This is a genomic window from Streptomyces sp. NPDC057287, assembly GCF_042667905.1.
Classification (GTDB): domain Bacteria; phylum Actinomycetota; class Actinomycetes; order Streptomycetales; family Streptomycetaceae; genus Streptomyces.
Genome location: NZ_JBHUYV010000006.1, coordinates 248735 through 305841 on the forward strand (window position 1 = coordinate 248735; position 57107 = coordinate 305841).

50 protein-coding genes and 1 pseudogene (1 of these 51 cut by a window edge) are annotated in these 57107 nt (G+C 71.0%); 28 read left to right on the forward strand and 23 right to left on the reverse strand.

Features of this window, described 5'->3' with window-relative positions; genetic code table 11:
• Positions 1–53 precede the first annotated feature (53 nt).
• The 5 genes from ACFUNE_RS14085 to ACFUNE_RS14105 all read left to right on the forward strand — a co-directional run bounded on the left by ACFUNE_RS14085 (position 54) and on the right by ACFUNE_RS14105 (position 4921).
• Positions 54–584 carry a hypothetical protein gene (locus ACFUNE_RS14085; RefSeq protein ID WP_383566218.1) on the forward strand — a complete coding sequence of 177 codons (531 nt, stop codon included), beginning with the start codon at positions 54–56 and terminating at the stop codon, positions 582–584.
• Positions 581–2140, forward strand: a complete 1560-nt coding sequence (locus ACFUNE_RS14090) for a peptidoglycan-binding protein (protein WP_383566221.1) — start codon at positions 581–583, stop codon at positions 2138–2140. The genes ACFUNE_RS14085 and ACFUNE_RS14090 overlap by 4 nt, the downstream gene beginning before the upstream one ends.
• Positions 2137–2862 carry an ABC transporter ATP-binding protein gene (locus tag ACFUNE_RS14095; protein ID WP_383566224.1) on the forward strand — a complete coding sequence of 242 codons (726 nt, stop codon included), beginning with the start codon at positions 2137–2139 and terminating at the stop codon, positions 2860–2862. Before ACFUNE_RS14090 ends, ACFUNE_RS14095 begins: the two co-directional genes overlap by 4 nt.
• A 20-nt stretch (positions 2863–2882) precedes the next feature.
• On the forward strand, positions 2883–4145 hold the full coding sequence (locus ACFUNE_RS14100) for an ABC transporter permease (protein ID WP_383566227.1): 1263 nt from the start codon (positions 2883–2885) through the stop codon (positions 4143–4145).
• A gap of 83 nt (positions 4146–4228) precedes the next feature.
• Entirely contained in the window at positions 4229–4921 is a 693-nt protein-coding gene (locus tag ACFUNE_RS14105) for a demethylmenaquinone methyltransferase (RefSeq protein ID WP_383566231.1), read from the forward strand.
• A gap of 15 nt (positions 4922–4936) precedes the next feature.
• Here the strand turns inward: ACFUNE_RS14105 and ACFUNE_RS14110 are convergent, their stop codons facing one another.
• On the reverse strand, positions 4937–5455 hold the full coding sequence (locus tag ACFUNE_RS14110) for a GNAT family N-acetyltransferase (RefSeq protein ID WP_383566234.1): 519 nt from the start codon (positions 5453–5455) through the stop codon (positions 4937–4939).
• 97 nt (positions 5456–5552) lie between these two features.
• Between ACFUNE_RS14110 and ACFUNE_RS14115 the strand changes: the two genes are divergently transcribed.
• Complete coding sequence (locus ACFUNE_RS14115; RefSeq protein ID WP_383566237.1) at positions 5553–6836, forward strand: geranylgeranyl reductase family protein; 1284 nt, start codon at positions 5553–5555, stop codon at positions 6834–6836.
• Between the two features lie 65 nt (positions 6837–6901).
• Positions 6902–8386 (forward strand): polyprenol phosphomannose-dependent alpha 1,6 mannosyltransferase MptB, encoded by a 1485-nt coding sequence (gene mptB / locus ACFUNE_RS14120; RefSeq protein WP_383566240.1) that lies wholly within the window; start codon positions 6902–6904, stop codon positions 8384–8386.
• Positions 8387–8557: 171 nt separating this feature from the next.
• On the opposite strand, the gene ACFUNE_RS14125 is transcribed toward mptB, so the two are convergent.
• Positions 8558–9376 (reverse strand): C40 family peptidase, encoded by an 819-nt coding sequence (locus ACFUNE_RS14125; RefSeq protein WP_383566243.1) that lies wholly within the window; start codon positions 9374–9376, stop codon positions 8558–8560.
• A gap of 939 nt (positions 9377–10315) precedes the next feature.
• On the opposite strand from ACFUNE_RS14125, the gene ACFUNE_RS14130 reads away from it, so the two are divergent.
• The 15 genes from ACFUNE_RS14130 (at position 10316) to recQ (ending at position 28452) form a co-directional block, all read left to right on the forward strand.
• Positions 10316–10675, forward strand: a complete 360-nt coding sequence (locus tag ACFUNE_RS14130) for an NADH-quinone oxidoreductase subunit A (RefSeq protein WP_003992243.1) — start codon at positions 10316–10318, stop codon at positions 10673–10675.
• A gap of 18 nt (positions 10676–10693) precedes the next feature.
• The gene (locus tag ACFUNE_RS14135) at positions 10694–11248 is read left to right on the forward strand and encodes an NADH-quinone oxidoreductase subunit B family protein (protein WP_069171248.1); all 555 of its coding nucleotides are present in this window, start codon (positions 10694–10696) and stop codon (positions 11246–11248) included.
• A complete protein-coding gene (locus tag ACFUNE_RS14140; RefSeq protein WP_383566247.1) occupies positions 11245–11979 on the forward strand; it encodes an NADH-quinone oxidoreductase subunit C in 735 nt (244 codons plus the stop codon). The genes ACFUNE_RS14135 and ACFUNE_RS14140 overlap by 4 nt, the downstream gene beginning before the upstream one ends.
• A complete protein-coding gene (locus ACFUNE_RS14145) occupies positions 11979–13301 on the forward strand; it encodes an NADH-quinone oxidoreductase subunit D (protein ID WP_383566250.1) in 1323 nt (440 codons plus the stop codon). The genes ACFUNE_RS14140 and ACFUNE_RS14145 overlap by 1 nt, the downstream gene beginning before the upstream one ends.
• Positions 13302–13330: 29 nt before the next feature.
• Positions 13331–14200: an NADH-quinone oxidoreductase subunit NuoE gene (nuoE, locus tag ACFUNE_RS14150; RefSeq protein WP_383566747.1), complete on the forward strand. Its 870-nt coding sequence runs from the start codon at positions 13331–13333 to the stop codon at positions 14198–14200.
• On the forward strand, positions 14197–15573 hold the full coding sequence (gene nuoF / locus ACFUNE_RS14155; RefSeq protein ID WP_383566253.1) for an NADH-quinone oxidoreductase subunit NuoF: 1377 nt from the start codon (positions 14197–14199) through the stop codon (positions 15571–15573). The genes nuoE and nuoF overlap by 4 nt, the downstream gene beginning before the upstream one ends.
• A complete protein-coding gene (locus tag ACFUNE_RS14160; RefSeq protein WP_383566256.1) occupies positions 15570–18077 on the forward strand; it encodes an NADH-quinone oxidoreductase subunit G in 2508 nt (835 codons plus the stop codon). The genes nuoF and ACFUNE_RS14160 overlap by 4 nt, the downstream gene beginning before the upstream one ends.
• The gene (nuoH, locus tag ACFUNE_RS14165; protein WP_383566259.1) at positions 18074–19477 is read left to right on the forward strand and encodes an NADH-quinone oxidoreductase subunit NuoH; all 1404 of its coding nucleotides are present in this window, start codon (positions 18074–18076) and stop codon (positions 19475–19477) included. The genes ACFUNE_RS14160 and nuoH overlap by 4 nt, the downstream gene beginning before the upstream one ends.
• Positions 19452–20066, forward strand: a complete 615-nt coding sequence (gene nuoI / locus ACFUNE_RS14170; protein WP_383566262.1) for an NADH-quinone oxidoreductase subunit NuoI — start codon at positions 19452–19454, stop codon at positions 20064–20066. The genes nuoH and nuoI overlap by 26 nt, the downstream gene beginning before the upstream one ends.
• Positions 20063–20917, forward strand: a complete 855-nt coding sequence (locus tag ACFUNE_RS14175; protein WP_383566265.1) for an NADH-quinone oxidoreductase subunit J — start codon at positions 20063–20065, stop codon at positions 20915–20917. Before nuoI ends, ACFUNE_RS14175 begins: the two co-directional genes overlap by 4 nt.
• Positions 20914–21213, forward strand: a complete 300-nt coding sequence (gene nuoK / locus ACFUNE_RS14180; RefSeq protein ID WP_099173920.1) for an NADH-quinone oxidoreductase subunit NuoK — start codon at positions 20914–20916, stop codon at positions 21211–21213. The genes ACFUNE_RS14175 and nuoK overlap by 4 nt, the downstream gene beginning before the upstream one ends.
• 12 nt (positions 21214–21225) lie before the next feature.
• Positions 21226–23121 (forward strand): NADH-quinone oxidoreductase subunit L, encoded by a 1896-nt coding sequence (nuoL, locus tag ACFUNE_RS14185; RefSeq protein ID WP_383566269.1) that lies wholly within the window; start codon positions 21226–21228, stop codon positions 23119–23121.
• Positions 23122–23125: 4 nt separating this feature from the next.
• Positions 23126–24697, forward strand: a complete 1572-nt coding sequence (locus tag ACFUNE_RS14190) for an NADH-quinone oxidoreductase subunit M (RefSeq protein ID WP_383566273.1) — start codon at positions 23126–23128, stop codon at positions 24695–24697.
• Positions 24694–26358, forward strand: a complete 1665-nt coding sequence (gene nuoN / locus ACFUNE_RS14195; RefSeq protein WP_383566276.1) for an NADH-quinone oxidoreductase subunit NuoN — start codon at positions 24694–24696, stop codon at positions 26356–26358. The genes ACFUNE_RS14190 and nuoN overlap by 4 nt, the downstream gene beginning before the upstream one ends.
• A gap of 117 nt (positions 26359–26475) precedes the next feature.
• Entirely contained in the window at positions 26476–28452 is a 1977-nt protein-coding gene (gene recQ, locus ACFUNE_RS14200; protein ID WP_383566279.1) for a DNA helicase RecQ, read from the forward strand.
• Positions 28453–28465: 13 nt separating this feature from the next.
• Here the strand turns inward: recQ and ACFUNE_RS14205 are convergent.
• The 11 genes and pseudogenes from ACFUNE_RS14205 to ACFUNE_RS14255 form a co-directional block, all read right to left on the reverse strand.
• A pseudogene (locus tag ACFUNE_RS14205) lies at positions 28466–28766 on the reverse strand (Uma2 family endonuclease); the annotation flags it as partial.
• A gap of 160 nt (positions 28767–28926) precedes the next feature.
• Positions 28927–31644, reverse strand: a complete 2718-nt coding sequence (locus ACFUNE_RS14210) for a fumarate reductase/succinate dehydrogenase flavoprotein subunit (protein ID WP_383566282.1) — start codon at positions 31642–31644, stop codon at positions 28927–28929.
• Between the two features lie 2 nt (positions 31645–31646).
• The gene (locus ACFUNE_RS14215; RefSeq protein WP_383566285.1) at positions 31647–32402 is read right to left on the reverse strand and encodes an ABC transporter ATP-binding protein; all 756 of its coding nucleotides are present in this window, start codon (positions 32400–32402) and stop codon (positions 31647–31649) included.
• Positions 32399–33265, reverse strand: coding sequence for an ABC transporter permease (locus tag ACFUNE_RS14220; protein WP_383566288.1), 867 nt, complete (start codon positions 33263–33265; stop codon positions 32399–32401). The genes ACFUNE_RS14215 and ACFUNE_RS14220 overlap by 4 nt, the downstream gene beginning before the upstream one ends.
• Positions 33262–34635 (reverse strand): ABC transporter substrate-binding protein, encoded by a 1374-nt coding sequence (locus ACFUNE_RS14225; protein WP_383566291.1) that lies wholly within the window; start codon positions 34633–34635, stop codon positions 33262–33264. Before ACFUNE_RS14225 ends, ACFUNE_RS14220 begins: the two co-directional genes overlap by 4 nt.
• A 15-nt stretch (positions 34636–34650) precedes the next feature.
• Positions 34651–34878, reverse strand: coding sequence for a ferredoxin family protein (locus tag ACFUNE_RS14230; RefSeq protein WP_383566294.1), 228 nt, complete (start codon positions 34876–34878; stop codon positions 34651–34653).
• A gap of 35 nt (positions 34879–34913) precedes the next feature.
• On the reverse strand, positions 34914–35684 hold the full coding sequence (locus ACFUNE_RS14235; RefSeq protein ID WP_383566297.1) for a GntR family transcriptional regulator: 771 nt from the start codon (positions 35682–35684) through the stop codon (positions 34914–34916).
• A gap of 166 nt (positions 35685–35850) precedes the next feature.
• Positions 35851–36534 (reverse strand): GPP34 family phosphoprotein, encoded by a 684-nt coding sequence (locus tag ACFUNE_RS14240; RefSeq protein ID WP_383566301.1) that lies wholly within the window; start codon positions 36532–36534, stop codon positions 35851–35853.
• Positions 36531–37757 carry a fumarylacetoacetase gene (fahA, locus tag ACFUNE_RS14245; protein ID WP_383566304.1) on the reverse strand — a complete coding sequence of 409 codons (1227 nt, stop codon included), beginning with the start codon at positions 37755–37757 and terminating at the stop codon, positions 36531–36533. The genes ACFUNE_RS14240 and fahA overlap by 4 nt, the downstream gene beginning before the upstream one ends.
• Positions 37758–37889: 132 nt before the next feature.
• Positions 37890–39884: a CocE/NonD family hydrolase gene (locus ACFUNE_RS14250; protein WP_383566307.1), complete on the reverse strand. Its 1995-nt coding sequence runs from the start codon at positions 39882–39884 to the stop codon at positions 37890–37892.
• Positions 39885–39893: 9 nt separating this feature from the next.
• Positions 39894–41393 (reverse strand): peptide MFS transporter, encoded by a 1500-nt coding sequence (locus tag ACFUNE_RS14255; RefSeq protein ID WP_383566310.1) that lies wholly within the window; start codon positions 41391–41393, stop codon positions 39894–39896.
• A 156-nt stretch (positions 41394–41549) separates the two neighbouring features.
• On the opposite strand from ACFUNE_RS14255, the gene ACFUNE_RS14260 reads away from it, so the two are divergent.
• The 5 genes from ACFUNE_RS14260 to ACFUNE_RS14280 all read left to right on the forward strand — a co-directional run bounded on the left by ACFUNE_RS14260 (position 41550) and on the right by ACFUNE_RS14280 (position 46824).
• Positions 41550–42560: a polyprenyl synthetase family protein gene (locus ACFUNE_RS14260; protein WP_383566313.1), complete on the forward strand. Its 1011-nt coding sequence runs from the start codon at positions 41550–41552 to the stop codon at positions 42558–42560.
• Positions 42561–42782: 222 nt separating this feature from the next.
• Entirely contained in the window at positions 42783–44009 is a 1227-nt protein-coding gene (locus ACFUNE_RS14265) for an outer membrane lipoprotein carrier protein LolA (RefSeq protein ID WP_383566316.1), read from the forward strand.
• Between the two features lie 117 nt (positions 44010–44126).
• Positions 44127–45113: an ABC transporter ATP-binding protein gene (locus ACFUNE_RS14270; RefSeq protein ID WP_383566319.1), complete on the forward strand. Its 987-nt coding sequence runs from the start codon at positions 44127–44129 to the stop codon at positions 45111–45113.
• Positions 45100–45990 carry an ABC transporter permease gene (locus ACFUNE_RS14275; RefSeq protein WP_383566322.1) on the forward strand — a complete coding sequence of 297 codons (891 nt, stop codon included), beginning with the start codon at positions 45100–45102 and terminating at the stop codon, positions 45988–45990. Before ACFUNE_RS14270 ends, ACFUNE_RS14275 begins: the two co-directional genes overlap by 14 nt.
• 195 nt (positions 45991–46185) lie before the next feature.
• Positions 46186–46824 carry a TetR/AcrR family transcriptional regulator gene (locus ACFUNE_RS14280; protein WP_383566326.1) on the forward strand — a complete coding sequence of 213 codons (639 nt, stop codon included), beginning with the start codon at positions 46186–46188 and terminating at the stop codon, positions 46822–46824.
• Here ACFUNE_RS14280 and ACFUNE_RS14285 read toward each other — a convergent pair.
• The 7 genes from ACFUNE_RS14285 to ACFUNE_RS14315 all read right to left on the reverse strand — a co-directional run bounded on the left by ACFUNE_RS14285 (position 46817) and on the right by ACFUNE_RS14315 (position 53053).
• Positions 46817–47365 (reverse strand): flavodoxin family protein, encoded by a 549-nt coding sequence (locus tag ACFUNE_RS14285; RefSeq protein WP_383566329.1) that lies wholly within the window; start codon positions 47363–47365, stop codon positions 46817–46819. The genes ACFUNE_RS14280 and ACFUNE_RS14285 overlap by 8 nt on opposite strands.
• 79 nt (positions 47366–47444) lie before the next feature.
• Positions 47445–48254, reverse strand: coding sequence for an HAD family hydrolase (locus ACFUNE_RS14290; RefSeq protein ID WP_383566332.1), 810 nt, complete (start codon positions 48252–48254; stop codon positions 47445–47447).
• 65 nt (positions 48255–48319) lie between these two features.
• Complete coding sequence (locus ACFUNE_RS14295) at positions 48320–48769, reverse strand: VOC family protein (protein WP_383566335.1); 450 nt, start codon at positions 48767–48769, stop codon at positions 48320–48322.
• A 175-nt stretch (positions 48770–48944) separates the two neighbouring features.
• Positions 48945–49394 carry a hypothetical protein gene (locus tag ACFUNE_RS14300; RefSeq protein ID WP_383566338.1) on the reverse strand — a complete coding sequence of 150 codons (450 nt, stop codon included), beginning with the start codon at positions 49392–49394 and terminating at the stop codon, positions 48945–48947.
• Positions 49395–49406: 12 nt separating this feature from the next.
• Positions 49407–51023, reverse strand: a complete 1617-nt coding sequence (locus ACFUNE_RS14305; protein WP_383566341.1) for an FAD-dependent monooxygenase — start codon at positions 51021–51023, stop codon at positions 49407–49409.
• 69 nt (positions 51024–51092) lie between these two features.
• Positions 51093–52082, reverse strand: a complete 990-nt coding sequence (gene rarD, locus ACFUNE_RS14310; RefSeq protein ID WP_383566344.1) for an EamA family transporter RarD — start codon at positions 52080–52082, stop codon at positions 51093–51095.
• A gap of 113 nt (positions 52083–52195) precedes the next feature.
• Positions 52196–53053: an SDR family oxidoreductase gene (locus ACFUNE_RS14315; protein WP_383566347.1), complete on the reverse strand. Its 858-nt coding sequence runs from the start codon at positions 53051–53053 to the stop codon at positions 52196–52198.
• Positions 53054–53160: 107 nt separating this feature from the next.
• Between ACFUNE_RS14315 and ACFUNE_RS14320 the strand changes: the two genes are divergently transcribed.
• Entirely contained in the window at positions 53161–53538 is a 378-nt protein-coding gene (locus ACFUNE_RS14320) for a winged helix-turn-helix transcriptional regulator (RefSeq protein ID WP_383566350.1), read from the forward strand.
• Positions 53539–53571: 33 nt separating this feature from the next.
• On the opposite strand, the gene ACFUNE_RS14325 is transcribed toward ACFUNE_RS14320, so the two are convergent.
• From ACFUNE_RS14325 to ACFUNE_RS14335, 3 genes are all read right to left on the reverse strand, one after another.
• A complete protein-coding gene (locus ACFUNE_RS14325) occupies positions 53572–54630 on the reverse strand; it encodes a 2-oxoacid:ferredoxin oxidoreductase subunit beta (protein WP_383566353.1) in 1059 nt (352 codons plus the stop codon).
• Entirely contained in the window at positions 54623–56578 is a 1956-nt protein-coding gene (locus ACFUNE_RS14330; protein WP_383566356.1) for a 2-oxoacid:acceptor oxidoreductase subunit alpha, read from the reverse strand. The genes ACFUNE_RS14325 and ACFUNE_RS14330 overlap by 8 nt, the downstream gene beginning before the upstream one ends.
• A gap of 273 nt (positions 56579–56851) precedes the next feature.
• Positions 56852–57107, reverse strand: partial view of a response regulator gene (locus ACFUNE_RS14335; RefSeq protein WP_383566749.1) — the 3' portion only. It continues 404 nt past the right edge of the window; 256 of the gene's 660 nt are visible here — the last part of the coding sequence; its start codon lies beyond the right edge, outside the window; its stop codon occupies positions 56852–56854.

A 57107-nucleotide genomic window follows, 5' to 3' on the forward strand; every position in this document is an offset into this window, starting at 1 on the left:
CGTGGCTCCGGCGTCGCTGCTGTGCGACGGGAGCATCGCGAAGGGGATTTCCTGTGGTTCTTCGACGGGTCCGGACGGCTGCCGCACCGGCTCTGATCATGCTCGTGTTCCTGGCGACAGGCTGCTCCGGTGGTTCCTCGGGCGGCGGGGAGACCCGGGCCGCCTCCGATGCGCCGGCGTCGCCGTCCGCTTCCGCGAAGGAGAAGGGAGCCGACGCCGACCCGCGGCAGGCCGCCTACTTCGGGTGCATCGGGGATCAGGGAGTGCCCATGCGGGACACGGGCTCCGGAGTCCCCGTGGTGGACGAGGCGAAGGCGGATCCGGCCGAGGTGAAGGAGGCCGAGGCCGCGTGCGCCGACAAGCTGGTCATCCCCGACGCGGGGCCCGAGGAGCTCGCCGTGGCGCAGGCGCTGACCGACTGCATGCGGGAGCACGGGGTCGAGGACTTCCCGGACCCGAACCCGAAGACCGGTGACCACGACGGCCTGGAGGATCTGGACCTGAAGACGTCTCCCGAAGCCGTCGCCGCGACGAAGGCGTGCCGCGTCGGGAAGCCGGGAACGGGCGGCAAGGTCGGGGGATGAGCGTGTCCGAGGTTTCCCCGGTGGCGTCCACGGATGTGGAGCCGCCCGCAGAGGTGTCAGCGGCGGACTCGGGGCTGACGCGCCGCCGGCGCTGGGTGGCGGCGGTCGTGGCCGGGGCCGTGGTCCTGGCCGGTGCCGGTGTCGCGGCGTCACAGGTCATCAAGTCACCGGCGCAGGCCGCCGCGGAAGCGGGGCCGCCGCCCATGGACGTGCTGGTGGCCCGGGTCGAGAAGCGTGTCCTGCGGGACACCGTCATCGTGCGCGGCATGGCCACCGCGGGGCAGACCGTGGCGATCAGCCCTTCCGTGAGCGGTGAGAGTGCGAGCACCCCGGTGATCACCAAGATGTCCGTGTCGGCCGGCGACCGGATCACGGCCGGCAAGGTGCTGATGGAGGTGTCCGGGCGGCCCGTGTTCACGCTGCCCGGGAAGCTCCCCGTCTACCGCGACCTCAAGCCGGGGACCGTGGGCGACGACGTCCGGCAGTTGCAGAAGTCGCTGAGGACGCAGGGACACGGGACGGGCCAGGACAAGGCGGGTACGTTCGGGCCCGGTACGAAGGCCGCCCTCACCGCGTTCTACTCGTCGATCGGATACGACCCGCTGCCGGCGGTCGCCGACGGCGGCGAGTCCCTCACCGCTGCCCAGGAGGCGGTGACCGGGGCCGAGCGCGCCCTGGAGGACGCCCAGGACGCCCGGAGCAGCGTGGCGACCGAGTCCGACGGCACCGGAGGAGCGGGCGGCTCCGGGGGCGGCGGGGAATCCGGCAAGGGCGGCGCCGCATCGCAGGACGAGGCGGTCAAGGGGAACGCGTCCGACGGCGGCACCGGTCGCGCCGTGGAGCGGGCACGGGAGGACCTGGCCGGGGCGCGCGAGCGGCTCGACGAGGTCCAGGCCGCGTCGGGGCCCTTGCTGCCGGCCGGTGAAGTGGTCTTCCTGGAAGGTTTCCCGGCGCGCGTGGACTCCGTGTCGGCCCGCGTCGGTTCGCAGGTGTCGGGGCCGGTGATGACGGTCTCCGGCGGAGCCCTGGTCGTCAGCGCGCAGCTCCAGGAGCACCAGAAGGGACTCGTCAGGCCCGGCCAGAAGGTGGAGATCCTCTCCGAGGTCAGCGGTGTCACGGCCTCGGCGGAAGTGCTCACCGTGGCCGACACCATGACCGTGCCGGACAGCCAGGGACCGGCGACGGGCGGGGACGCCGACGCGCAGGCGCAGCCGCCGGCGGGCGAACGGGGATACGCCATGGTCATCCGGCCGGACCGGCCGCTCGACGCGCAACTCGCAGGCCAGGACGTGCGGCTGACCATCGAGGCGGCAGCCACGGACGGCGACGCGCTGGTGGTGCCCGTCAGCGCGGTGTCCGCGGGCGCCGACGGACGCACGACCGTGACCGTCGTGGAGGGCGAGGCCCGGCGCCTTGTCGAGGTGCGGCCCGGCACGACCGGCGACGGATACGTGGAGATCAAGCCGGCCGGCGGTGGCCGTCTCGCCGAGGGCGACAACGTCATGACCGGCGTCAACCCCGGTCTGGCGTCCGGGGGAGAGGCCGGGACACCGTGAGCCGGGCCATCGGCGGTGAGCCGTCCGGCCTCGTCCCGGCGGACGTGCCCGTCATCGACTTCCGTCAGGTCGGGCTGACCTACCCCGGTCCGCCGCCCGTCGCCGCCCTCAGCCCGTGCGACCTGCGGATCGGGCGCGGCGAGTTCGTGACCGTGGTCGGTCCCTCCGGCTCGGGGAAGTCGACCTTCCTCAACATCGCGGGTCTGCTGGACGCACCCACCCATGGCAGTTACCTCCTGGACGGCATCGACACCGGTGCGCTGAAGGACGGCGACCGCACCGCGCTGCGGGGCCGTCGCATCGGTTTCGTCTTCCAGTCCTTCCACCTGCTGCCGCACCGATCCGCACTGGAGAACGTCACGCTCGCCATGGTCTACAACGGCTACCGCCGACGCGATCGCGGACCTGCCGCGCGCGAGGCGCTGGAGCGCGTCGGGCTCGGCCACCGTGTCGACGCGCTCCCGACCCGGCTGTCGGGCGGTGAGCGCCAGCGTGTGGCCATCGCCCGCGCCCTGGTGGCCCGCCCCTCACTCCTGCTGTGCGACGAGCCGACGGGGAACCTCGACTCCGCCAACGCCGCAACGGTCCTCCAACTCCTCGACGAACTGCACGCCGACGGGATGACCGTGCTGGTCATCACCCACGACGCGGACGTGGCGGTCCGAGGCGACCGCACCGTCGCGATCCGCGACGGACACCTCCGGGAACAGGCGGCGGTATGAGGCTTCCCCGTCGCCCAGGCATGCTCGGAAGAGGCGGCAGGAGCGGGCGGGGGAGCAGGAGCCCCCGACCCGTCGAACCGTCCCGCTTCAGCCCGTCGGACGCGCTCGGCGAGGCTGTCGCGGGTGTGCTCCAGCGCCCCGCGCGGTCGGCGCTCACCGCGCTCGGCACGGTGCTCGGCGTCGGCACGTTCGTCGCGATCCTCGGCCTGACCGCGACCGCTTCCTCGCAGATCGACGCGCGGTTCAGCGTGCTCAGCGCCACCGAGGTGACCGTCGAGGACGTCGCCCAGGACCAGAACGAGTTCGCGGGCCCCGGATTCCCCGCGGACGCCGACGCGCGCGTCGAGCGCCTGGGCGGCGTCCAGCACGCGGGTGTCTACTACACGGTGCGGCTGGACGAGGGCAGCGTGGTCCGGTCCTCCCCCGTGGGCGACGGCGCCGGCGGGGAGAAGATCGACGTGGTCGCCGCGTCACCGGGTGCACTGGAGGCCGCCGTGCCGGAGCTCGTCCAGGGCAGGCTCTACGACGGCTACCACTCACGCACCAAGGAGCGCGTCGCCGTCCTGGGCGCGTCCACAGCGGCCCGGCTGGGGATCGCCACACTGGAGACGCGGCCGGCGATCTTCATCGGGGACGAGCCGTTCACCGTCATCGGGATCATCGGCGACGTCGAGCGCAAGGCCGAACTGCTGACGTCCGTCGTCATCCCGCGCACCGCGGCCGAGGAGATCTGGGGCGCACCCCAGGAATCCGGGACACGGATGCTCGTGGCGACCGACATAGGCGCGGCCCAGCAGGTGGCGCAGCTGGCTCCGACGGCGCTGCGCCCCGATCACCCCGAATACCTCAGGGCGGTGGCGCCGCCCGATCCGAAGTCCCTCCGCTCGAACGTCACCTCCGACCTCAACCAGCTCTTCCTGGTGCTCGCCGGGATCTGCCTGATCATCGGAGCCGTCGGCATCGCCAACACCACTCTGGTCGCCGTCCTGGAACGCACGGGAGAGATCGGCCTCCGGAGGGCGCTGGGTGCCCGGGGCCGCCACGTCACCGTCCAGTTCCTGGCGGAGTCCGGGGCGCTGGGGGCGCTCGGAGGCCTGGTCGGCACGTCCCTGGGGACCATCACCGTCGTCATGGTCGCCGTGGTGCGGGACTGGACCCCCGTGGTCCATCCCACGACGGTCGCCGCCGCACCTGTCGTCGGCCTGGTCACCGGTGTGCTGGCCGGGCTCTATCCCGCCTGGCGCGCCGCGCGGATCGAGCCGGCCGAAGCGCTACGCCGCTGACCGAGCGGCCACCCGGGGCGCGTGCGGCCGAGCCGTCCCACGCCGCCGCGAGGGACCGGGGGCGGGGCTGCTTGAATGGGAGGGTGACCCGAGCCTCCCTGGACAAGCAGCCGCACGAAGTCGCCTCGATGTTCGACGACGTGGCGGCGAACTACGACCTCACCAACGACGTGCTGTCGCTCGGACAGGCGCGGCTCTGGCGCAAGGAGGTCGCCCGCGCCGTCGACGCCCGGCCCGCCCAGAAGATCCTCGACCTCGCGGCCGGTACGGCCACCTCCTCGCAGCCGTTCGCGCAGGCCGGTGCCTATGTGGTGCCCTGCGACTTCTCCATCGGGATGCTCCGGGTCGGCAAGGAGCGCCACCCCTGGATGCCGTTCACCGCGGGTGACGGCACGAGGCTCCCGTTCAAGGACGAGACCTTCGACGCGGTCACGATCTCCTTCGGCCTGCGCAACATCCAGGACACCGACGCGGCACTCGCCGAGCTGTACCGCGTCACCAAGCCCGGTGGCCGGGTGGTGATCTGCGAGTTCTCCCAGCCGACCTGGACACCCTTCCGCACGGTCTACACCGAGTACCTGATGCGGGCGCTGCCGCCGGTCGCCCGGGCCGTCTCGTCCAACCCCGACGCCTACGTCTACCTCGCCGAGTCGATCCGCGCCTGGCCCGACCAGGCCGGCCTCGCGACACTGCTGCAGAAGGCCGGCTGGTCGAAGGTGGCCTGGCGCAACCTCACCGGTGGGGTGGTGGCGCTGCACCGGGGCGTGCGCGACTGACCACCCGGCGGGGGCTCAGAGCTCCAGCCGGAAGCAGTACGCCTCCGCCTGGGACACCGGGGACGTGTAGGTCTCGGCCTGCCGCATGCCGAGACGTCGCGCCACCGCGATCGAGCGCTCGTTGCGTGTGTTGATCATCGCCACGACCTCCCGCACCCCGAGCGCGCGCGTCCGCTCCAGCGTGGCGCGCGCGGCGGCGGTCGCGTAGCCGTGCCCCCAGGCGGCCCGGCCCAGCCGCCAGCCGATCTCTATCTCGCCCACCGGGCCGAACGACTCGTGCGGCCACGGCTGGGCGCCCGTGAAGCCGAGCACCTCTCCCGCGTCGTCGAGGACCGTCCACAGGCAGTGGCCGAGCTCGGCGTCGTGGCGGCGCTGGCGGGCGGTCAACTCCTCGTAGACGGAGTACTCCGCCGGGCGGCCGCCGTGGAACTCCATCACCTCCGGATCGGCGAACACCCGGTGCCAGGCCAGGGCGTCCTCGTCGGTGGGGACACGCAGATGTACGGACGGAGTCGGGTCAGGCGCGTGCGGCATCGGGGAGCCCTTCGGGAGGTTGATCAGCAGGCACCCATAGACTGCACGCGACCTGTGCCGCGCGGCACGCGAATTCGAGTCTTCGGGAGATCCGATCGTGAGCGAGCCCCTCTCCGAACACAGCGCGGACGTGATCGTCGTCGGAGCGGGCCCAGCCGGCTCCACGACCGCGTACTACCTCGCCAAGGCCGGACTCGACGTGCTCCTCCTGGAGAAGACGGCCTTCCCGCGGGAGAAGGTCTGCGGCGACGGTCTCACCCCGCGCGCCACCAAGCAGCTCGTCTCCATGGGCATCGACATCTCCGAAGAGGCTGGCTGGCTGCGCAACAAGGGCCTGCGCATCATCGGCGGCGGCGTCCGGCTCCAGCTCGACTGGCCGGACCTCGCCTCGTACCCGGACTACGGTCTCGTCCGCAAGCGCGACGACTTCGACGAGCAGCTGGCCCGCCAGGCCCAGAAGGCCGGCGCGCGGCTCCACGAGCGCTGCAACGTCGGCGAGCCGATCAAGGACGAGCGCACCGGCCGCATCACCGGCGTCCACGCCAAGCTCGGCGAGGAGAAGACCCCGGTCACCTTCCACGCCCCTCTCGTCGTCGCCGCCGACGGCAACTCCACCCGGCTCTCGCTCAACATGGGCCTGCACCGCCGCGAGGACCGCCCGATGGGCGTGGCGGTCCGTACGTACTTCACCTCGCCCCGCCACGACGACGACTACCTGGAGTCCTGGCTGGAGCTGTGGGACCGCCGCGGCGCCGAGGACCGCCTGCTGCCCGGCTACGGCTGGATCTTCGGCATGGGCGACGGCACGTCCAACGTCGGCCTCGGCATCCTCAACTCCTCGTCGGCCTTCAGGGAGCTCGACTGGCGCGAGGTGCTCAAGGCGTGGTGCGCCTCCATGCCCGAGGACTGGGGCTACACCCCCGAGAACATGACGATCCCGATCCGCGGTGCCGCGCTGCCGATGGCCTTCAACCGTCAGCCGCACTACACCAAGGGCCTGCTGCTCGTCGGTGACGCCGGTGGTCTCGTCAACCCGTTCAACGGCGAAGGCATCGCGTACGCCATGGAGTCGGGCCAGATCGCCGCGGACGTCATCGTCCAGGCGCACGCCCGCGCGACCCCGGCGCAGCGGGAGCTGGCGCTGCAGCACTACCCGAAGATCCTCAAGGACACCTACGGCGGTTACTACACGCTGGGCCGTGCCTTCGTGAAGATGATCGGGAACCCGCACGTCATGAAGATCGCGACGCAGCGCGGTCTGACCCACCCGCTGCTGATGAAGTTCACGCTGAAGATGCTCGCCAACCTCACCGACCCGACCGGCGGCGACGCGATGGACCGCATCATCAACGGCCTCTCGAAGGTCGCCCCGAAGGCCTGATCACGGGTGCCCGGGTGACCCCCGGGCCCCCGCCCGGCGGCCCGTCCTGCGGTAGGTTTCGGGCCATGGGGGCATCAAGGGCATGGACCACCCGGGGCTACCGCCGGCTCGGCGCGGCCGGGTCGCTGGGCGTCGCGCTCGGCGGCTGGGCCGTCGGCACACTGCCGGCCCACGACCCGTGGGGCCTGTGGGTCCCCCACGGAACCGCCGTCACCGCCGCCGGCCACGCACTCTCGTACGGCGGACTGACGGTGCTCGTCGTCGCCTGGTGGCTGTACGGGCGGACGGGAGCGTCCGTACGCGACACCCTCACCACCCTCGCGTGGTGGACCGCGCCGCTCGTGCTCGCGCCACCCCTCTACAGCGCCGACGTCTACAGCTACATCGCGCAGGGCGCGATGGTCCTCGAAGGCCACGACGTCTACAGCGTGGGGCCGTCCGTCCTCGACCCCGGCGGGCCGGGCGGCGACGCCGCGGCGAGCGTCGGCGGGCACTGGACCGACACCCCGGCCCCGTACGGTCCGTTCTTCCTCGTCCTGGCGCGAGGCGTGGCCTGGGCGACCGGCGGCACGATCGTGCCCGCCGTGCTCGGGATGCGTCTCATCGCCCTGGCCGCGCTGGTGCTGATCGTGTGGGCCCTGCGGAATCTCGCCCGGGAGCACGGCCGCAGCGAGAGCGCGGCGCTGTGGCTGGGCGCGCTGAACCCGCTCCTGCTCATCCACGTGGTCGGCGGCGTCCACAACGACGGTCTGATGACCGGCCTCATGCTGGCGGGCGCGCTGCTCGCGCTGCGCGGGAGGTGGGTCACCGGCTCCGCGCTCATCGGTCTCGCCGTGATGGTCAAGTCGCCGGCGGCGGTGGCGCTGCTGTTCGTCGGCGTCGTGGTGGGCCGGGCCGCGGGCGGTCCCGTCGTCCGGCGGGTGGCGAAGGGGCTGCTGGGGCCCGGTCTCGTCGCCGCGGCGGTCGCGGCCGGGGCGAGCCTCGCCTCGGGCACCGGCTTCGGCTGGCTGGGGACCCAGAGCGTCGCGGGGCGCATCCACACCGCCCTGTCCCTCAGCAGCGACCTCGGCCTGGGCCTGGGCGAACTCCTGCGGCTGCTGGCCGGAACGGACCCGGATCCGGTCAAGTCCGCCGTGCAGAACCTGGGCCTCCTGGTGGCACTGGTCCTCATCGCCCGCCTCGCGTGGCAGGCGGCGGCGGGACGTACGGAACCCGTCCGCGCGCTGGGCCCGGCCCTGCTGGCCCTCGTCGTGCTCTCGCCGATGGTGCAGCCGTGGTACCTGCTGTGGGCGACGGCGGTGATCGCCGCCACCGCGAACGGCGGCCGGGCCCTGAGCACGGTGACCGTGCTGTCGGCCGCGCTCGTCTACGAGACGCAGCCCTCGGGCTCCACCCCGCCGTACGGCTTCGTGCTGGCGGCTCTCGCCTGCGCGGCGGGCGTCCTGCTGCTGCGCAGGGAACGGGCCGCGTCCTTCGAGGGGCGCGTGCCGGGCCAGCGGCAGCCCGCCGGGACCGCCGCGGAGCCGGACGTGCGGACCAGGGCGCACTGACGTTCACGGCCTCCTGCGGGAGGCCGCCCCGCCCGGCCTTCGTACTCAGCCGCAACGGCCGCCCCCGGCGGGGTGGCGGGCATGCCGGAGGGCCGCCGATCCCGTGCGGGATCGACGGCCCTCCGCCGTGTTCAACTGCGCCCGGGAAGCAGCCCGGGACGCGCTTGTGAATCAGAGAACGCGGACGGCGCCCGACGGCGGGTCGTAGTCCAGGTTCTTCTGCACGACGCCCGTGCTGGAGTTCTGCGCACCGACGAACTGGCCGCCGCCCACGTAGATCCCGACGTGGTACGCGCTGCCCGCGCCGCCCCAGTACAGGATGTCGCCGGGCTGGAGGTTGTCGAGCGAGACCTGGGTGCCGGCCGTCGACTGGTCCTGCGAGACGCGCGGCAGGTCGATGCCGACGTTGCCGAAGGCGGCCTGGACCAGACCCGAGCAGTCCCACGAGTTCGGGCCGGTACCGCCGGAGACGTACGCGTCGCCGATCTGGGACTGGGCGAACGCGATGACGGACGCGGCGGACCCGGTGGCGCTCGACGAGGACGACGAGGAGGAGGAGCCGGAGGATGCGGTGGACGCGCTGAGCGTCGTGCGCTCGGCGGAGCGGGAGGCGCGTTCGGCGGCCTCCGCCTTGGCCTCGGCGGCTGCCTCGGCCTTCTTCTTGGCCTCTGCCTTGCGGACCGCCTCGGTCTTGGCCTTCTTGGCGGTCTTGGCCGCGGTGGCGGCAGCGGCGTCCTCGTGCGCCTGCGTCTCGAGGTCGAGAGCGACCGCCTGGGTCGCCTGCGCGGACGCGGCGACGGAGGTGGAGAGCCCGGCCGTGATGGTGGGCATCTCGATGGTCTGGGTCACCGGCTCGGCCTGAGCCGGACCGGCGGCACCCGCGACCGCGATGGTGCTGAGGACGCCACCGGCAACTCCTGCCCGCAGCGCCGTCTTCGAGGCGCTCTGGCGGGGTTTCCGGTGGCTGGGTATGTGAGCGGTGTGGGACATGAGTACTAGCGCTATCAGGGCTGTAGGGGTCCCATCAAGAAACGTGTGTTGCGACACAGTTACGTTCGGAATCCATGAATCCGCTTATTAGGGGCCCTTATTGACGCCCTAACGGGCAAAACGGGCACCTGCGTGCACGGCTGTGATCACGGCGTTCGATCAATACGCCCGAATTGCCCGTCGCTTACCATCCGTTCACACGGTTGGCCAAGCCCGCTTTTCTTGAAGCGCGCATGGAGTGATGCAGGTCACAGCATGGCTCTTCTGTGAGAGGCAACCGCGCGGCCGCACGCCGCGTGGGCGGCGGCGCCGGCCGCCTTCGTGCGGGGGAGTGACCCATTGGTGAGTCATGTCCGTTTCCCCGGGCGCCCGTCGGCGGCCCGGCGGGCTCACCCTCAGAGGTCCGGCCGAGGGGGTGCCGTTCGCGGCGGACCGCACCCGGCGTCCATCCGGAGTGGCGTCCGAAGCCGCGTCCGAAGCCGCGTCCGAAGCCGCGCCCGGAGTCGCGCCCAGAAGTTCGTGAATGCGTGCGCATTGTCCACATCGGTACCGGAAGCCCCCCTTCCGAGTGGGGGCGAGGTGTGACGGGTGCCTATATCACCCGCTCGGCGTCCATCGCCAATTTGCTTGTAGGGGCCGTCCATTGATAGGGCCATGCGCCTTTGACCAGCGATAACGCCGCAAGATGTCACGTCTCGTAACCGCGCGGCCGCTTCGCGTGCGAAGATCACCGCTCATCCGACTTCATGATCGTTCGTCAGGTGGTGGAGATCACAAAGACGTTGCTGCACCCCGTGTCGCAGATCACAGGACAGCAGGCATAGGATGCGGGGCAGTCGGGCTTGTGAACTGCCTCACATGTGCACGATCTTGATGAGGTGGCGAGCCGGTCGCCCGATGCGGTCCAACGGTCAAGGACGACTGGAAGGAGCGAGGAGCGTGAATGCCTACGCGCCCATCCTCGTGCTCGGCGCCCTCGGGGCAGGGTTTGCGATCTTCTCCGTGGTCATGGCCACGCTTATCGGCCCCAAGCGGTACAACCGGGCAAAGCTCGAAGCGTACGAGTGCGGTATCGAACCCACACCCACTCCGGCCGGAGGCGGCCGCTTCCCCATCAAGTACTACCTGACGGCGATGCTGTTCATCGTCTTCGACATCGAGATCGTCTTCCTCTATCCCTGGGCGGTCACCTTCGACGCCCTGGGGATCTTCGGGCTCGTGGAGATGCTGCTCTTCGTGCTCACCGTCTTCGTCGCCTACGCGTATGTGTGGCGCCGGGGCGGCCTGGAATGGGACTGAGGGGCTGAGGGGCACACCATGGGACTCGAAGAGAAGCTGCCGAGCGGCTTCGTGCTGACCACTGTCGAGCAGGCCGCCGGCTGGGTACGGAAGTCCTCCGTCTTCCCCGCCACCTTCGGCCTCGCCTGCTGCGCCATCGAGATGATGACGACCGGCGCCGGGCGGTACGACCTGGCCCGTTTCGGGATGGAGGTCTTCCGCGGATCGCCGCGGCAGGCGGATCTGATGATCGTCGCCGGGCGGGTCAGCCAGAAGATGGCACCCGTCCTGCGGCAGGTCTACGACCAGATGCCGAGCCCCAAGTGGGTCATCTCCATGGGGGTTTGCGCGTCATCGGGTGGAATGTTCAATAATTACGCCATTGTTCAGGGTGTTGATCATATTGTCCCGGTCGACATCTATCTGCCGGGATGCCCGCCGCGTCCCGAGATGCTGATCGACGCCATCCTCAAGCTCCACCAGAAGATCCAGGGCTCCAAGCTCGGGGTCAACGCGGAGGAGGCCGCCCGCGAGGCGGAGGAGGCGGCGCTCAACGCACTCCCCCTGATCGAGATGAAGGGGCTGCTGCGATGAGCGACGAGCGGCACACCGACAACACCGACAACACCGACAACGGGCAGGTGCCCACCCCCCGGGACGACTCCGGCGAGGTCATCGGCGTACGCAAGGGGATGTTCGGCGCCAACAACGGCGGCGACACCTCCGGCTACGGCGGACTCGTCCGCACGGTGACCCTGCCGGGCGCCACCTCCCGGCCGTACGGCGGCTGGTTCGACGAGGTGGCCGACGAGCTGGAAGGGGCCCTGGAGGAACAGGACCCGCTCCCGGACAACGCCATCGAGAAGACGGTCGTCGACCGGGGCGAACTCACCTTCTTCGTCGCCCGCGAGCACCTCGTCCAGGTCGCCCGCACCCTGCGGGACGACCCGGCCCTGCGCTTCGAGCTCTGTACGGGCGTCAGCGGTGTCCACTACCTGGGGGACAAGGGGCGCGAGCTCCACGCGGTCTACCACCTGCGCTCGCTCACCCACGGGCGGCTGATCCGCCTCGAGGTGTCCGCCCCCGACAGCGACCCGCACATCCCGTCGCTCGTCGCGGTCTACCCGGCCAACGACTGGCACGAGCGCGAGACCTACGACTTCTTCGGCCTGATCTTCGACGGGCACCCCGCCCTGACGCGCATCATGATGCCGGACGACTGGCAGGGCTTCCCGCAGCGCAAGGACTACCCGCTCGGCGGCATCGCCGTCGAGTACAAGGGCGCCCAGATCCCGGCTCCGGACCAGCGGAGGTCGTACAGCTGATGACTACTCCCCACGCAACGCCCAGGGCCACGACCGAGGGGACTGTATATACAGTCACCGGCGGCGACTGGGACGAGGTCGTCGAGTCCGCCGCGAAGTCGGACGACGAACGCATCATCGTGAACATGGGGCCGCAGCACCCGTCGACACACGGTGTGCTGAGGCTGATCCTGGAGATCGACGGCGAGACCGTCACCGAGGCCCGCTGCGGCATCGGCTACCTCCACACCGGCATCGAGAAGAACCTCGAATTCCGGAACTGGACCCAGGGCACCACCTTCGTCACCCGCATGGACTACCTGACCCCGTTCTTCAACGAGGCCGCGTACTGCCTCGGGGTCGAGAAGCTCCTCGGCATCGAGGACCAGATCCCCGACCGGGCCACCGTCCTGCGGGTGCTCCTGATGGAGCTCAACCGGATCTCCTCGCACCTGGTGTGCATCGCCACCGGCGGCATGGAGCTCGGTGCCACGACGATCATGATCTACGGCTTCCGCGATCGTGAACTCGTCCTCGACATCTTCGAGCTCATCACCGGACTGCGGATGAACCACGCGTTCATCCGCCCCGGCGGCCTCGCCCAGGACCTGCCGATGGGCGCGGTCGACCGGCTGCGCGAGTTCGTCAGGACCATGAAGAAGAACCTGCCGGAGTACGACAAGCTCGCGACCGGCAACCCCATCTTCAAGGCCCGCATGCAGGACGTCGGCTATCTCGACCTGACCGGCTCCATGGCCCTCGGCGCCACCGGCCCGATCCTCAGGTCCGCCGGACTCCCGCACGACCTGCGCAAGTCCGATCCGTACTGCGGCTACGAGACCTACGAGTTCGACGTGCCCACGGCGGACACCTGCGACGCCTACGGACGCTTCCTCATCCGCCTGGAGGAGATGCGCCAGTCGCTCAGGATCGTGGAGCAGTGCCTGGACCGGCTGGAGCCGGGCCCGGTCATGGTCGCCGACAAGAAGATCGCCTGGCCCGCGCAGCTCGCACTGGGACCCGACGGGCTCGGCAACTCGCTCGACCACATCAAGAAGATCATGGGCACCTCCATGGAGGCCCTGATCCACCACTTCAAGCTGGTGACCGAGGGCTTCCGGGTCCCGGCCGGGCAGGCGTACACCGCCATCGAGTCCCCCAAGGGCGAACTCGGCGTGCACGTCGTCTCGGACGGTGGCACGCGCCCCTTCCGGGTGCACTTCCGCGACCCGTCGTTCACCAACCTCCAGGCCATGGCGGCGATGTGCGAGGGCGGCCAGGTCGCCGACGTCATCGTCGCCGTCGCGTCCATCGACCCCGTGATGGGAGGCGTCGACCGGTGACCGCGTCCAACCAAGAAGTCAGCCTGGGGATGCCGCAGCTCCCCGCCCCGCCCTACCCGGCCGAGGTGCGCGCCAAGCTCGAAGCGGACGCGAAGGAGGTGATCGCCCGCTACCCCGGCAGCCGCTCCGCGCTGCTGCCGCTGCTGCACCTGGTGCAGTCCGAGGAGGGGTTCGTCTCCCGCACGGGCGTGGCGTTCTGCGCGGACCAGCTCGGGCTCACCACCGCCGAGGTCACGGCGGTCTCCACCTTCTACTCGATGTACCGGCGCAGGCCGAGCGGTGAGTACCAGGTCGGGGTCTGCACCAACACCCTGTGCGCGGTCATGGGCGGCGACGCCATCTTCGACCAGCTCAAGGAGCACCTCGGCGTCGGCAACGACGAGACGACCGACGACGGCAAGGTCACCCTCGAACACATCGAGTGCAACGCGGCCTGCGACTTCGCTCCCGTCGTGATGGTCAACTGGGAGTTCTTCGACAACCAGACGCCCGAGAGCGCGACACGGCTCGTCGACGACCTGCTCGCCGGCCGCACCGTGGAGCCCACCCGGGGCGCGCCGCTCTGCACCTACAAGGAGACGTCCCGGATCCTGGCCGGCTTCCCCGACCGGCGCCCCGGTGCCGTCGAGGCGAGCGGCGGAGCCGGTGCCGCCTCCCTGATCGGGCTGAAGCTCGCCAGGGGAGAGGCCGCGCCGCACGCCCGCGTGGTCGGACAGCGGGGCGAGACACCCCAGGACGCGCCGCCGCAGGACGCAGCGCCCAAGGACGCCGGGCCCCAGGACGCACAGCCCCACGACCCGTCGCCCACCGAGCACCTCAGCTCGCACGACGCACCGCAGCAGACGTCGGCCTCCGACCCGGAGCACCCGGCCGGGCCCGCCGCCGAGGAGGGGGAGTGATGACCTTGGCAGCCGAGATCGACAAGAACGGGACCAGCCCGGAGAAGCTGCTGTCCCCGGTCCTCTCCTCCTTCTGGGACGAGCCCGAGTCCTGGACGCTGGACACCTACCGCCGCCACGACGGGTACGAGGGGCTGCGCAAGGCCCTGGCCATGGCGCCCGACGACCTCATCGCGTACGTCAAGGACTCCGGTCTGCGCGGACGCGGGGGCGCGGGCTTCCCCACCGGGATGAAGTGGCAGTTCATCCCGCAGGGCGACGGCAAGCCGCACTACCTCGTGGTCAACGCCGACGAGTCGGAGCCGGGGACCTGCAAGGACATCCCGCTCCTCTTCGCCAACCCGCACAGCCTCATCGAGGGCATCGTGATCGCCTGTTACGCGATCCGCTCCTCGCACGCCTTCATCTATCTGCGCGGCGAGGTGGTCCCCGTACTGCGGCGGCTGCACGAGGCCGTGCGCGAGGCGTACGAGGCGGGTTATCTGGGGGAGAACGTCCTGGGTTCGGGGCTCGACCTGGAACTCACGGTGCACGCGGGTGCCGGTGCGTACATCTGCGGCGAGGAAACCGCGCTGCTCGACTCGCTCGAAGGACGGCGCGGCCAGCCCCGGCTGCGTCCCCCCTTCCCCGCGGTCGCCGGTCTGTACGCCTGTCCCACCGTCGTGAACAACGTCGAGTCCATCGCCTCGGTTCCCGCGATCCTGAACAGGGGCAAGGACTGGTTCAAGTCGATGGGCAGCGAGAAGTCCCCGGGCTTCACGCTGTACTCGCTCAGCGGGCACGTCACCAGCCCCGGCCAGTACGAGGCACCGCTCGGCATCACCCTGCGCCAGCTGCTCGACATGAGCGGTGGCATCCGGGAAGGGCACCGCCTGAAGTTCTGGACGCCGGGCGGCTCCTCCACCCCGATGTTCACCGAGGAGCACCTCGACGTCCCACTGGACTACGAGGGTGTCGGCGCCGCCGGATCCATGCTCGGCACCAAGGCGCTGCAGTGCTTCGACGAGACCACCTGCGTGGTCCGGGCGGTCACCCGCTGGACCGAGTTCTACGCCCACGAGTCCTGCGGCAAGTGCACACCGTGCCGTGAGGGCACCTACTGGCTGGTCCAGCTGCTCCGCGACATCGAGGCGGGCAAGGGACAGATGGCCGACCTCGACAAGCTCAACGACATCGCCGACAACATCAACGGCAAGTCGTTCTGCGCCCTCGGCGACGGCGCGGCCTCGCCGATCTTCTCCTCGCTGAAGTACTTCCGCGAGGAGTACGAGCAGCACATCACCGGCAAGGGCTGCCCCTTCGACCCGGCCAGGTCGACCCTCTGGGCCGACGGCAAAGACGACAAGAACGCTCACCGGGGGGTGAACGCATGACAGTCACCACGAGTGCGCCCTCCGGGGGCGGCGAGGCGGCCGTTCCGCCCGAGGACCTCGTCACGCTCACGATCGACGGCATCGAGATCAGCGTGCCCAAGGGCACCCTCGTCATCCGCGCCGCCGAGCTCCTCGGCATCGAGATCCCGCGCTTCTGCGACCACCCGCTCCTCGACCCGGCCGGCGCCTGCCGGCAGTGCATCGTCGAGGTCGAGGGCCAGCGCAAGCCGATGGCCTCCTGCACGATCACCTGCACCGACGGCATGGTCGTGAAGTCGCAGATCACCTCGCCCGTCGCGGAGAAGGCCCAGAAGGGGGTGATGGAGCTCCTGCTCATCAACCACCCGCTGGACTGCCCGGTCTGCGACAAGGGCGGCGAGTGCCCCCTGCAGAACCAGGCGATGTCGCACGGCGGCGCGGACTCCCGCTTCGACGGGAAGAAGCGCACCTTCGAGAAGCCCGTCCCCATCTCCACCCAGGTGCTGCTGGACCGTGAGCGGTGCGTGCTCTGCGCGCGGTGCACCCGGTTCTCCAACCAGGTGGCGGGCGACCCGATGATCGAGCTGATCGAGCGCGGCGCGCTCCAGCAGGTCGGCACCGGCGAGGGCGACCCCTTCGAGTCGTACTTCTCCGGCAACACCATCCAGATCTGTCCCGTCGGGGCGCTCACCTCGGCCGCGTACCGCTTCCGCTCCCGGCCCTTCGACCTCGTGTCGACGCCCTCGGTCTGCGAGCACTGCGCCGGCGGCTGCGCCACCCGGACCGACCACCGGCGCGGCAAGGTCATGCGGCGGCTCGCCGCCAACGACCCCGAGGTCAACGAGGAGTGGCTCTGCGACAAGGGCCGCTTCGGCTTCCGCTACGCCCAGCAGCGCGACCGGCTCACCACGCCGCTCGTGCGCAACGCGGACGGCGTGCTGGAGCCCGCGAGCTGGCCCGAGGCGCTGGAAGCCGCGGCGGCCGGTCTCTCCGGGGCGCGCGGCAGGACCGGGGTCCTCACCGGAGGCCGGCTGACCGTCGAGGACGCCTACGCGTACAGCAAGTTCGCGCGCGTCGCCCTCGACACCAACGACATCGACTTCCGGGCCCGGGTCCACAGCGGTGAGGAAGCGGACTTCCTCGCCGCGCGGGTGGCCGGGCGCGGACGCGACCTGGACGGCAGCGGGGTCACGTACACCGCGCTGGAGAAGGCCCCGGCCGTCCTGCTGGCCGGCTTCGAGTCCGAGGAGGAGGCGCCCGGCGTCTTCCTGCGGCTCCGCAAGGCCCACCGCAAGCACGGGCAGCGGACGTTCGCGCTCGCCTCGCACGCCAGCCGTGGCCTGGAGAAGGCGGGCGGGACGCTCCTCCCCGCCGCACCCGGCACCGAGACCGAATGGCTGGACGCCCTCGCGGGCGGCGTCGGCCTGGAGGCCGAGGGCGCCGCGGCGGCCGAGGCGCTGCGCGGCGAAGGCGCCGTGATCGTGGTGGGCGAGCGGCTCGCCGCGGTGCCCGGCGGGCTCACCGCCGCCCTGCGCACCGCCGCCGCGACCGGTGCCGCGCTCGTGTGGATCCCCCGCAGGGCCGGCGAACGCGGCGCACTGGAAGCGGGCGCGCTCCCGTCACTGCTGCCCGGCGGCCGTCCCGCGACGGACCCGCGGGCCAGGGAGGAGGTGGCGTCCGTCTGGGGCGTCGCCGAACTCCCCGCCCGCTTCGGCCGCGACACCGGCCAGATCGTGGAGGCCGCGGCCACCGGCGAACTTGCCGCGCTGCTGGTCGCCGGGGTCGACCCGGAAGACCTGCCCGACCCCGCGGGGGCGCTGCGGGCACTGGACGAGGTCGGGTTCCTGGTCTCGCTGGAGCTCCGCCCCGGTGCGGTCACCGAACGCGCCGATGTGGTCCTTCCCGTCGCGGCCGTCGCGGAGAAGCCCGGCACCTTCCTCAACTGGGAGGGCAGGGCGCGGATGTTCGAGGCCGCGCTGAAGCCCGAGCAGATGCCGAGGACGCTCTGCCCGACCGACGCGCGGGTGCTCCACATGCTGGCCGACGCGCTCGACGTGCACCTGGCACTGCCCGACCTGAGGGCGGCCCGCCGTGAGCTCGACCGCCTCGGCGGCTGGCAGGGCGGTCACGCCGACGACCCGCGGGCGACGTCCCGCCCGGTGCCCCGGCCCGGCGACGGCGAGGCGGTCCTCGCGGGCCACCGGATGCTGCTCGACCGGGGCCGGCTCCAGGAGGGCGACGAGGCACTGGCCGGTACCCGGCACGCGGCCGTCGCCCGGCTCTCCCCGGTCACCGCGGCCGAGTCGGGGGTGAAGGACGGCGACCTGCTGGCCGTCACCGGCCCCCTCGGCACCACCGAACTCCCGCTGGCGGTCACCGAGATGCCGGACCGGGTCGTGTGGGTGCCGCTGGACTCCGTCGGCCGGGGCGTCCCCGCCGACACCGGCGCCCAGCCGGGCGGACTGGTCCGGATCGGTCCGGCCGCCCCGGGCTCCCACGTCGTGACAACGGAGGTAGGAGAGTGACCGGCCTCGCCCAACTCGCCGCGGCACCGCGGGGGACGGTCCTCGCGGCCGAGGACCTCTCGATGTTCGGCACGGACCCCTGGTGGCTCGTCGTCGTCAAGGCGGTGTTCTGCTTCGCGTTCCTGATGCTGACCGTGCTCTTCTCCATCGTGTGGGAGCGCAAGGTCGTCGCCTGGATGCAGCTGCGCATCGGACCCAATCGGCACGGCCCCTGGGGCATGCTCCAGTCGCTCGCCGACGGTATGAAGCTCATGCTCAAGGAAGACGTCGTCGTCAAGCGCGCCGACAAGGTCGTCTACATCCTGGCCCCGATCGTGGCCGCCGCACCGGCGTTCATGGCGATCGCGGTGATCCCGTTCGGCCCGTCGGGCAACGAGGTCTCGATCTTCGGCCAGCGCACCACGATGCAGCTGACCGACCTGCCGATCGCGATGCTCTACATCCTCGCGGTCGCGTCCGTCGGCATCTACGGCATCGTGCTGGCCGGCTGGTCCTCCGGATCGACGTACCCGCTGCTCGGCGGTCTGCGCTCCTGCGCACAGATGATCAGCTACGAGATCGCGATGGGCGCCGCGTTCGCCTCGGTGTTCCTGTACTCGGGGTCGATGTCGACCTCGGAGATCGTGGCTGCGCAGGAGGACCGCTGGTTCATCCTCCTGCTGCCGGTCTCCTTCATCATCTACATCATCACGATGGTCGGTGAGACCAACCGGGCCCCGTTCGACATGCCCGAGTCCGAGGGCGACCTGGTCGGCGGCTTCAACACCGAGTACTCCTCGATCAAGTTCGCGATGTTCATGCTCGCCGAGTACGTCAACATGGTCACCGTCTCCGCGGTCTCCGTGACCCTGTTCCTGGGCGGCTGGCGGGCTCCGTACCCGGTCAGCACCTTCTGGGAGGGCGCGAACCACGGCTGGTGGCCGATGCTCTGGTTCGTCATCAAGGTGCAGCTGCTCCTCTTCTTCTTCATCTGGCTGCGCGGCACCCTGCCCCGCGTCCGCTACGACCAGCTGATGAAGCTCGGCTGGAAGGTCCTGATCCCGGTCTCCGTGGTCTGGCTGATGCTGGTGGCCACCGTCAGGGCGATGAACAACGAGGGCTACGACTACTCGAAGATCCTGCTCTACGTCGCCGGAGCCGTGATCGCGGTCCTGCTGATCTCCTTCGTCGCCGACATCTTCCGCGACCGGAGGACCAAGGCCGCCGAGGAGGCGGCCGGACCGGAGCCGGCGTTCGACCCGATGGCGGGCGGATACCCGGTGCCCCCGCTGCCGGGCCAGTCCCTGCCGCCGGTGCCGCGCCGCACGCCCCGACGCGAGCGGGAGCTCGTTGTCAGTGGCGGGCCGGACACTCGGAGTGACGACCTGGTGAGCGATGGAAAGGAGGCTGACGGTGTCTGAGTCATCGGAACCCTCAGGGGAGAAGTTCCAGAACCCCGTGGCCGGCTTCGGCGTGACCTTCAAGGCCATGTTCAAGAAGCGGCTGACGGAGCAGTACCCGGAGACGCAGAAGGTGACGGCGCCGCGCTTCCACGGCCGGCATCAGCTCAACCGCCACCCCGACGGGCTGGAGAAGTGCGTCGGCTGCGAGCTCTGCGCCTGGGCGTGTCCGGCGGACGCGATCTACGTCGAGGGCGCGGACAACACGGACGAGGAGCGCTACTCCCCGGGGGAGCGCTACGGCCGCGTCTACCAGATCAACTACGCCCGCTGCATCCTGTGCGGGCTCTGCATCGAGGCGTGCCCCACCCGGGCCCTGACCATGACCAACGAGTTCGAGCTCGCCAACACCACCCGCGAGAGCCTCATCTACACCAAGGACGAGCTGCTCGCGGGCCTGGAGGAAGGCATGGTCGACAGCCCGCACGCGATCTTCCCCGGCATGGACGAGCAGGACTACTACCGCGGTCTGGTGACCGAGGCGGCTTCCGGTACGGAGCGCCAGGTCGCCGTCTCCAAGGGAGAAGCGGACAAGGAGGTGGACGCATGACCGCCACTCTGGCCGCAGCCGCCACCGCCACCTCGACGGGTGAGGCCGTCCAGTTCTGGATCCTCGGCACCGTCGCCGTCATCGGCGCGCTCTCGACCGTCCTGATGAAGAAGGCGGTGCACAGCGCGCTGTCGCTCGCCGGCACCATGATCGTGCTGGCGGTCTTCTACCTCGCCAACGGCGCCTACTTCCTGGGCATCGTCCAGGTGGTCGTCTACACCGGCGCGATCATGATGCTGTTCCTCTTCGTGGTCATGCTCGTCGGCGTCACGGCTGCGGACTCGCTGAAGGAGACCCTCAAGGGGCAGCGGTGGCTGGCCGCCGCCTGCGGGCTCGGCTTCGGCATCCTGCTGATCGCCGGCATCGGGCAGGCGTCCCTCTCCACCTTCAACGGCCTGGGGACGGCGAACGCCCGGCACGGCGGCAACGTCGAGGGGCTCGCCAACCTCATCTTCACCAAGTACGTCTTCGCGTTCGAGATCACCGGCGCCCTCCTGATCACGGCGACCGTCGGGGCGATGCTGCTCACGCACCGCGAGCGCACCGAACGCGCGAAGACGCAGCGGGAGCTCTCCCAGGAGCGGGTGCGCAGCAGCCACCTCCCGCCGCTGCCCGCCCCCGGTGTCTACGCCCGGCACAACGCCGTGGACATCGCGGGACTGCTGCCGGACGGCACGCCGTCCGAGCTCACCGTCATGCAGACGCTGCGGCAGCGCGGCCAGATCCGCGACGTGTCCAGCGAATCGCTCGCCGACCTCAAGGCGCTCGAACAGCGCTCCGGGGAGCGGCTCGGCCGTGACCGCGGGCCGGCCCGCGACCACGCGGAAGAAGAGGAGGAGGTCGCCAAGTGAATCCGGTCAACTACCTCTACCTCGCGGCCCTTTTGTTCACGATCGGCGCCTCCGGCGTTTTGATCAGGCGGAACGCGATCGTGGTGTTCATGTGCATCGAGCTGATGCTCAACGCCTGCAACCTCACGCTCGTCGCGTTCTCCCGGATGCACGGCAACCTCGACGGCCAGATCATCGCCTTCTTCACGATGGTCGTCGCCGCCGCCGAAGTCGTCATCGGGCTCGCGATCATCGTGTCGCTGTTCCGCTCCCGCCACTCGGCCTCGGTCGACGACGCCAGCCTGATGAAGCTGTAAGGGGTCGGAATCGTGGAAAACCTGATTGCGCTGCTGGTCGCGGCGCCCCTGCTCGGAGCGGCGGTCCTGCTCTGCGGCGGCCGCCGGCTCGACCGGGCCGGACACTGGATCGGCACGGTGCTCGCCGCCGCGTCGTTCGTCATCGGTGCCGTGCTGTTCACCGACATGCTGGGCAGGGGCGCCGAGGAGCGCACCCTGCACCAGCACCTGTACAGCTGGATCCCCGTCGAGGGGTTCCAGGCCGACGTGGCCTTCCAGCTCGACCAGTTGTCGATGACGTTCGTCCTGCTGATCACGGGCGTGGGCACGCTGATCCACGTCTACTCCATCGGCTACATGGAGCACGACGAGCGGCGACGCCGCTTCTTCGGCTACCTGAACCTCTTCCTCGCGGCGATGCTCATCCTGGTCATCGCCGACAACTACCTGCTGCTGTACGTCGGGTGGGAGGGCGTCGGCCTGGCGTCTTACCTGCTCATCGGCTTCTGGCAGCACAAGCCCAGCGCGGCCACCGCCGCGAAGAAGGCGTTCCTGGTCAACCGGGTCGGCGACATGGGCCTGTCCATCGCGATCATGCTGATGTTCACCACCTTCGGCACCTTCGCCTTCGGTCCGGTGCTCGACGCGGCCGGGGACACGAGCGAGGGCAAGCTCACCGCGATCGGCCTGATGCTGCTCCTGGCCGCCTGCGGCAAGTCGGCCCAGGTGCCGCTGCAGTCCTGGCTGGGTGACGCGATGGAGGGCCCGACTCCGGTCTCGGCCCTCATCCACGCCGCCACCATGGTGACCGCGGGGGTCTACCTGATCGTCCGCTCGGGCGCGATCTTCAACGGGGCTCCCGACGCACAGCTCGTCGTCGTGGTCGTCGGAGCCGTCACGCTGATCTTCGGTGCGATCGTCGGTTGCGCCAAGGACGACATCAAGAAGGCTCTCGCCGGGTCGACGATGTCGCAGATCGGCTACATGATCCTCGCCGCGGGCCTCGGCCCCATCGGCTACGTCTTCGCGATCATGCACCTGGTGACGCACGGCTTCTTCAAGGCCGGACTCTTCCTCGGCGCCGGATCGGTCATGCACGGCATGAACGACGAGGTCGACATGCGGAAGTACGGCGGCCTGCGGAAGTTCATGCCGGTCACCTTCGTGACCTTCGGCCTCGGGTACCTCGCGATCATCGGCTTCCCCGGCCTGTCCGGCTTCTTCTCCAAGGACATGATCATCGAGGCGGCCTTCGCCAAGGGCGGCACCGAGGGCTGGATCCTCGGCTCGGTCACCCTGCTGGGCGCCGCGATCACCGCGTTCTACATGACGCGCGTGATGCTCATGACGTTCTTCGGCGAGAAGCGCTGGCAGCCGGACGCGGAGGGCCACGAGCCGCACCCGCACGAGTCACCGAAGTCCATGACCGTCCCGATGATCGTGCTGGCCTTCGGGTCGGTCTTCGCCGGCGGCTTCTTCTCCATCGGCGACCGCTTCATGCACTGGCTGGAGCCCGTCACCGGACACGACCACGGGCACGCACCGGTCAGCGCGACCACCGTCACGGCCGCCACCATGGTCGTGCTCGTCATCGGTGTCGCCGTCGCCTGGGCCATGTACGGCCGCAGGCCCGTGCCCGTCGTGGCACCGCGCGGCTCCCTGCTCACCAGGGCGGCCCGCCGGGACCTCCTCCAGGACGACTTCAACCACGTGGTCCTGGTCCGTGGCGGCGAGCATCTCACCCGCTCCCTGGTCTACGTCGACCACAGCCTGGTCGACGGCGTCGTCAACGGCACGGCCGCCTCGATGGGCGGGCTCTCCGGCCGGCTGCGCAAGCTGCAGAACGGCTACGCCCGCTCCTACGCGGTCTCGATGTTCGGCGGTGCGGCGGTACTCATCGCCGCGACCCTGCTGATGAGGGCGGTCTGATCCCATGTCCTTTCCCCTCCTGACAGCGACGGCCGCGCTCCCGGCGATCGGCGCGATCGCCACCGCCGCCGTGCCGGCCGCCCGGCGCACGGCGGCCAAGTGGCTGGCCCTGGTGGTCTCGCTGGCCACCCTCGTCCTGGCCGGCATCGTGTTCGCCCGCTTCGAACCGGGCGGTGACCGCTACCAGCTCACCGAATCGCACGCCTGGATCAAGGACTTCGGCGTCCGCTACGAACTGGGCGTCGACGGCATCGGGGTGGCGCTCCTCGCGCTCACCGCGCTGCTGATCCCCTTCGTGATCCTGGCGGGCTGGCACGACGCCGATCCCCTGGAGACCAACTCCAGCCGCTGGCGTCCGACCCAGGGCTTCTTCGCCCTGATCCTGATGGTCGAAGCGATGGTGATCCTGTCCTTCGTGGCCACCGACGTCTTCCTCTTCTACATCCTCTTCGAAGCCATGCTCATCCCGATGTACTTCCTCATCGGCGGCTTCGGGGACCGGGCCCACTCGGGCAGCGACGAGAACGCGGCGGCGCAGCGCAGCTACGCGGCCGTGAAGTTCCTCCTCTACAACCTGGCCGGCGGGCTCATCATGCTGGCCGCCGTCATCGGGCTCTACGTCGTCGCGGGGAGCTTCTCGCTCTCCGAGATCGCCGAGGCCCGGGCCAACGGCTCGCTGGACATGGCGACCTCCACCGAGCGGTGGCTGTTCCTCGGGTTCTTCTTCGCCTTCGCGGTGAAGGCCCCGCTCTGGCCGCTGCACACGTGGCTGCCCAACGCGATGGGGGAGGCGACCACCCCGGTGGCCGTCCTGATCACCGCGGTCGTCGACAAGGTCGGCACCTTCGCGATGCTGCGCTTCTGCCTCCAGCTCTTCCCGGAGGCCAGCAAGTGGGCGACGCCGGTGATCATCGTCCTGGCGCTGGTCTCCATCGTCTACGGCGCTCTGCTCGCCGTCGGCCAGCGCGACATCAAGCGGCTGATCGCCTACGCGTCGATCTCGCACTTCGGCTTCATCGTGCTCGGGATCTTCGCGATGACCAGCCAGGGCCAGTCGGGCGCCACGCTCTACATGGTCAACCACGGCATCTCGACGGCCGCGCTGATGCTTGTCGCCGGATTCCTGATCACCCGCCGGGGCTCGCGGCTCATCGCCGACTACGGCGGGGTGCAGAAGGTGGCGCCCGTCCTGGCGGGAACGTTCCTCATCGGCGGCCTGGCCACCCTCTCGCTGCCCGGCCTCGCCCCGTTCGTCAGTGAGTTCCTGGTCCTGGTCGGCACGTTCAGCGCGTACCCGGTGGCGGGCATCATCGCCACCGTCGGCATCGTGCTCGCCGCGCTCTACGTCCTCGTCCTCTACCAGCGGACGATGACGGGCCCGGTCAGGGAGGGGATCGGGTCCATGCCCGACCTCAAGGTCCGCGAGCTGGCGGTGGCTCTTCCGCTGATCGCCCTGCTGATCTTCCTGGGCGTCTTCCCGAAGCCGCTCACCGAGGTCGTCAACCCGGCGGTGCAGCACACCATGCACGACGTACAGAAGAAGGACCCCCAGCCCGAGGTGGAGGCCGCCAAGTGAGCGCAACAGCTGTCCACAGCCTGTGGACGACGGCGGGCGGGGTGACGACGGCCGCCCCGGGCGACAAGTTCACCGCTCCGACCATCGAGTACGCCCAACTGGCGCCCGTCCTGATCGTGCTCGGGGCCGCCGTCCTCGGGATCCTGGTGGAGGCCTTCGTCCCGCGACGGGCGCGCTACACCACCCAGGTGTTCCTGACGGTCGTCGCCATCGCCGCCGCGTTCGCCGCGGTGGTGGGGCTCGCCGCCGACGGGTACGCCACGAAGAACGCCCACTTCGCCGCGATGGGCGCCGTCGCCGTCGACGGACCCGCCCTCTTCCTCCAGGGCACCATCCTGCTCGTCTCGATGGTCTCCGTCTTCACGTTCGCCGAGCGGCGCCTCGACCCGGCCGCACACGGCAACCGGGTCGACTCCTTCGCGGCCCAGGCCGGTTCGGTGCCAGGCAGCGACGGGGAGAAGGCGGCGGTCAAGGCCGGATTCACCACGACCGAGGTCTTCCCGCTGGCCCTCTTCTCCGTGGCGGGCATGCTGGTCTTCCCCGCGGCCAACGACCTCCTGACGCTGTTCGTGGCGCTCGAGGTCTTCTCCCTCCCGCTGTACCTCCTCTGCGCCGTCGCCCGCCGCAAGCGGCTGATGTCGCAGGAGGCCGCCGTGAAGTACTTCCTGCTCGGCGCCTTCTCCTCGGCCTTCCTGCTCTTCGGGATCGCCCTCCTCTACGGATATGCGGGCACCGTCTCGTACGCGGGCATCGCGAACGTCGTCGACGGCAGCGTCCAGCAGATCGACCCGGCCCTCGCCGACACCATGGGCAACGACGCGCTGCTGCTCATCGGCGCCGCGATGATCCTCATGGGCCTGCTCTTCAAGGTCGGCGCGGTCCCGTTCCACATGTGGACCCCGGACGTCTACCAGGGCGCCCCGACGCCGGTCACCGGCTTCATGGCCGCGGCCACCAAGGTCGCCGCGTTCGGCGCCCTGCTGCGGCTGCTCTACGTGGTGCTGCCCGGCCTCACCTGGGACCTGCGCCCCGTCATGTGGGGTGTCGCGATCGTCACGATGCTGGGCGGGGCGATCGTCGCGATCACCCAGACCGACATCAAGAGGCTCTTGGCCTACTCCTCGATCGCACACGCGGGCTTCATCCTCGCCGGTGTCATCGCGTCCAGCCCGGAGGGAGTCTCCTCGGTCCTCTTCTACCTCGGGGTGTACTCCTTCGTGACCGTCGGTGCCTTCGCCGTCGTCACCCTGGTGCGCGACGCGGGCGGCGAGGCGACCCACCTGTCGAAGTGGGCCGGGCTCGGCCGGCGCTCACCGCTGACCGCGGCGGTCTTCGCCGTGTTCCTGCTTTCCTTCGCCGGCATCCCGCTCACCTCGGGCTTCTCCGGCAAGTTCGCCGTCTTCAAGGCGGCGGCGGACGGGGGAGCGGGCGGCCTCGTCGTGGTCGGTGTGATCTCGTCGGCCATCGCCGCGTTCTTCTACATCCGGGTCATCGTCCTGATGTTCTTCAGCGAGCCGAAGGCGGACGGCCCCACGGTCGCCGTCCCGTCCCCGCTAACGATGACCACGATCGCGGTCGGGGTAGCCGTGACCCTGGTGCTGGGCCTGGCCCCGCAGTACTTCCTGGACCTGGCCAACCAGGCGGGAGTGTTCGTGCGGTAACCGCGGGAACGCGCTGCGACGCCGGACGGGCCTTGGAAAGTCAAGCCCGTCCGGCGTTGTCGTAGGCGGCGCCTATGGTTGCTGTGGACGGGTGAAGACGGACGGACGGGCGCGACCATGAGTGTGACGACCGAGAGCGCTGCGCGGCAGACGCTGCACCGGGTGTTCGGGTACGAGGCGTTCCGCGGCGAGCAGGGCGCCGTGATCGAGCATGTCGTCGAGGGCGGCGACGCGGTCGTGCTCATGCCCACCGGCGGCGGCAAGTCCCTCTGCTACCAGATCCCCGCCCTGGTCAGGCCGGGTACCGGCATCGTGATCTCCCCGCTGATCGCGCTCATGCAGGACCAGGTGGACGCCCTGCGCGCGCTCGGTGTCCGCGCGGGCTTCATGAACTCCACGCAGGACTTCGACGAGCGCCGCTCGATGGAGGCCCAGTTCGTCGCCGGCGAGCTCGACGTGCTGTACCTGGCCCCCGAGCGGCTTCGCCTCGATTCGACCCTCGCCCTGCTGGCCCGTGGCGAGATCTCCGTCTTCGCGATCGACGAGGCGCACTGCGTCGCCCAGTGGGGCCACGACTTCCGCCCGGACTACCTGGCCCTGTCCGTGCTGGGGGAGCGCTGGCCCGACGTGCCGCGCATCGCGCTGACGGCCACGGCGACCGACGCCACGCACCGGGAGATCACCCAGCGCCTGGGCATGCCCGACGCCCGGCACTTCGTGGCCAGCTTCGACCGGCCCAACATCCAGTACCGCATCGTGGGCAAGGCCGACCCGAAGAAGCAGCTCCTCACCTTCCTCAAGGAGGAGCACCCGGGGGACGCGGGCATCGTCTACTGCCTCTCGCGCAACTCGACGGAGAAGACCGCCGAGTACCTCAGCCGCAACGGCATCGAGGCCGTGCCGTACCACGCGGGTCTGGACGCCGGGACGCGCGCCGCCCACCAGTCGCGCTTCCTGCGCGAGGAGGGCCTGGTCGTCGTCGCGACCATCGCGTTCGGCATGGGCATCGACAAGCCGGACGTGCGCTTCGTCGCCCACCTCGACCTGCCCAAGTCCGTCGAGGGCTACTACCAGGAGACCGGCCGCGCGGGGCGTGACGGGGCACCGTCCACGGCCTGGATGGCGTACGGCCTCCAGGACGTCGTCCAGCAGCGCAAGCTCATCCAGGGCGGCGAGGGCGACGAGGCGTTCCGGCGCCGGGCGGCCTCGCACCTCGACTCGATGCTGGCGCTCTGCGAGACCGTCCAGTGCCGCCGCGCCCAGCTCCTGACGTACTTCGGCCAGGAGCCCGGCGAGCAGGCCTGCGGCAACTGCGACACCTGCCTGACCCCGCCCGAGACCTGGGACGGCACGGTGGTCGCCCAGAAGCTGCTGTCGACGGTGGTCCGGCTGAAGCGGGAGCGCAACCAGAAGTTCGGGGCCGGCCAGATCATCGACATCCTGCTGGGCCGCAAGACAGCGAAGACCATCCAGTTCGACCACGACCAGCTCTCGGTCTTCGGTATCGGCGAGGAGCTGGCCGAGGCGGAGTGGCGGGGCGTCGTGCGCCAGCTGCTGGCCCAGGGCCTGCTGGCCGTCGAGGGCGAGTACGGCACGCTGGTGCTGACGGAGGAGAGCGGGTCCGTGCTCGGCCGGGAGCGTGAGGTGCTGCTCCGCAAGGAGCCGAAGCGGCCCACGACCCGGTCGTCGTCCGGCGGCGAGCGCAAGGCCAAGTCGGCGGCCGCGGTGGCCGATCTGCCGGCGGAGGCCGTCCCGGTCTTCGAGGCGCTGCGCGCCTGGCGCGGGGCCACGGCGAAGGAGCTGGGCCTCCCGGCGTACGTGATCTTCCACGACGCGACGCTGCGGGAGATCGCGACCTTGCACCCGTCCACGCTCGCGGAGCTGGGCGGTGTCAGCGGACTCGGCGAGAAGAAGCTCGCGACGTACGGCGAGGGAGTGCTGGAGGTGCTGGCGGGGCTGGGCGACGCGGCCCCTGCCGCAGCACCGGAGACGGCTCCCGCAGCGGTCCGGCCCCCGGAGCCGAAGGTGCCGCCGGCTGCCCCGCACGCCGACCCGGAGTTCGGCTGGGACGAGGAGCCGCCGGAGTTCGAGTGAGCGGAGGCCGGGTCTACTCCGGCTTCGCCGCCCGGCGGCGCGAGACGATCGCGGTCAGGTCGAGATCGACGGCGAACGGAGTGGACACCTTCATCCGATCATGGAAGATCCCCGTGGACGTGTACGCGCCGGTCGCGGGCTCCAGCTCGAAGACGTAGACCACCGCCCGGCCGGCCGTCCTGGTTCTCCACCCGCCAGTAGTGCGGAATCCTCGCCCGCGCGTACTTCACGGGCTTGGTCTCCCGGTCACGGGTGACGGACTCGTCGGACACCACCTCGATCGCGAGCAGCACGCTGCTCGCGGGGAAGTGCGTCCAGGTCATCGGCGGTCCAGCCGCCCACGGGCGGAACCGCCCACCGCGGCTAGGGGGCCTCGGGTCCGACGCTCATCAGTGCTCCCATACGAAGCAGTCTCGCGATCCGCTCAGCGTATCCGGCGAGAACCGATCATGGCCGCCCAAACGTGTGAGCGAGTCACGCGTCGTTGACCACCGCTCCCCTGGCCGCGTACGCGCGCACATCCGCGTCCGGGTCCGTGAGCACGCCTGAGAGGGCCTTCCGGGCCGCGTCGTGGGGTGTGTGGTGCAGCAGAGCCAGGACCGCCGCCTTGCGTACGTCGGCGTTGGGGTCGCCCAGCACCCCCGCCAGCGCCGCGACCGCCGGGGCGGGGTCTGCCGACGAGAGCGCCTTCGCCGCGCCCGCCCGGACCTGCCAGGCCGGATCCTCCAGCGCGGCGGTGGCCTGAGCCGCGTACGGCTCGGGGCACCCCGTGGCCGCCAGCGCACCCAGCGCCGCCGCCCGCACCAGCGGGTCCGGGTCGGACAGCAGCGGCGCCAGCGGTTCCGGCCGGGGGGAGCGCGTGGCGCCCAGGCCCTTCGCGACGGACACCCGGACCTCACGGGACGGGTCGGCCACCGCTCCGGCGAGCAGCCCGGCCGCGTCCACCGAGACCAGGGCGCTGACCGTGTGGACGCGTACGTCGATGTCGGGGTCGCCGAGCGTGCCGGCGTACAGCTCCGCGTCCCCGAGCCGCAGCGCGCGCAGGGTGTCCAGCGCGGTGGACCGTACGACCGGGTCCTCCGAGCCCAGCGCCGCCACCAGCGGCTCGCGCAGGGCCGGTCCGGCGGGCAGCACCTCGACCAGCTCCCGCAGGGAGGCCGCCGCCGCCGCGCGCACGGACGGCACCGGGTCGGCGAGCGTCGCCGCCAGGGCCGGTCCCGCGCCCTCCGGCGTCGACTCGGTCAGCGCGGCCACCGCGGCCCGCCGGACCGCCGGGTCGGAGTCGCCCAGATACGGGGCGAGGTCAGCCAGCTCCGGCTGGTCCTCCGCCAGTGCGAGGAGTTCGAGGATGCGGGGGGAGGGGCCGGACGCGGGGGCGGCGGCCCCGGCGCGCACGGTCACCGCGGAACCGGACGGGGCGGCTTCCTTCGCCCCGGCGGTCGCCACCTGCTCCGCCTCGACCTCGCCCAGGTCGCGCGGGGCCCCGCCCACCGCGTCGAACCCCTCCACCGGCACGAGGTAAGGCGCCACCGGCCGCGCCGTGAACTCCATGGCGCCCGAGGCGGACTTCCGCAGGTCCAGGTGGTGGAACCAGTCCGTGTCGTCGCGCTCCGGATGGTCCGTACGCTCGTGGTACAGGCCCCAGCGGGACTCCGTGCGGGCCAGCGAGGAGCGCGCCGCCATCTCCGCGCAGTCCCGGATGAAGCTCACCTCGGCGCACCGCATCAGCTCGTGCGGGGTCGTCGCCCCCATCTCCGCGATGTCCGTGCGCATCCGCTCGAAGTGCTCCAGCGCGAGCGAGAGCCGGGCCCCCGACTTCGGCGGGGCCACGTAGTCGTTCACGAAGCGGCGCAGCTTGTACTCGACCTGGGTCTGCGGCGGCCCGTCCGGGTTGCCCAGCGGCCGGTAGACCAGCGCGTGGGCCTCCCGCAGCTGTTCCGCGGGCAGCTCGCCCTCGTACGCCGTGTACCGGGAGGCGTCGGCGCCGGCGAGGTCGCCGAAGACGAAGGCGCCGATCATGTAGTTGTGCGGGACGCAGGCGAGGTCCCCGGCCGCGTACAGCCGGGGCACCGTCGTGCGGGCGTGGTCGTCGACGCGGACGCCGGACGCCGAGTGCCCGCCGCACAGCCCGATCTCCGAGATGTGCATCTCGATGTCGTGGGTGCGGTAGTCATGGCCCCGGTTCGCGTGGAACGTGCCGCGCGTCGGCCGTTCCGTCGTGTGCAGGATGCCTTCCAGGGCGCTGACGGACTCCTCCGGCAGGTGGCTCAGCTTCAGGTACACCGGCCCGCGGTCGGAGGCGACCTCCGCCGCGAACTCGGACATCATCTGCCCCGACCAGTAGTCGGAGTCGACGAACCGCTCGCCGTGCCGGTTCACCTGGTAGCCGCCGAAGGGGTTGGCGACGTAGGCGCAGGCCGGTCCGTTGTAGTCCTTGATCAGCGGGTTGATCTGGAAGCACTCGATGCCGGTCAGCTCGGCGCCCGCGTGGTACGCCATGGCATAGCCGTCGCCCGCGTTGGTGGGGTTCTCGTACGTCCCGTAGAGGTACCCGGAGGCGGGCAGGCCGAGCCGTCCGCAGGGGCCGGTGGCGAGGACGACGGCCCCCGCGCGCACGGTGACGAACGCGCCCGTACGGGTGTTGAAGGCCGCCGCGCCGATCGCCCGGCCGTCGTCGCCGGTGAGGATGCGGACGGGCATCACCCGGTTCTCGATGCGGATCCGCTCCCGCATCTCCCGGCGCCGGAGCTGCCGGTAGAGGACCTTCTTGACGTCCTTGCCCTCGGGCATCGGCAGCACGTAGGAGCCGGAGCGGTGCACCTGGCGGACGGCGTACTCGCCGTGCTCGTCCTTCTCGAACTTCACCCCGTACGACTCCAGCCGCCGCACCATCCCGTACCCGCGCACGGCGGTCTGACGGACGGTGGACTGGTCGACGATGCCGTCGTTGGCCCGGGTGATCTCGGCGACGTAGTCGTCGGGCTCGGCCCGGCCCGGGATCACCGCGTTGTTCACGCCGTCCATGCCCATGGCGAGGGCGCCCGAGTGGCGTACGTGGGCCTTCTCCAGCAGCAGGACGGAGGAGCCGTGCTCGGCGGCGGTGAGCGCGGCCATCGTGCCGGCCGTGCCGCCCCCGACGACCAGCACGTCGCAGGAGAGTTCCTCGGCGTCGGCGAGGGCGGGGATCTGCACGGTCAGGCCTTTCCATGGGCGGGAGTGAGCGATTCGAGGACCTCGCGGCGCAGCGCCACGGTCACCGGATCGGTGTGCGCGGCGCGTTCCCGCGGGCGGGGTACGTCCAGGACGCGCCCGGTCGGCAGCAGTGCCACGCGGTCCCCGAGGAACAGGGCCTCGTCGACGTCGTGCGTGACGAAGACGACCGTGGCCCCCGTGCCCCGCAGGACGTCGACGAGCAGCTGCTGCATCCCGGCCCGGGTCTGGGCGTCCAGCGCCCCGAACGGCTCGTCCATCAGGACCGCGCGCGGCTCGGCCGCCAGGGCGCGGGCCAGCTGGACGCGCTGGCGCTGACCGCCCGAGATCCGGTGCGGGAGCTTCGCGCCGTGGCCGTCCAGGCCGACCCGGGCCAGCCAGGACTCGGCGCGCGCCCTGCGCGCGGCCCGCGGGAGGCCCCGGATGGCCAGGGGAAGTTCGACGTTGGCCCGCACCGAGCGCCAGGGCAGCAGCGCGTCGTCCTGGAAGACGAGGGCCCGTTCGGCGTGCGGTGCGGTGACGGCCGCGCCGTCCTGGGCGACCTCACCGCCGAGGGCGGGCAGCAGCCCGGCCAGGGTGCGCAGCAGCGTGGACTTGCCGCAGCCGGACGGCCCGACGACGGCGAGGATCTCGCCGGGGACGACATCGAGGTCGATGCCGTCCAGCACCGGGGCCCCGACCCGGCCGAGCACGGCGCCGCGCAGCGTCAGCCGGACCCCCGGGGGAGTGGTCGTGGTCATGGGTGCACCCGCTCCTTCGCCAGGGGGACCGGCGCCGCCGCCGGGGGTACGGCCCGCTTGCGGTGCCGTACGGGGACCGGAGGGCGGCTGCCCTCCGTGCGCGGCAGCCACCGGGTGAGCCGGCGGCCGAGCAGCTCCACGGCCGTCGAGGTGATCCACCCCAGCAGCCCGATGGTGACCATGCCGACGAAGACCCCCGGGTAGTCGACGACCGTGTAGTCCTGCCAGGTGCGGTAGCCCACCCCGTACTCCCCGGAGATCATCTCGGCGGAGATGACACAGATCCACGACACCCCGATCCCGACGGAGAGTCCGCCGAGGATGCCGGGGAGCGCGCCGGGCAGGACGACGGAGACGAGGATCCTCCACCGGCCGCCGCCCATCGTCAGGACGGCCTCCTCCCACACCGGGGTGAGCGCGCGCACCGCGTGCCGGGTGGACACCATGACGGGGAAGAACGCCGCGGTGCAGGTGATGAAGACGATGCCCTGCTCGTTGCTGGGGAAGAGCAGGATCGCCACGGGCACCAGGGCGATCGCCGGGACCGGGCGTACCACCTCGAGGACCGGGCCCAGCAGGTCCGAGGCCAGCCGCGAGCGGGCGATCGCCGTGCCGACCGTGATGCCGAGGACGGCGGCCAGGGCGAAGCCGGTGACGATGCGGGTCAGGCTGTCGGTGAGGTCCTGCCAGTACGCGTCACCGCCCAGCCGGTCCCCGAACGCCCGGGCCACATCGGTCAACGTGGGGAACTGCTCGAAGCGCAGCCACAGGTTGACGTCGTAGGAGGTGAGCAACTGCCAGAGGGACAGGGCTGCCACCAGCGACAACGCCCGCAGCGCGAGCGACGACCGCCGCCCCCTCACGAGGCGCGGGCCAGGTCGAGCGCGGTGGCGTACGGGACGACCCGGGAGCCGGGGTGCGCCGCGACGTCCGCGCGGGCGGCCGACTCCGTGACGTACGGCCGCAGCTCCCCGCCGTCCGACACCCAGACCGCCCGGTCCGCGAACCACAGGGTCCCGGTGCCCGCGTCGGGGACGTACGCGGCGCGGACCTTGCCCTTGTGTCCGGCGGCGTACCGCAGGACCTCGGCGGGGGTGGCGAACGCCGAGGTGGTGTCCTCGCCCTTCAGCCAGACCTCGCCGCCGCGCGCCGTCGGCGGACCGGCGGCCCGTGCCTTCGCGTAGCCGGAGCCGTACACCCGCTTCACGTAGGTCTCGTCGACGAAGGAGTCGACGTCCACGTCCCCGACCAGCTTCGCCGAGCGCAGCACGGGGACGTCCTTCTCGAGCGCGGCCACCAGTGCGGGCTTCACCGTCGTGTCGAACGTGGCGATGCCCTGGGCGCCGTTGTAGAGGTGGACGACCTCCGCCGGCAGACCCGTCGCCTTGGCCACCGACTCGGAGGCCGCCACCGGGTGCTCGTGCAGGTACTCCGTCGCACGGCCCTGCGCCCGGAGGAAGTCCTCCAGCACCGCGGGCCGCTTCTCGGCGAAGTCCTCGACGACGGTGACCCCGTGGAAGGTCGGAAGATTCAGCTCCGCCCCGTCGTAGAGCGCCTTCGCCCTGCCCTGGAAGGCCAGCAGGCCGGGCCACGCCACGAACTGCGACAGGGCGTCCGCGCTGCCGGCCTGGAGCGCCGAAGCCCCCACAGACGGCTGCTGGTTGAGCTTGCGGATGTCCTTCTCCGGGTCGAGCCCGGCCTGCTGGAGCGCACGGACGAGCGTCCCGTCCGCGGCCGAACCGACGCTCGTGGAGACCTTCCTGCCGCGCAGGTCCTTCAGGGATCCGAGCTTCGAATCAGGCGCGGTCACCACGGTGTTGAGGCCGCCGCGCAGGTTGTAGCCGGTGACCGAGACCAGCTTGGTGGGGCGGCCGAGCTGCTTGCCGCGTGCCGCGTTGATCAACAGCGGGAAGTCACCCATCGAGCCGATGTCGATCTTTCCCGCGGTCATCTGCGCGGTGATCGGGGCGCCGGTCGCGTAGTCCTGCCACTTCACCTCGTACGTGACGCCGTCCCGCTCCCCGCGGGCGCGCAGTTCGTCCTCGAAGTAGCCCAGCGAGCGCAGCAGCGTGCCCGCCGTGACGGTGTTGATGGTCCGGGACTGATAGCCGACGGTCACCGTGACCGTGTCGGCGTCACCCGCGCTCGCCCCGCCGCCGCAGCCCGCCGTGAGCGGGACGAGCAGCGCGGGGGCCAGCAGGGCGCCGGCCGTACGGATTGCCGTGCGTCGCATGGGAGGAGGGGCCTTTCACCGGAGGAGGTAGGGCATGTTCACCGTGACCGCGTCGGTGGGACACCTGGCCGCGCACGGGCCGCAGTACCAGCACTCGTCGACGTGCATGTACGCCTTGCCGCTGTCCTGGTGGATGGCCAGCGAGTCGAGCGGACACATGTCGACGCAGAGGGTGCAGCCGTCGATGCACTTGGACTCGTCGATGGTCACGGGCACGTCGGCCCGCTGGGGCGCCAGAGGCATGGCGGTCTCCAGGGAAGAGGGGAAGGGGTGGGTGCTCAGCCGGACCTGTGCAGCAGTCCGCTCATGCTGATGCGGTCCCCGCGGAAGCGGATGAACTCCAGGTCCACGGGACGGCCGTCATCGAGGTGGGTGAGCCGTTCCAGCATCAGGACGGCGGAACCGTGCGGGGTCTCCAGGACGGCGGCGGAGTGCGCGTCGGCGTTGACGGCCTCCATGGTGATCTCGGCGGTGCCGAGCGGCTGCCCGGTGAGGCTCTCCAGCAGCCGGAAGACGTCGGTGTTCTCCAGGTCGCAGCCGAGGAGACCGTCCCCGATGTCCATGGGGACGTAGGTGAGGTCGAGGGAGAGCGGCAGCCCGTTCAGCAGCCTGCGCCGCTCGATGTAGAGCACGTCGGTGTGGGCCGCGATCCGCAGCCGCCGTGCGACGGGGGCCGGCGCGGGCACGGGGCCGACGGTACGGACCTCGTTGGTGACCCGGCCGTGTTCGCGGAGGGTCTCGGCCAGGCCCTGCAGCCGGTCGAGGCGGTGCGGGTACCTCTCGCTGACCACGACGGTGCCGACACCCGGCTGCCGCTCCACCAGGCCCTCGGCGCGGAGCAGGTCCAGGGCCTGCCGGACGGTGTTGCGCGAGACGCGGTAGTCGCTGCCGATCGCGTCCTCGAAGGGCAGCACCCCGCCCGGGAAACCGCCACTGCGCACCTGATGGCGCAGCAGGTCGGCGAGCAGCCGCGCATGGTCCGCGCGCAGCCGTCGCCGACGGGCGGCGGCGACGGGCACGGTGTGCTCACGGGTGCGTTCGGCTGGCATGCGCTGGACCATACCGACGGGGTCCACGCGATGGTGTTGCCGCAGTGTTGCGCCACCTGAGGGCCTCGGTCGTACGGCTGTGACCTGCTGTTTTCCGCCCGGCCGGGGAAGATCTGCCACCCGGACGACCAGCCCTCGGACACCGGGGCGCCGGCCACCGGGGCGGTCAGTCGCCGTCCGCGCCTCCGCCCCCGCCTCCTCCGGCGCTCCCGCCGCCGGCCCGGGCGGCCTTGTCCTGGCGCACGTTGCGGTGGACGGCCTGCGCCGGCCATTCCTCGTGGACCAGGGCCCGTGCCGCCGCGCGCGTGCGCCGGTCGCCCCGCCTCGCCACCGATGGCAGCTCCACCGCCGCCGCCAGGCCCGCGAGCAGCCGGCTCCTGCGGTCCGGGTACCCGTCCGCACGGGACGCCTCGAAGCGCTGCCGCACCTCCTCGGCCGGGGAGGCGGAGCCCGCCGGATGGCGGTGGTACGGCAACAGGCCGAGGAGGCGGCGCGTCTCCCGGCGCAGGACGCCACGCTCCACCAGGGCGTCGAGGTAGAGCCCTTCGGCCTGCCGCCCCGCCTGCCGCACCCAGCCCCTCGCGGACGTCCCGGAGCCGAATCTGCTCTTGCCGGGCGGCGGAAGACTCCGCAGGAAGACCGCGAGCAGCGCGTCCGGCGGGTCCAGCGGATTCACGACCGTCACCCGCCCGCGCTCCTGCGCTATCCGGCCCTGCAGTTCGAGCTCCGCCAGGGCCGCACCCGCGATGCCGTACTCCAGGAACCGGCCCCGGCAGTACGGCTTGCCGCGTACAGGGTCCAGGGCGAGCAGCAGCAGTGCCTCGGGGAGCGTCGGTTCCGCGTCGCTCATGAGGCGGCCGTGATCCGTCCGGTCACCTCACCGAGCCCGACCCGTGTGCCGTGCGGCCCCGGCGCCCAGGCGGTCAGGGTGACGGTGTCGCCGTCCTCCAGGAACGTCCGCTTCCCCTCGGTGAGATCCAGCGGATCGCGCCCGTTCCAGGTGAGTTCGAGCAGGGAGCCGCGCTGCCCGGGCTCCGCGCCGCTGACGGTGCCGGAGCCGTAGAGGTCGCCGGTGCGCAGCGAGGCGCCGTTCACCGTCATCTGTGCCAGCTGCTGGGCCGCCGTCCAGTACATGGTCGAGAACGGGGGCTCGGAGACCGTCTGCCCGTTGATCTCCACCGAGATCCGGATGTCGAAGCCGCCCGGCTCCTCGTCGTCCGCGTCCTCCAGGTAGGGGAGCAGCGCGACGTCACGGTCGGGGACCGTGCGGGCCGAGTCCAGGGCTTCCAGCGGGGTCACCCAGGCCGACACCGAGGTGGCGAAGGACTTGCCCAGGAAGGGGCCCAGCGGCACGTACTCCCAGGCCTGGATGTCCCGCGCCGACCAGTCGTTGAGCAGGGAGAGCCCGAAGACGTGCTCGCGGAAGTCGCCGAGCGCCACCGGGGAGCCCTGCTCCGAGGGGACGCCCACGACGAAGCCGACCTCGGCCTCGATGTCCAGCTTCACCGAGGGGCCGAAGACGGGAGCGGGGTCGGACGGTGCCTTGCGCTGCCCGGAGGGGCGCACCACGTCGGTGCCGGAGACGACGACCGTGCCCGCCCGCCCGTGGTAACCGATCGGCAGGTGCTTCCAGTTGGGGGTGAGGGCCGCGCCGTCGGGGCGGAAGATCCTCCCCACGTTGGTGGCGTGGTGCTCGCTGGCGTAGAAGTCCACGTAGTCCGCGACCTCGTACGGCAGGTGGAGGGTCACCGTGTCGAGCGGGTGCAGCAGCGGCTCCAGGTCCGGGCGGTGCGACGGCACCGTCACCCACGCCGTCAGTGCCCTGCGCACATCCCGCCAGGCGGTGCGCCCCGCCGCCAGCAGCGGCATCAGGCTCGGCTGCGCCAGCAGTCTGGCGTACGGCGAGCCGAGTGCGTGCGCCGCCGCTCCGGCGTCCAGCACGTGTCCGCCGATGCGGACTCCGACCCTTCGGTCCTCGGGGTGCCCGGGGGTGGAGAACACGCCGTACGGAAGGTTGTGCGGACCGAAGGGATCGCCTTCGGCCAGGTCGAGCGGGCTGCTCTGCTCGGGCATCTGTCGCTGCCCCTTTCCAGTCGCTTGAGGAACACGGTACGTCGGCGTCGCCGGTCGGCGGCAGTGCCTCAAGTAGGCGTAATGCCCGGAAAGTTACGTGATAACCCTGCTCGACCCCGCCGTGCGGGGAGGTCAGCCCGCCGTGCGGGGGATCCTCTTCTCCCAGGTCCGGTGGAAGACGACCTCGTCGCCGTCCTTGCACACGACCTCGTTGGACGTGATGAAGTCGTCCGCGTCCGCGCTCGTCTCCGAACGCGTCTCGACCCGCACGTCCCAGGACATCTCCGGCCGGTGCAGCCGGATCGTCCAGTCCGAACGGGCCCTGGCCGACAGCGGGTCGTCCTGCTGGATCGTGTACGTCTCCAGCGCGTCCTCGGTGAACTCCAGTCCGTCCGGGTAGACGCGCGTGCCGCCGTAGCGCGGATCGACCTCCAGGCGCCATTCGCCCTTGGCGACGTCACGGACCACCAGCCGCTCCGGGCGCTGCTCGTCGAGCGTCACCGGGAAGACGACACCGAGCGGCTCCGCCTGCTCCGGATCGCCGAAGGTGATGCCCGGGTCCTCGGTGTGCCTGCGCACCGGGAGCTCGACGAGGCTGCCCTCCGCCTCCAGCGTGAAGCCCGCCGAACCGGCCTGGGGCCAGATCCACGGCCAGTACGAGGAGGAGAGGGCGACCCTGATCCGGTGGCCGGGCGGGAAGGTGTGCCCGATGCCGTTCAGCTCGAAGTTCACGTATTCGGCCTCCCCGGCGGGCCAGTCCTCCGCGCGGTCGCGCCCGTGACGGGTGGCCAGGTTGAGGGCCCCACGGGTCACCAGGGTGGAGGCCCCGTCCGGGGCCACGTCGCAGAGCCGGGCGATCACCTGGCCGCGCGGTACGTCCATCCGGAGCAGGAGCGTCACCCGGGGGCGGCCGAGGATCTCGATCGGGGCGTCCTCGACGGGGAACTCGAAGCACACCGACTTGGCGTCCTCGTCGCGCTGGTCGGGCGGCAGGTCGGCGTCGTTGCCGAACGGGAAGAAGCGGCCCGCGTCGAGCCCCGTCTGCTGCGGCGAACGGACGATCTGCGACCCGCCGCCCAGGGCGTACGTGACCGCGGCGACGTTCTCGGACGGCCAGGACGCGTCACCGACCCAGCGGCCGGGCAGCGTCTCGTAGACCGTGGCAGGGGGGTGCGAGCCGCTGATCCAGGACCGCAGCAGGGGCTCGTTCATCACCCCCGTGTCCTCGTCCTTGAGGTGCTGGTCCCACCAGCGCAGCGTCTCCTGGAGGAAGCCGATCGCGGGCCCGGGGGGGAGCCCGCGGTCCGGGTACTGGTGGGACCAGGGGCCGATCAGGCCGCGCACCTGCCCGGGGTCCAGATGCTCGACGAGCCGCAGGACGGTGTCGCGGTACGGGTCGTGCCAGCCGCCCACCGCCATGACCTTCGCCTTGATCGCGCCGTAGTCCTCGCAGACGCTGCCGTGCTTCCAGTAGTCGTCGCGGGTCTGATGGGCCAGCCACGTGTGGATGAACGGCTCCACCTTCTCCAGGCGCCGCAGCCACATGTCCCGCCAGTCGTCCCCGACGTCCGCCGGGTCCGGAGGGCGCGAGACGAAGGCCAGCATGGTGGAGGCCCAGGCGTGCATGTCCACACCGAGGACGGAGCCGCCCATGTAGTGGACGTCGTTGTCGTAGCGGTCGTCGGCCGAACACACGGTGACGACCGCCTTCAGCGGCTCCGGTGCGAGCGCCGCGATCTGGAGCGAGTTGAAGCCGCCCCAGGAGATGCCGAACATGCCGACCCGTCCCGAGCACCACTCCTGCTGGGCCAGCCAGTGCACGACGGCGACCCCGTCGGCGAGCTCCGTCGCGTCGTACTCGTCACCCGGCATGCCCTCGCTGTTGCCGTGCCCGCGGACGTCGACGCGCACGGAGGCGTAGCCGTGGCCCGCGTACCAGGGGTGGCGCTGCCAGTCGCGCGGGGCCGTCCAGTCGCTGAGCCGGTAGGGCAGGTACTCCAGCAGCGCGGGCACCGGTTCGTCGGTGACCGGCCGCCAGATCCGGGCGTACAGCTCGGTGCCGTCCGCCAGCGGGATGTAGAGGTCCTCGTGGGTGGTCTCGTACGGGAAATCGGTGCGGATGTGCATGGCGGTACCTCAGTGGACGGGGTGCATGGTGCGCTTGAGCCAGGGAGCGGCGGCGATGACGGCCACACCGGCCGTCACCGCGATAGCGCCATTGACACCGAAGTAGGCGGGGTTGGACACCTCGCCGTACAGCTTCACGATCTGTGACTGGATGCCGTTGGCGAGGGCCAGCGACAGGAACCACAGCGCCATCGTCTGGCTGGCGAACGCCTTGGGCGCGAGCTTCGTGGTGGCGGACATGCCGGAGGTCTCCACGAGGATGTCGCCGAGCCCGAGCAGCAGGTAGGAGCCGACGATCCACCAGGCGGCCATCTTGTACGTGTCGTCGGCGTGACCGGAGGTCGGCAGGACCATCAGGATGAACGACAGGCCGCCGAGGATCACCCCGATCGCGATCTTGTTCGAGGCGTGCGGCTGGCGCGGGCCCATCCTGGCCCACACGGCGGCCACGACGGGCGCCAGCGCCACCTCGAAGGCGCCCAGGGCCGAGGCGTACCAGCTCGCCGGGAAGTGGAACCCGAAGATCTCCGTACGCGCGTTCGTCGAGGCGAGCAGGATCATCGTCGAGTACGCCTGGAAGAGGATGAAGTTGAAGACCACGGACGCCAGGAACAGCACCACGTACGGGCGCAGCCTGCCGCGCTCGTCCGCGGTCACCCGGGGGCTGCGGAACATGACCACGAAGTAGACGACGGGTGCGATCACCGAGATGACGGTGAGCACGTCGACGAAACGGTCCATCGTGAGCCACCCGGCCAGGGCCAGGGCCGTCGCCACGACCGCGACCACGACGGCGCCCGCCACGATCAGCAGCAGCGCGCGGCGCATCGGCCCGGGGGCCAGCGCGTACTCGGCGCCGTGCTTTCGCCCGGCCAGGTGACGCCGGCCCAGGACGTACTGGATCAGGCCGAGCGTCATGCCGAACGCGGCGGCCGAGAAGCCCCAGTGCCAGCTCGCGTGATCGCCGAGCCAGCCGGTGATCAGCGGACCCGCGAAGGCGCCGATGTTGATGCCCATGTAGTACAGGGCGAAGCCGGCGTCGCGCCGCTCGTCGTCGGTGCCGTAGAGCTTGCCGACCATGGAGGCCACATTGGGCTTGAGCAGGCCTGTCCCGGCGCTGATCAGCCCGAGGCCCACCCAGGTCATCGTGGCGGTCGGGACGGCCATGGCGTAGTGACCGCAGGCGATGAGGATGCCGCCGTACAGGACCGCGCGGTACGAACCCAGGATGCGGTCGGCCAGCCAGCCGCCCGCCACGGAGACGAGGTAGACCAGCGTGCCGTAGGCGGCCGAGACCGAGGCGGCGGTGCCGGGGTCCATGCCCAGGCCCCCGTCGGAGACCTTGTCGGCGAAGTAGAGGACCAGGATGGCCTGCATCCCGAGGAACGAGAAGCGCTCCCAGACTTCCAGTCCGGACAGCGTCAACAGACCCCGCGGCTGACCGAAGAAGGCGGTGTCGTCTCCGGGCGGCGGCTGGGTCGGTTCGGTACCGGCCGTGGTGTGGGACAAAGCGATAACTCCTGATCGTATGAGCTGATCCCGAACATACCGGCGGTGGCGGGAAGGCGCCCACGGTGATCCAAACGGGACCGGATACGCTGACTTGAGTGAGGACAGCGACACATCGACAATCCGTGTGAGCGTCAGCAGACAGGAGATCCCCTCGTGACCGTCGTCGGGCCGTTCGGACTGAGCGTGCGGGACCAGGCTCTTGAGGCCGATGTCCAGGCCGGTTTGGCCGCTGTCGAGGCGGGGCTGCTGGACGCCACCAAAAGCGAGGTCCCGTTCATCACGGAGGCCGCGCAGCACCTCGTCAGCGCCGGGGGCAAGCGTTTCCGGCCGCTGCTGGTGATGCTCGCGTCCCAGTTCGGCGACCCGGACGCACCGGGCGTCGTCCCCTCGGCCGTCGTCGTCGAACTGACGCACCTGGCGACGCTGTACCACGACGACGTGATGGACGAGGCGGACGTGCGCCGCGGGGTGGACAGCGCCAACACCCGCTGGGGCAATTCCGTGGCCGTCCTGACGGGCGACTTCCTCTTCGCCCGTGCGTCGCACATCCTGGCCGACCTCGGCCCGGAGGCCGTCCGCATCCAGGCGGAGGCGTTCGAGCGCCTGGTCACCGGTCAGATCCTGGAGACCGCGGGCCCGCGCGACGGGCGCGACCCCGTCGACCACTACATGGACGTGCTCAGCGGCAAGACCGGCTCGCTGGTCGCCGTGTCCGGCCGGTTCGGCGCCCTGATGGCGGGGGCCGACGAATCGGTCGTCGACATCCTCACCCAGTACGGCGAACGCCTCGGCATCGCCTTCCAGCTCGCCGACGACGTCCTGGACATCGCCTCCGACTCCCACGAGTCGGGCAAGACGCCCGGCACCGACCTGCGTGAGGGCATCCCCACCCTGCCGGTCCTGCTCCTGCGCGCGCGGGCCGCGGCAGAGGGCCGTCCGGAGGACAAGGAGCTCGTCGAGCTGCTGGAGGGCGACCTCGCGGACGACGCCCTGCTCGCCGAGGCGCTGCGCAGGCTGCGCGCCCACCCGGCGCTGGAGCAGGCGCGCCGCGACACCGTCCGCTACGCCCAGGAGGCGCGCGCGACACTGGCGCCGCTGCCCGAGTGCTACGCGAAGGCCGCGCTCGAAGAGCTGTGCGACGCCGTGGTGCACCGCGCGGGCTGACCCGTCCGTGGCCCCGTCCGACCCCTAAGGGCTCGGTGGACGGTGCGCCCTGTGTGTCATCCCGGAGAGGTACGCCCAGTTGCTCCCGAGGGCTGACGCTTGTCCTCGCCCGATTTGGTCAGATGGATAACAACCACTCCTGACCACATCGGGTGAGAATGGCGGCGGGGAGTGGACAGGCTCAACGGGATGGCAGCCGCCGACCACGGAGGTAGAGCACACATGGCACCGAACGACAGCGCAGAGACCAACGGCGAGGCCACGGGCACTGTCGTGGGCCGCCGGAAGGCGGCGCGCTACATCGTCCCGTTCGCAGTGGCGGGAGTGGCGGCGGCGACGATCGGGCTCGTCCCCGCACTGGCGGACTCCGGCGACCCGGATCTGCCGGAGATCACCGCGCAGGAACTCATCGAGAAGATCGCCGCATCGGACGAGGAGCAGCTGTCCGGCACGCTGAAGGTCAGCACCGACCTCGGCATCCCCTCGCTCGGCGGGCTCGCGGGCTCCTTCGCGCCGGACTCCGGGACCGACGGGTCGAGCGCGTCCCCCGAGGCCAAGCTGATGGAGCTCGCCTCCGGGACGCACACGCTCCGGGTCGCCGCGGACGGCCCGGACAAGCAGCGCCTCTCGATCCTCGGAGAGGGCTCCGAGTACAGCCTCGTCCACAACGGGGACGACGTCTGGGGATACGACAGCGAGAGCAACGAGGTCTACCACGCGAAGTCCGACGAGGGCGCGGGTGGCAAGGCCGGGGAGCACAAGGCGCCGAAGGGGGTGCCGGCCACTCCTGAGGAGCTCGCCGAGGAGGCGCTCGCCGCCGCGGACGACACCACGTCCGTCACCGTCGACGGCACGGCGCAGGTCGCGGGGCGCGACGCCTACAAGCTGCTGATCAAGCCCAAGCAGTCCGGTTCGACGATCGGATCCGTCACGATCGCCGTCGACGCCTCGACCGGAGTGCCCCTGAAGTTCACGCTGGCCCCCAGCAGCGGCGGCAAGGCCGCGGTCGACGCCGGCTTCACCGAGGTCGACTTCAAGAAGCCCGCGGCCTCCTCCTTCTCCTTCTCCCCTCCCAAGGGTGCGAAGGTGACCGAGGCGGACGAGCTGAAGGCCGGGGCCGAGGAGAAGGGCGCCGCGGACAAGGCGCGCAAGGACCTCGGCGCGCTGGAGGGCTTCCAGGGCCTGAACGTCATCGGCGAGGGCTGGAACGCCGTCGCCGAGATCGAGGTCCCGGGCGGCGCGGGTCTGCCCGCCCAGGGTTCCGGCGACGTACCCGCACAGGCGCAGCAGTTCCTGGACGCCCTCGGCGACAAGGTCACCGGCGACTTCGGCTCGGGCACGGTCTTCAGGACGCGCCTGGTCAACGCGCTGCTGACGGACGACGGCAAGGTCTACGTCGGCGCGGTCACCAAGGACGCGCTGGTGAAGGCGGCCGACACCGCGAAGTAGGACGCACCGTACGCCCCCGCCCCGTCGTACGCTCCGTACGGCGGGGCGGCTCGTGCGACGGGGGCGGTCCACGTGGCGGGGCGGACGGACACGGCGGGGACAGGACCGGGAGTGCGGATGACCGAGACAGCTGCCGCGACGGCGGAACCGGGCACGGGACACGGGCCCGGCACGGTGATCGAGACACACGGGCTCACCAAGCGCTACCGCGGCGGGCCGCCGGCCGTCGACGGGCTCGACCTCGCCGTCCCGGCCGGCAGCGTCTTCGGTTTCCTGGGGCCCAACGGCTCCGGGAAGACCACCACGATCCGGATGCTCATGGGGCTCATCGCCCCCACCTCCGGCACCGCGCACGTCCTGGGCCGGCCCATGCCGGCCGCCTCGCGCACGGTGCTCCCGCAGGTCGGTGCGCTCATCGAGGGCCCCGCGCTGTACGGGTTCCTGACGGGCCGCGGCAATCTGGTGCGCTTCGACTCCGCCGACCCGTGCGCCGATCCGCGTACCCGGCGTGCGCGGGTGGAGAGCGCCCTGGAACGGGTCGGTCTCGGGGCCGCGGCCGGCAAGAAGGCCAGGGCGTACTCGCTCGGGATGAAGCAGCGCCTCGGTCTCGCCGCCGCCCTGCTCCAGCCGCGCAGACTGCTCGTACTGGACGAGCCGACCAACGGTCTCGACCCGCAGGGCATGCGCGAGATCCGCTCCCTGGTCCGGGAGCTGGCGGCCGAGGGCACCACCGTCTTCCTCTCCTCCCACCTGCTCGACGAGATCGAACAGGTCTGCACCCACGCGGCGGTGATGGCTCGCGGCCGGCTCCTCGTCCAGGGGCCGGTCGCCGCGCTCGCCGCCGACGCCCGGGGACGGCTCGCCGTCACCACCCCCGACCCCGGAGAGGCCGCCCGCGTCCTCGCGTCCCACGGGGCGACGGGCCTCGTGACCGACGGGGACCGGGTGAGCGTGGACGCACCCCCGGGCGACGTCGAGCTCGCCGACCTCAACGCCGCCCTGGTGCGCGCCGGGGTCCGGGTACGCGCCTTCGGCGTCGAGCGGGCCTCGCTGGAGGACGCCTTCGTCGCACTCACCGGAGAGGGATTCGATGTCGCAGGCTGAACTCACGGCCGTCCCCGTGCCCCACGCGCCGCGCCGGGCGCTGTGGACCCTGGGGATCCTCCGCTCCGAACTGGCCACCGCGCTCCGGCGGTGGCGCACCGTGGCCCTGCTCGGGGTGCTGGCCGCCGTGCCGGTCCTCATCGGGATCGCCGTACGGATCGAGACGGGCGACGGGTCGCGGGGCGGGCCCGGTGGCGGAGGGGGCGGGCCCGCCTTCCTCTCCCAGGTCACCAACAACGGTCTCTTCCTGGTCTTCGCGGCGCTCTCCGCGACGCTGCCCGTCTTCCTCCCGATGGCCGTCGGTGTCGTCGCGGGGGACTCCGTCGCCGGCGAGGCGAGCGGCGGCACGCTGCGCTACCTGCTGGTCGCCCCGGCGGGCCGCACCCGGCTGCTGCTCGCGAAGTACGCCTCCGTGCTGGTGTTCTGCCTGGTCGCCACCGTGGTCGTGGCGGCGTCGGCGCTCGCGGCCGGGGCGCTGCTCTTCCCCGTCGGCGAGGTCACGACGATCTCGGGGACCCGGATCGGCTTCGGAGAAGGACTCCTGCGGGCCGGGCTGATCGCGGTGGTGGTGGCGGCGTCCCTCATCGGGTTCGCGGCGCTGGGCCTCTTCGTCTCGACCCTCACCAACAGCGGGATCGCGGCGATGGCGGCCACGGTCGGAGTGCTCATCACCGTGCAGATCCTGGACGCGATGCCGCAGCTGCACGGGATCCACCCGTACCTCTTCCCGCACTACTGGCTGTCCTTCACGGACCTGTTGCGCGACCCGGTCTACTGGGACGAGATCGCCAGGAACCTGGGTCTGCAGGCGCTGTACGCGGCGGTGTTCGGCTCCGCGGCCTGGGCGCGTTTCACGACGAGGGACATCAGCGTCTGAGGCCCGGCCGGGTCCGCCCGTACCGTCGGCCGGTCGAGCCGTCCCCCGATCGGCTCGTCGCGGCACGAACGGCACGAACGGTCTGCTGCACGGAACGTCACGACACGGTACGTTCCGTTTCCAGCCTGGTCATTGTTCGACTTTTGGCGACGACCTGTCAATAAGCGGTGGGCGGAATCCCCCTATGCTCACCGAATGATCACATCGCCGAGTTCCCTGCGCCGCAGCGAGAGGTCACGACGGGCGACGCTGGACGCCGCTCTGGAGCTGTGCACGGAGAAGGGGTACGGGCGGGTCACCGTCGAGGCCATCGCCGCCCGCGCCGGTGTGAGCAAGAAGACGATCTACCGGTGGTGGCCGTCGAAGGGCGCGGTGGTCCTGGAGGCGTTCGCCGGCATGCTCGTCGGCGTCACACCGTTCGTCGACACCGGTGACATCGAGGCGGACCTGCGGACCCACATCGGCAGTCTGGTGAAGCTGATATCCACTCCGCCCTACGGCCCGGCCTACTCCGGGATCCTGTCGGAGCTGCACCACGACGAGGCCCTGGCGCGAGCCGTACGCGAGCAGCTCGTCGGCCCCCGGGTCGACGCGGCCGTGGAGCGGCTGCGCCGCGCCCAGGAGCAGGGGCAGATCCCGGCCGGCGCCGACCTCCCCCTCGCGGTGGAGTTGCTCTACGGCCCGGTCTACTACCGCCACGTGCTGCGGAAGCCGGCCCAGGACGAGGCGACGGTCGCCGCCCTCGTGTCCCACGTCCTGCGGTCTCTGGCCCCCGCCGGCGGCGCTCCGGCCGGGGCCGGGGGCGACTCTCCGCAGCCGGGGCGCCTCAGCTGAAGAAGACCTTCGCCCGGGCCATGGCTCCGGCGTCGGACAGCACGTCACCGGGCTTGCTGCCGTTGCCCAGCAGTACCCCGCCCCAGCGCATCGCCAGGTACTCCGCGGAGATGCGCAGCGTCCCGGCCAGGGGCTCCGCGACCGCGGAGTCGGTGTCCGCGAGGGCTGTGACCCCCCAGAGGGTCTTGCCCGCCATCCGCCCCTTGAAGTCGGCTCCGGGTGCCTCGAGCCAGCCCGACCAGTGGTCCAGGTAGCGCTTGGTGGACGAGGAGACCGAGTACCAGTAGAGCGGTGACGCGATCACCACGTCGGTGGCGTCCAGCGTGGCCCGGAGCAGCGTCCCGGAGTGTCCGGAGGGAGGGATGTGGCGGCGTTCGGGGTGGCGCAGGTCCTCGAAGTCGGGCAGCGGGAGCTCGCGCAGGCTCAGCCAGCGCTGCTCGGTGTCCGGGGGGAGCTGCTCGGCGGCGATCCGGGCCAGCGTCTCGGTGTTGCCGTCCGGGCGGCTGCTGCCGAGCAGGAAGAGGAAACTGCGTGCTGCCATGGTCACTCCAATTGCCCGCGTGCGACGATTGCTTGCGTACGCAGCATATCGGCGCGCGAGGGCTTGAGCGGGGTGATTTTCAGCCGAACAGGCGCTCCAGCACCGAAGCCACCCCGTCCTCCTCGTTGGACCCCGTGATCTCGTCCGCCACGGCCCGGAGCGCGGGGTGGGCGTTGCCCATCGCGACGCCGTGTCCGCAGAGCCGGAACATCGGCAGGTCATTGGGCATGTCACCGAACGCCACCGCTCCGGCCGGGTCGCGGTCCAGCATTCCGGCGGCCATGGAGATGCCGGTGCCCTTGTCCACGCCGTACGGCGCCAGCTCCACCGTTCCCGGACCCGCCATCGTGACGGACGCGAGATCGCCCACCGCGCCGCGGGCGGCCGCGGCCAGTGCGTCGTCCGTCAGCTCCGGGTGGCGTATCAGCACCTTGATGACCGGGGCCGCCCACAGCTCCTCGCGGAGCCCGGCCCGCTGTGCGGGGAGTGAGGGGTGCGGCATGAGGTAACCCGGCTCGATGAGGGTCCGGCCGTCGGCGCCGTCCTGGTCCACCGCGGCGAACACCTGTCCCACCTCGGCCTCGATCTTGCCGAGCGCGGCGTCGGCCAGCTCCCGGTCGAGCGTCACCGAGCTCAGCAGCCGGGCCGACCCGGCGTCGTACACCTGGGCCCCCTGGCCGCAGACCACGAGCCCGTCGTAGCCGAGGTACGCGAGCAGGGCGCGTATGCCGGGCACCGGACGGCCCGTGACGATCAGATGCCGCGCGCCGGCCGACGCTGCGCGGGCGAGGGCGGCGCGGGAGCGGGGGCTCACGGAGTCGTCGGAACGCAGCAGCGTGCCGTCCAGATCCGTGGCGACGAGGGTGTATGCGGCGGGTGGCGTGACCATGGGGCCAGCCTAGAGAGATCGCTTTCCCGCCGTACGCCGCTGACCTGCGCGGACGGTCGGCTCCGTCACTGGACGCAGAATTCGTTGCCCTCGGGGTCCAGCATCACCTGCCACGTCCCTCCGGGCTCCTCGACGAGCCGCAGCACGCTCGCGCCCAGCCCCACCAGTCGTTCCGTCTCGGCATCGCGCTGCCCCGGGGCAGCGTGGACGTCGATGTGGAGGCGGTTCTTCACCGTCTTGGTCTCCGGTACACGCTGGAAGAGCAGCCGGCGGCCGAGCCCCGCGCCGCTCTTCTCGTCGTGCGGGTCGTCCGGGTGCCGTGCCGCGGCGAGGTCGCGCCAGGCGTGACGGCCGTGCGGCTCGACCGTGTCGGCCTCGGTCACGACACCGGCCCCGAGCAGCTCGTCGATCAGGACACTGTTGTCCTCCACGAGATAGCCGAGGGCCTCGGCCCAGAAGTCGGCCTGGGCGTGCGGGTCGGTGGCGTCGATGACGAGCTTCCAGTGCAGAGTCATGGCAACCGTTTGTACTGGGTGCACGAACGAAGCGGCAACGGCCACGCCGGAATCGGGGCCGATTCTTCGTACGCCGGTGCGGGAAACGCAACAGGGTGCGGGCGCACCGCACTCGGCGGCGCCGGGGAGTGAAGAGGGATCTCCGCTGCCGGCCGCACCCGCCGGCCCGCGGGCCTCAGCGCGGCGGGCAGGTCCCGCAGGCGTGTCCGCCGAGTGCCGCCAGCAGCTCCCCGGCCGCCGCGCGCACCGCCGGGTCGCCGTCGGCGGCCAGCCGCTCGGCGGTCGGCCGGCCGGCCAGGACCGCCAGGTGCGCGTCCCTGGTCCACTCGGGGTGGTGCGCGTGGCCGCGGGCGAGGATCGTTCCCAGCAGCCCGAGCACCCCGGTGCGGCCCTTCACGGTCTCCATGGCGGCGAGTTCCCACAGGAACGGCACCGTGGCGACGGTCGCGTCGAACACGGCCAGGGCGCCTATCCAGCGCCCCAGATCGCTCAGCGCCTCCTCGGCCGATTCGCTGTCGCCCCAGGCGATCCGTGACAGCAGCCCGGGGACCTGGGACGCGGACCCCTGGGCATGGCGCAGCTCATGCCACTGAACGTGCCTCATGTCCTTCAGGATCGTCCCCATCGGGGCACTCAATCAGCCTTTGCGGGTGCCGTCCACCATGCCTGCCCCACTCATCGGATCCGGCTCCCGCACCCCGTCCAGCGCCTCCAGATACCGTCGCACCGCGTCGAAGCCGTCCGTGTCCGAGATCAGCCCCACGTGGTTGTCGGGCCGGATCACGACGACGGTGTCCCGGCTGATGCCGTACGCCGCGCGGGCGTGCCCCTCCCGGTCGTGCAGGGCGTACGGGACGGCGGTGCCGGTCGCGGGTTCCGGAGCGTCGGCGCCGTGGACCCGCACGGCGCGCACCGCGTCGCCGTGGGCGGCGGCCGCGTCCCGCAGCGCCCGCTCGGTGCCGGCGCCGAAGCCGAGCACGGTGAGGTGGGGCCCGGCGAAGGCGAGGAAGAGGCGGGTGGGCGCGCCGGTCGCCGCCACGGCGCAGGGGGCGTCCGGAGCGCGGTCGCCGGACCGCACGTCGCCCTCGCCCCCGGGGCGGGCGAGCGAGCTCCACCGGTAGCCGCGGTCGAGCCCGCTCGTCGAGGACGTGATCGCGCTGTCCAGCCCGCCGCCCGGCTTCCTGATGGCCTCCAGCGTGGCCCGCAGGCGTTCCGAGGTGAGGTCCAGCGTCCAGGCAGCGACCGGGAGACGCTCCTCCTCGTAGGTGTCCAGCAGCTCGGTGCCCGCCCGCCCCCGCAGCACCTGGGCGAGCTTCCAGCCCAGGTTGAAGGCGTCCTGGATGCCGGTGTTCATGCCCAGCCCGCCCGCGATCGCGTGCACATGGGCGGCGTCCCCGGCCAGGAGGACCCTGCCCACCCGGTAGCGGTCCGCCATGCGCACGTTGACGCGGTACGTCGAGAGCAGGGTGGCCTCGGTGAGGTGGGCGCCCGGAAGCCGGGTGTGCCGGGCGAAGAGCCGACGGAAACCGTCGGCGGAGGGGGCGAGGGGCCGGCCCCCGGCATCGCGCTCGGGGCCCGACTGGAACCACCAGCCCGTCCGGGTGCCGGGCACGGGGCAGAGCATGACCGCTCCGTCCTCGTCGAACCACTGGTGCCAGATGCCCCGGTCCAGGAGGCCCGGGTCGATCTCGACGTCGCCGCAGACCATCACCTGGTCCTCGGCCGTCTCGCCCTCGAAGGTGACACCGAGCAGTTTCCGTACGCGGCTGTGGGCGCCGTCGCAGCCCACCACGTAACGGGCCGAGGTGCCGGAGCCGTCGGCGAGGGCGACGGTCACCGAGGTGCCGTCGTCCGTGAGGCCCACGACCTCGGTGCCCGTCTCCACGGCCACGCCGTACCCGGCGAGCCGGTCGCGCAGGACCTCCTCCAGCCGCCACTGCGCGATCAGCCGGCCCCGGTCGTAGGGCGCGTCCGGGGTGGGCGCGGAACCGGCGTACGGGTCGGCGTCGGCGACCGGCACACCGTCGCGGTACTTGCGCATGGGGAGCGGCGCCGAACCTGCCGCCAGCACCGCTTCGACGACCCCCAGGTCCTCCAGCACCTCCAAGGAGCGGGGGTTGGGCCCCTTGGCCCGGGAACTGCGCGGATGTCCGGGCGACTTGTCCACGATCCGGATGGCGATGCCGCGCCTGGCGAGATCGCACGCCAGGGTCAGCCCGGTCGGTCCCGCGCCCACGATCAGTACGTCGGTCATGCCTGCTCCTCGGTCGGCTCGTCCTGGAGGACAGAGAACAGCAACCGAGTAAGAAAAGCAACTGAGTAACTATTTCAGGGCGGGGGTATCCGCGTCCGGCGCGGAAGCGGAAGCCGTCCCGACGGTCGCCGAGGCCTCCGCGGCCCGCACCGCAAGACGCAGTGCCGCCGCCCTCGTGCGCCGCGCCGTCCGCAGCGCGTCCCAGGTCAGCAGGATCAGCGCCACCCAGACCAGTGCGAAGCCGGCCCAGCGCTCGGGGGGCATCTCCTCGTGGAAGTACAGGATGCCCAGCGCGAACTGGAAGACCGGTGCCAGATACTGCAGCAGGCCCAGTACGGACAGGGGTACCCGGATCGCCGCAGCGCCGAAGGAGACGAGCGGGATCGCGGTGACGAGTCCCGTCGCGGCGAGGAGCGCGCCGTGCCCCGCGCCCCCGGCGAGGAACGTCGCGTCGCCGCTCGCCCCGAGCCACAGCAGGAAGCCGAGAGCGGGCACGAAGAGGACGGCGGTCTCGGCGGCGAGGGACTCCAGGCCGCCCATGTTGACCTTCTTCTTCACCAGGCCGTAGGTCGCGAACGAGAACGCCAGCACCAGCGAGATCCACGGCGGCTGCCCGTAGCCGACCGCCAGCACGAGCACCGCCGCGAAGCCGGTCGCCACCGCGGTCCACTGGACCGGGCGCAGCCGCTCACCGAGCAGTAGGACGCCCATGGCGATCGTGACCAGCGGATTGATGAAGTAGCCCAACGACGCCTCGACGACATGGCCGTTGTTGACGGACCAGATGTAGAGACCCCAGTTGACGGAGATCACGGTCGCGGCGATCGTGATGAGCCCCAGCCGCCGGGGCTGCCGTATCAGCTCGCCGATCCACGCCCAGCGGCGCAGGACCAGCAGGGCGATGCCGACGACGCCCAGCGACCAGACCATCCGGTGGGCGAGGATCTCGACCGCCCCCGACGGTTCCAGCAGCGGCCAGAAGAGGGGCACGAGGCCCCACATCCCGTACGCGGCCATTCCGTACAGCAGGCCTGCCCGCTGCTCGTTCTTCCCCTTCACGGGCCCTCCCGGCACTCCTGTGTCGGCGATCGGCCGACTGCACGACGGTAGCGCCGGAAGGGCCCTGTGTCATTGCCGTCTCACGGAAACGGTCATGACCGGGGCGGGGGTGCTCAGGCGGCGAGCGCCGCGGCGACCGTCTCGGCCAGCGGGGTGGTCGGCCGGCCGATCAGGCGGGCCAGGTCACCGCTCGTCCCGGCGAGCAGACCGCGCGCGATGGCCTTGTCCACGTCCACGAGGATCGCGGCGAAGGGCTCGGGCAGCCCGGCCTTGACGAGGATCTCCTGGTGCACGGCCGCCGGCACCTCGGTGTACACGATCTCCTTGCCGGTCGCGGCGGACACCACGGCGGCGTACTCGGACAGCGACCAGGCGACGTCGCCGCTCAGTTCGTACGCCGCGCCGATGTGCCCCTCGCCGGTCAGCACGGCGGCGGCGGCATCCGCGTAGTCGGCCCGGGTGGCGGAGGCGATACGGCCCTCGCCCGCGTTGGCGACGACGGCGCCGTGCTCCAGGACGGGCCCCAGGTTCGCCGTGTAGTTCTCGGTGTACCAGCCGTTGCGCAGGAAGGTGTGGGGGACCCCGGAGTCCAGGATCAGCTGCTCGGTCACCTTGTGCTCGGCCGCCAGCAGGAAGTCCGCGTCGGGACCGCCCAGCACCCCGGTGTAGGCGAGCTGCGCGACGCCCGCCGCCTTCGCGGCCTCGATCACGGCGGTGTGCTGCGGTACGCGCTTGCCGGCCTCGCTGCCGGAGACGAACAGCACGCGGTCACCCGCGCGGAACGCGCCGGTGAGGGTCTCGGGCCGGTCGTAGTCGGCGACGCGGATCTCGACACCGCGGCCGGCGAGCGCTGCGGCCTTCTCCTCGTCGCGGACGACCGCGGCGATCGATTCCGCGGGGACGGTGGCGAGCAGCCGCTCGATGACGAGACGGCCGAGCTGTCCGGTTGCTCCGGTGACGACGATGCTCATGAGGTTCCTCCTGGATGCGCTGATCCTCGTATGCGTGCTTTCTCCTTACTCACCCTACGGCTAGCACTAACCAAGGGAAAGTACCCACCTTGAAGTAAGGTACTGATATGAACGTAAGCCCGGTGAAGTCCTCCGACGTCAACCAGCCGATGTGTCCCTCCCGGCTGGTGCTGGAGCACGTCACCAGCCGCTGGGGGGTGCTCGTGCTGGCCGCACTGCTGGAGCGTTCGTACCGCTTCAGCGAGCTGCGCCGCGCCATCGGGGGTGTCAGCGAGAAGATGCTTGCCCAGACCTTGCAGACCCTGGAGCGCGACGGCTTCGTGCACCGTGATGCCAAGCCCGTGATCCCGCCGAGGGTGGACTACTCGCTCACCCCGCTCGGCAAGGAGGCCGCGGACCAGGTGTGGGGGCTGGCCCGGTGGGCGGAGCGGCGGCTGGGCGCGGTGGAGACGGCACGCGAGGCGTACGACGAAGCCCGGCCCTGATCGTCCGGGGCCGGGCTCCGAGGTCGTGCGGGATCAGCCGACGACGGTCCAGGTGTCGCTGCCGGCCAGCAGGGCGCTCAGGTCGCCCTTGCCGTGCTGTTCGATCGCGGTGTCGAGCTGGTCGGACATGAGCGTGTCGTAGACCGGGCGTTCCACGCTGCGCAGGACGCCGATCGGCGTGTGGTGCAGGGTGTCGGTGTCGGCCAGCCGGGAGAGTGCGAACGCGGTGGTGGGACTGGGGTTGTGGGCGTCGTGGACGAGGATCTGTGACTGGTTCTCCTCGGTGACCGCGACCACGCTCAGGTCACCCGTGAGGGCGTCGCGGACGACGCCCTTGGATCCGTCGACGCCGAACCGGATCGGCTTGCCGTGTTCGAGGCGGATCACCGCCTCCTCGGCCCGTTCCTTGTCCTTGAGCACCTCGAAGGCGCCGTCGTTGAAGATGTTGCAGTTCTGGTAGATCTCCACGAGCGCGGTGCCGGGGTGGTCGGCGGCCGCGCGCAGCACGCCGGTGAGGTGCTTGCGGTCGGAGTCGACCGTGCGGGCGACGAAGGTGGCCTCGGCGCCCAGGGCGAGGGAGACGGGGTTGAAGGGCGCGTCGAGCGACCCCATCGGCGTCGACTTGGTGATCTTGCCGACCTCGGACGTGGGGCTGTACTGGCCCTTGGTGAGTCCGTAGATCCGGTTGTTGAACAGCAGGATCTTGAGGTTGACGTTGCGGCGCAGGGCGTGGATGAGGTGGTTCCCGCCGATGGACAGCGCGTCGCCGTCGCCGGTGACGACCCAGACGGACAGGTCGCGGCGGGAGGTCGCCAGGCCCGTGGCGATGGAGGGGGCGCGGCCGTGGATGGAGTGCATCCCGTACGTGTTCATGTAGTACGGGAAGCGGGAGGAGCAGCCGATGCCGGAGACGAACGTGATGTTCTCCTTGGCCAGCCCCAGCTCGGGCATGAAGCCCTGCACGGCCGCGAGGACCGCGTAGTCGCCGCAGCCCGGGCACCAGCGCACCTCCTGGTCGGACTTGAAGTCCTTCATGGACTGCTTGCCCTCGGCCTTGGGGACCAGCTGGAGGAGCTCGTTGGCGTCAGGCATCAATGGCCTCCTTGAGGACTGTGGCGAGCTGCTCGGCCTTGAAGGGCATTCCGTTGACCTGGTTGAAGGACTGCGCGTCGATCAGGTACTTCGCGCGGATGAGCAGCGCGAGCTGACCGAGGTTCATCTCCGGGACCACGACCTTGTCGTAGCGCCTCAGCACCTCGCCGAGATTCCGGGGGAAGGGGTTGAGGTGGCGCAGGTGGGCCTGTGCGACGGTCTCGCCGTCCGCACGCAGACGCCGGACCGCCGCGGTGATCGGGCCGTACGTCGAACCCCAGCCCAGGACCAGGGTCGTCGCGCCGGCCGGGTCGTCGACCTCCAGGTCGGGGACCCGGATGCCGTCGACCTTCGCCTGGCGCGTGCGGACCATGAAGTCGTGGTTGGCCGGATCGTAGGAGATGTTCCCCGAGCCGTCCTGCTTCTCGATCCCGCCGATCCTGTGCTCCAGCCCCGGGGTGCCGGGCACCGCCCACGGGCGGGCCAGGGTCTCCGGATCCCGCTTGTACGGCCAGAACACCTCCGTGCCGTCCGCGAGTTCGTGGTTCGGGCCGGTCGCGAACTGCGTCCGCAGGTCGGGGAGGCTGTCGGTCTCGGGGATCCGCCACGGCTCGGAGCCGTTCGCCAGATAGCCGTCGGACAGCAGGAAGACCGGAGTCCGGTAGGTCAGCGCGATCCGGGCGGCGTCCAGGGCCGCGTCGAAGCAGTCCGCCGGGGTCCTCGGCGCCACGATCGGGACCGGCGCCTCACCGTTGCGCCCGTACATGGCCTGCAACAGGTCGGCCTGCTCCGTCTTGGTCGGCAGCCCGGTCGACGGACCGCCGCGCTGGATGTCGATGATCAGCAGGGGCAGCTCCAGGGACACCGCCAGGCCGATCGTCTCCGACTTGAGCGCCACACCCGGGCCGGAGGTCGTGGTCACGGCGAGCGAACCACCGAACGCCGCCCCCAGCGCCGCTCCGATCCCGGCGATCTCGTCCTCCGCCTGGAACGTCCGTACGCCGAAGTTCTTGTGCCTGCTGAGCTCATGCAGGATGTCGGACGCCGGAGTGATCGGATACGAGCCCAGATACACCGGAAGATCCGCCTGCCGGCCCGCCGCGATCAGTCCGTACGACAGCGCCAGATTTCCCGAGATATTGCGGTACGTTCCCGTCGGAAAGGCCTGCGAAGCCGGTGCGACCTCGTAGGAGACGGCGAAATCCTCCGTCGTCTCACCGAAATTCCAGCCCGCACGGAACGCCGCGACGTTCGCCTCGGCGATGGCCGGCTTCTTGGCGAACTTCGACCGGAGGAATGTCTCCGTCCCCTCGGTCGGACGGTTGTACATCCAGGACAAAAGCCCGAGCGCAAACATGTTTTTCGACCGCTCGGCCTCTTTACGGGAAAGACCGAACTCCTTCAGAGCCTCGATCGTCAAGGTCGTCAACGGCACCGGATGGACGTTGTACGCCTCCAGGGAGCCGTCCTCCAGGGGGGACTCGGCATATCCGACTTTTGCCATCGGGCGCTTCGTGAACTCGTCCGTGTTCACGATGATGTCGGCACCACGCGGCACATCGGCGATATTTGCCTTCAATGCGGCCGGATTCATCGCGACCAGTACATTCGGTGCGTCGCCCGGTGTGAGGATGTCGTGGTCCGCGAAATGCAGCTGGAACGACGACACGCCCGGCAGCGTCCCGGCAGGCGCCCGGATCTCGGCCGGGAAGTTCGGCAGGGTCGACAGGTCGTTCCCGAACGACGCCGTCTCCGACGTGAACCGGTCACCCGTCAGCTGCATGCCATCACCCGAGTCACCCGCGAAACGGATGATCACCCGGTCCAGACGACGGATTTCCTTCTCGGTGGCGCCCGTACGATCAATGTGCGGGGCGCGCTGCTCCCCGACGACAGCCTCGCTGGCCTCATCGGACTTTCCGGCTGGGCTACTGACCTGGCTGGTCACTGAACTGGACCTCCCTCTGGGCGGCGGCTCGGGACCGGCCGGCCCGCCGGCGGTCCAGGCACCACCCTACTTCTGTAAGGGTCGCCTTCCTCGGACCGGTCATATGGTGGACGCGTTTTCGGTGCATGAATGCGTCACGCCTCGCCATATTTCCCGGACCCCCCCAGGTCAACGGACGGACCTCCCTCGGTGCCCGTCCTTTCGTCGTAGGCCTGGGGTTTCGCTTCGCTGCGGGTGGATCACTCAGATCATCACGGGTAGATCATCGCTTTGTCACGAGTTCAGATAAGTAAGAACGGCGAGAACTCGTCGGTGATCCCCGTCACTGGGTGACAGGCCCAGTTTCAGGAAGATGTTGCTGACGTGCTTCTCCACGGCTCCGTCGCTGACCACCAGGCGGCGGGCGACGGCTGAATTCGTACGCCCCTCCGCCATCAGACCCAGGACCTCCCGCTCGCGAGGCGTGAGACCCGCCAGGACGTCCTGCTTGCGGCTCCGGCCCAGCAGCTGGGCCACGACCTCCGGGTCC

What these genes read in the sequence shown, in the direction of transcription:
- ACFUNE_RS14090 (WP_383566221.1), top strand. Translation starts at nt 581, where the DNA reads ATGAGCGTGTCCGAGGTTTCCCCGGTGGCGTCCACGGATGTGGAGCCG.
- ACFUNE_RS14100 (WP_383566227.1), top strand. Translation starts at nt 2,883, where the DNA reads ATGCTCGGAAGAGGCGGCAGGAGCGGGCGGGGGAGCAGGAGCCCCCGA.
- ACFUNE_RS14110 (WP_383566234.1), bottom strand. Translation starts at nt 5,455, where the DNA reads ATGCCGCACGCGCCTGACCCGACTCCGTCCGTACATCTGCGTGTCCCC.
- mptB (WP_383566240.1), top strand. Translation starts at nt 6,902, where the DNA reads ATGGGGGCATCAAGGGCATGGACCACCCGGGGCTACCGCCGGCTCGGC.
- ACFUNE_RS14125 (WP_383566243.1), bottom strand. Translation starts at nt 9,376, where the DNA reads ATGTCCCACACCGCTCACATACCCAGCCACCGGAAACCCCGCCAGAGC.
- ACFUNE_RS14135 (WP_069171248.1), top strand. Translation starts at nt 10,694, where the DNA reads ATGGGACTCGAAGAGAAGCTGCCGAGCGGCTTCGTGCTGACCACTGTC.
- ACFUNE_RS14140 (WP_383566247.1), top strand. Translation starts at nt 11,245, where the DNA reads ATGAGCGACGAGCGGCACACCGACAACACCGACAACACCGACAACGGG.
- ACFUNE_RS14145 (WP_383566250.1), top strand. Translation starts at nt 11,979, where the DNA reads ATGACTACTCCCCACGCAACGCCCAGGGCCACGACCGAGGGGACTGTA.
- nuoE (WP_383566747.1), top strand. Translation starts at nt 13,331, where the DNA reads ATGCCGCAGCTCCCCGCCCCGCCCTACCCGGCCGAGGTGCGCGCCAAG.
- ACFUNE_RS14160 (WP_383566256.1), top strand. Translation starts at nt 15,570, where the DNA reads ATGACAGTCACCACGAGTGCGCCCTCCGGGGGCGGCGAGGCGGCCGTT.
- nuoI (WP_383566262.1), top strand. Translation starts at nt 19,452, where the DNA reads ATGGAAAGGAGGCTGACGGTGTCTGAGTCATCGGAACCCTCAGGGGAG.
- ACFUNE_RS14175 (WP_383566265.1), top strand. Translation starts at nt 20,063, where the DNA reads ATGACCGCCACTCTGGCCGCAGCCGCCACCGCCACCTCGACGGGTGAG.
- ACFUNE_RS14190 (WP_383566273.1), top strand. Translation starts at nt 23,126, where the DNA reads ATGTCCTTTCCCCTCCTGACAGCGACGGCCGCGCTCCCGGCGATCGGC.
- recQ (WP_383566279.1), top strand. Translation starts at nt 26,476, where the DNA reads ATGAGTGTGACGACCGAGAGCGCTGCGCGGCAGACGCTGCACCGGGTG.
- ACFUNE_RS14215 (WP_383566285.1), bottom strand. Translation starts at nt 32,402, where the DNA reads ATGACCACGACCACTCCCCCGGGGGTCCGGCTGACGCTGCGCGGCGCC.
- ACFUNE_RS14225 (WP_383566291.1), bottom strand. Translation starts at nt 34,635, where the DNA reads ATGCGACGCACGGCAATCCGTACGGCCGGCGCCCTGCTGGCCCCCGCG.
- ACFUNE_RS14230 (WP_383566294.1), bottom strand. Translation starts at nt 34,878, where the DNA reads ATGCCTCTGGCGCCCCAGCGGGCCGACGTGCCCGTGACCATCGACGAG.
- ACFUNE_RS14235 (WP_383566297.1), bottom strand. Translation starts at nt 35,684, where the DNA reads ATGCCAGCCGAACGCACCCGTGAGCACACCGTGCCCGTCGCCGCCGCC.
- ACFUNE_RS14240 (WP_383566301.1), bottom strand. Translation starts at nt 36,534, where the DNA reads ATGAGCGACGCGGAACCGACGCTCCCCGAGGCACTGCTGCTGCTCGCC.
- fahA (WP_383566304.1), bottom strand. Translation starts at nt 37,757, where the DNA reads ATGCCCGAGCAGAGCAGCCCGCTCGACCTGGCCGAAGGCGATCCCTTC.
- ACFUNE_RS14250 (WP_383566307.1), bottom strand. Translation starts at nt 39,884, where the DNA reads ATGCACATCCGCACCGATTTCCCGTACGAGACCACCCACGAGGACCTC.
- ACFUNE_RS14265 (WP_383566316.1), top strand. Translation starts at nt 42,783, where the DNA reads ATGGCACCGAACGACAGCGCAGAGACCAACGGCGAGGCCACGGGCACT.
- ACFUNE_RS14270 (WP_383566319.1), top strand. Translation starts at nt 44,127, where the DNA reads ATGACCGAGACAGCTGCCGCGACGGCGGAACCGGGCACGGGACACGGG.
- ACFUNE_RS14275 (WP_383566322.1), top strand. Translation starts at nt 45,100, where the DNA reads ATGTCGCAGGCTGAACTCACGGCCGTCCCCGTGCCCCACGCGCCGCGC.
- ACFUNE_RS14280 (WP_383566326.1), top strand. Translation starts at nt 46,186, where the DNA reads ATGATCACATCGCCGAGTTCCCTGCGCCGCAGCGAGAGGTCACGACGG.
- ACFUNE_RS14285 (WP_383566329.1), bottom strand. Translation starts at nt 47,365, where the DNA reads ATGGCAGCACGCAGTTTCCTCTTCCTGCTCGGCAGCAGCCGCCCGGAC.
- ACFUNE_RS14290 (WP_383566332.1), bottom strand. Translation starts at nt 48,254, where the DNA reads ATGGTCACGCCACCCGCCGCATACACCCTCGTCGCCACGGATCTGGAC.
- ACFUNE_RS14295 (WP_383566335.1), bottom strand. Translation starts at nt 48,769, where the DNA reads ATGACTCTGCACTGGAAGCTCGTCATCGACGCCACCGACCCGCACGCC.
- ACFUNE_RS14300 (WP_383566338.1), bottom strand. Translation starts at nt 49,394, where the DNA reads ATGGGGACGATCCTGAAGGACATGAGGCACGTTCAGTGGCATGAGCTG.
- ACFUNE_RS14305 (WP_383566341.1), bottom strand. Translation starts at nt 51,023, where the DNA reads ATGACCGACGTACTGATCGTGGGCGCGGGACCGACCGGGCTGACCCTG.
- ACFUNE_RS14315 (WP_383566347.1), bottom strand. Translation starts at nt 53,053, where the DNA reads ATGAGCATCGTCGTCACCGGAGCAACCGGACAGCTCGGCCGTCTCGTC.
- ACFUNE_RS14320 (WP_383566350.1), top strand. Translation starts at nt 53,161, where the DNA reads ATGAACGTAAGCCCGGTGAAGTCCTCCGACGTCAACCAGCCGATGTGT.
- ACFUNE_RS14325 (WP_383566353.1), bottom strand. Translation starts at nt 54,630, where the DNA reads ATGCCTGACGCCAACGAGCTCCTCCAGCTGGTCCCCAAGGCCGAGGGC.